The organism is Zoogloea sp. GW822-FHT05C07 (genome assembly GCF_058800215.1).
This window is the reverse complement of sequence record NZ_CM179510.1, coordinates 793014-850205: the sequence shown is the minus strand read 5'-3', so window position 1 is coordinate 850205 and position 57192 is coordinate 793014. Positions and strand designations below refer to the sequence as shown.

Here is a 57192-nt window from a genome sequence, read left to right as displayed (position 1 = left end):
GGTTGCGTACGCGGGCGGTCCGCTCGGGGCTTACGCGGAGCTGCGCAACATCGCGGCCCAGCACTTGGTGAAACTGCCCGACAGCCTGTCATTCGAGCAGGGAGCGGCGATGATGCTGCAGGGCCTGACCGCTCAGTATCTGCTGCGTCGTACCTACCGGGTGCAGCCCGGCGACACTATCCTTATCCATGCCGCGGCCGGCGGCGTGGGCCTGATCGTCTGCCAGTGGGCCAAGGCCCTCGGTGCGACGGTGATCGGCACCGTCAGTTCGGACGAGAAGGCCGAGCTGGCCCGTCGCCACGGTTGCGATCATGCCATCGTGTCCACGCGTGAAAAGGTTTCCGAGCGCGTGCGGGCGCTGACCGGTGGCGCTGGCGTCCACGTGGTGTACGACTCCATCGGCAAGGACACTTTTCTGGATTCCCTGGCCTGCCTGCGGCCGCTCGGCATGATGGTGAGCTTCGGCAACGCCTCCGGCCCGGTCGAGCCCTTCGATCTCGGGCTGTTGGCCAGGATGGGCTCGCTGTTCCTGACCCGGCCGACGCTATTCACCTATACGGCCCGCCGTGAAGACCTGCTGGCGATGGCCGACGAGTTGTTCGGCGTCGTGGCGTCGGGCCAGGTCCGCATCAACATCAACCAGCGTTATCCGTTGCAGGACGCCGCCACTGCCCACCGTGAGCTGGAGGCGCGACGGACGACGGGTTCCACCGTTCTGATCCCGTGAAAATGACTGTTTCCTTCCTCCGCGCCGGGCTTCTTGCCCTGAGTCTGGGCGCCTGTCTGCCGACCGCCTTCGCGGCACCGCCGGCGGTGTCGCTGACGCCGGTTCAAATGGCTTTCATGCAGGCGGAAGCCCGTCGCATTGACGAAACCTTTGTCCAGAAGCTGATGACCATTTCGGGGGCGACCCGGGAGCAGGTGGCGCGCGCGATTCCTGCCAAGGGGCGGCTGATCGAGCGCATGGCGCGCATCTACAATTCCCTCGAGAACGATCTGAAGGTACAGCTCACACCGGAGCAGAAGGCACTGATGTTTGCTGCGGACGAGGAGCGCAAGCAGGCTCTCAGGGATCTGCCGGCCCAGGCCGCCAGCAAGTAGGGGCGGATTCGCCAGGGCTTCGGCTGCGCCGGTAGTCGGCGCTGGCGTGCCGCCTGCCGTGTCAGAACAGTTCCATGCTGCCGGTCGCCTGTTCGCGGACGGCGATGCGCCCATCGGCTTGCAGGGTTTCGTAGCAGGCGAGTTGGTTGCGGCCGTTTTCCTTGGCGAAATAAAGCGCTTCGTCCGCGCGGCCGACGATTTCCGGGATGGTGTCCTGGGGACGGATATGGGTGTAGCCCATGCTGACCGTGACCTGGCCGACCTGCGGGAAGGGGTAGTTCTGCACCGTTTCGCGCAGCCGCTCCAGAGCCTGCGCCACTTCTTCTTCGCTCCCGGCCCGCAGCACGACGACGAACTCTTCGCCGCCAAAGCGGAACAGGCGGTCCTGGTGGCGGAAGCTGTCACGCATCAGGCGGGCCAGCAAGAGCAGCACTTCATCGCCGTAAAGGTGGCCGAAGTGGTCGTTGATGCGCTTGAAATGGTCCACATCCAGCACCGCCAGCCAGTGGGTGCCGTCGTCCTGCTGCCGGCGGCGCATGGGCACGTCGTCTTCCGGGTTGCCGCGTTGAACGGCCAGCGCATTGAGGATCTTGCCGAGATTCTCGTCGAAGGTCTTGCGGTTGAGCAGGCCGGTGAGGGTGTCGCGCTCGCTGTAGTCGAGCAGGCTCAGGTAGTTGCGGTAGAGGCCGAGAAAGCCCTCCGCGGTGCCCAGGTTTTCTTCGCTGAGCTGCGCGCTGCAGACCACCTCCAGCACGCCGAGCACCCGTCGCTCGGCCAGGATCGGGAAGCAGTGAAGGTATCGGCCGGTAGCCTCCAGGTGGCGGAGCACAATGTGGTTCTGCTCGACGCAGGCCGCCATCTCCGGCCGCTGGGCGACCGGAATCGTCTCCGCGGTGTCGTCGAGCTCATCCTGCACGTAGTGCACGCCGGCCTGGCCGACATGCACGACCTGGGTCAGGAAGTTGTCCTTGCCGTGTTCGATGACCTTGTAGAGATTGACTTCGAGGGCCTTGACCAGTTCGAACAGGGCCGAAGCCACACCCAACTCCAGCAGAGTACGGTCGCGGTGCTGGGTGATGGATTCGACGTGTTTCAGAACGTGGATCATGGGTGTTCCGGGGCAGACAGCTTGACCCGGCATCTTAGCGCAGTGGGCCGGCTTGGGTGAGGATGCAGGCGGCGGGGTGAGGAATCCTCCGCGAATGACGTGCCGATCCTGCTAGCTGAGGGGCATGCGGCTGGCTTGCGTATAATCGCCGCCATCGTCCTGCCGAGCCCTTTCCGCCCCTTGAATTACGATACTTTCATCGACCAGTTGTTTGCGCGGGTGCCCCGTGCGGACGTGACCGTCGCGCTGGTGGCCGTCAATGTCCTGGTTTTCGTCGGGCTGGCCGCGTTGTCCATGAATCTGTTGCAGATCCCGGCCGACTTGCTGATCCGCGCCGGTGGCAATTTTGCGCTGCGGGTGCAGGAAGGCGAGAGCTGGCGTCTGCTGACGGCGCTGTTCCTGCACGGCGGCCTGCTCCACGTCGGGCTCAACATGTTTGCGCTGTACCAGGCAGGGCAGGTGGTCGAGCGTCTGTTCGGGCGCGCGGGTTTTGCCGTGGTGTATCTCGTTGCCGGCCTGCTCGGTAACCTGGCCAGTCTGTGGTGGCGCCAGAGCGCAGTGAGCGTCGGGGCGTCGGGGGCGATCTTCGGGGTCTACGGGGCCATGCTGGGCTATCTGATGATCCAGCGCGGTTCGGTGCCCGCCGAGGTGTTTCGCGAGATGCGCTCGGGAACCCTCGGCTTCCTGGGCTACTCACTGTTCGCCGGCTTCGCCATCGCCGGTATCGACAATGCGGCCCACCTCGGCGGCCTGCTGGGCGGCTTCGTCCTCGGCGCCGCGCTGGCCGAGCCGGTGCAAGCGCAGCGGCCGGTCCGCTGGCTGGGGCCACGGGCCCTGGCAGGTGGCGTGGCGGTGGTGCTCATCGGCGCCGTGCTGTGGCGCATGACGCCCGATGTGGCGCACGGAATCGAGGTGGATACGCTCTACCAGCAGACCGTGCAGCGCTTTGCGCTGGAAGAGCAGGAGCTGCAGCGGGAGCAGTCCCAGCTGATGGACGCCGTGCGGGGCCGCCGGACCTCCGAGGCGGCTGCGCTCGACATCCTCGAGCGGGATCTGATCCCCCGCTGGGACCGCCAGGTGGTGCAGCTGTCGTGGCGCATGGCACCGCCCCACCGGGAGTGGCAGCGGCGGGAGCTGATCCTCTACGCGACGGCCCGGCGCGACGCGCTGAAGGCGTTGGTCCAGGCCCTGCAGACCCGTGACGTCGAGTGGGTCGAGCGGTCGCGAAACCTGCAGCAGGAGGCGGAGTCCATCCTGGTGCAGATGCGCTTGCGCAAATCGGTGGAAGAGCCGGGCCAGTGAGCCCGGACGGAGGTCAGGAAAATGGATCTGCTCGAAAACCTCCTGCTGATCGGCCTGCTGGTGGCGATCAGCGCCTTCTTCGCGCTGTCCGAAATTTCCATTGCGGCATCGCGGCAGGTCCGCCTGTCGGTGCTGGCCGAGGATGGGCAGGCCGCCGCCGCCCGCGTGCTGGCCTTGCGGGCTCAGCCGGGGCCTTTCTTCACGCTGGTGCAGATCGGGCTCAACGCGGTGGCGATCATGGGCGGCATCGTCGGCGAGGGGGTGTTCTCTCCGTGGCTGACGACGGTGCTGGCGCCGCTGCTGCCGGAGGCTTACCTGGAGACCGTGGCCTTCGCGGCGTCCTTCACGGTGGTGACCTCGCTGTTCATCCTGTTTGCAGACCTGATGCCCAAGCGGCTTGGCATGGCCTCGCCGGAGCGGTTGGCCATGGCCGTGTCGGGGCCGATGAGTCTGCTGATCCGCTGGCTGCGACCGCTGCTGTGGTTCTACAACTCGGCGGCGGAGCTGATGTTCCGCGTGCTGGGCGTGCCGACAACGCGCAATGAGACGGTGACGCCGGACGAGATCGTCGCCGTGGTGCAGGCGGGGGCGGCGGCCGGCGTGCTGGCCGAGCAGGAACACGCGCTGATCGAGAACGTCTTCGGCCTCGACGTCCGTAGCGCCCCGTCGGCAATGACGACCCGCGACAGCGTGGTCTTCTTCACGCTGCAGGAGAGCGAGGAGAGCATCCGCCAGAAGATCACCAGCCGGCCCTTCAACCGCTTCCCGGTGTGCGACGGCGACATCGACCACGTGGTTGGCTACGTGGATGCCAAGGATCTGCTCAACCGCGTGCTGGCGGGCCAGTCGCTGTCGATGAAGGCCGACGCGCCGATCAACCCGCTGCTGGCGCTCCCTGACACGCTGACACTGGCCGAGGTGCTGGAGCGCCTGCGCGAGGCCCGTGAGGACTTCGCGGTGATCGTCAACGAGTACGCGCTGGTGGTCGGCGTGATCACCCTCAACGACATCATCCGGGCGCTGGTCGGCGACGACGTGGACCAGGTGCAGGAGGAGCAGATCCTGCGCCGGGATGAGAACTCCTGGCTGGTGGACGGCGCCACCGCCGCCAGCGACGTGATGCGCGTGCTCGACATCGACGACGAGGACGGTGGCGAGCATTACGAGACCATTGCCGGCTTCATGATGTACCACCTGCGCAAGATTCCGCGCCGTACCGACCGGGTGGACTTCGCGGGCTACCGCTTCGAGGTGCTCGACGTGGACAACCACCGCATCGACCAGCTGCTGGTCAGCCGCCTGCCGGCCGACGGAGAAATCTCCGACAAGGGGTGAACCCGTTTCCCCGGGGCGGGTAAAATCGCGGGATGCCTGAGACTCACTCCCCCCGCTTCATCCACCTGCGCCTCCATACCGAGTATTCGATCTCCGACGGGATCGTGCAGGTGGACCACGCCATCGCCCGCGCCGCCGCCGACGGCATGCCGGCGCTGGGCATTTCCGACCTCGCCAACCTCTTCGGCATGGTCAAGTTCTACAAGGGCGCCCGCGGCAAGGGCATCAAGCCGGTGTGCGGCATGGACACCTGGATCACCAATGACGTGGACCGGGACAAGCCGAGCCGCGTGCTGCTGATCTGCAAGAACCGCAAGGGCTACGGCCAGTTGTGCGAGCTGCTGACCCAGGCCTACATGGAGAACAAGTACCGCGGCCGCGCCGAGATCCGCCGCGAGTGGCTGACCGCCGAAAGCGCCAGCGACCTGCTGTGCCTGTCCGGCGCCAAGGATGGCGACGTGGGCCATGCGCTGGCCAACGGCAACACCCGCCTCGCCGAACAGCTGGCCGCCGACTGGGCGCGCCGCTTTCCGGGCGGCTTCTACATCGAGATCCAGCGGGCCGGCCATCCGGGCACCGAGACCTACATCCGCGAGGTCCTGCAGATCGCCGCCAGCCTCGACCTGCCCGTGGTCGCGACGCACCCGATCCAGTTCACCCGGCCCGAGGACTTCAAGGCCCATGAGGCGCGGGTGTGCATCTCCCAGGGCAACGTGCTGGCCGACAAGCGGCGCCCGCGGGACTTCACCGAGCAGCAGTATTTCAAGACCCAGGCGGAGATGTGCGAGCTCTTCGCCGACATCCCCGAGGCCCTCGAGAACAGCATCGAGATCGCCCGCCGCTGCTCGCTGACGGTCCAGCTCGGCAAGAACTTCCTGCCCCTGTTCCCGACGCCGGAAGGCATGACCCTCGACGACTACCTGATCGCCGAGGCCAAGGCCGGCCTGGAGGTGCGCCTGGGCGAGCTGTACCCGGACGAGGCCGTCCGCGAGGGCCAGCGCCAGCGCTACGAAGACCGCCTGAAGTTCGAGACCGACACCATCGTGCAGATGGGCTTCCCGGGCTACTTCCTGATCGTGGCGGACTTCATCAACTGGGCCAAGCAGAACGGCGTGCCGGTCGGCCCGGGGCGGGGTTCCGGCGCCGGCTCGCTGGTGGCCTACAGCCTGCGCATCACCGACCTGGATCCGCTCGAATACGCGCTGCTGTTCGAGCGCTTCCTGAACCCGGAACGGGTGTCGATGCCCGACTTCGACATCGACTTCTGCCAGGACAACCGCTATCGCGTTATCGAATACGTGCGCGAGCGCTACGGCAAGGACGCTGTGAGCCAGATCGCCACCTTCGGCACGATGGCCTCCAAGGCCGTGGTGCGCGACGTCGGCCGCGTACTCGACCTGCCCTACGGCCTGTGCGATCGCCTGTCCAAGCTGATTCCGGTGGTGCAGAACAAGCCCCTGTCGCTGGCCGATGCCCGCGAGCAGGAGCCACAGATCAACGAGCTGATGGCCGACGGCAACGACGGCGAGTCGATTCAGGAGCTGTGGAGCCTCGCCGAGCCGCTCGAAGGCCTGACCCGCGGCGTCGGCATGCACGCCGGCGGCGTGCTGATCGCCCCCGGAAAGCTGACCGATTTCTGCCCGCTGTACATTGCCGACGGAGAGGACGCCACGCCGGTGTCCCAGTACGACAAGGACGACGTGGAAGGCGTCGGCCTCGTGAAGTTCGACTTCCTCGGCCTGCGCAACCTCACCATCATCGAGCTGGCGCTCGACTACGTGGCGCGCCTGACCGGCAAGCGGATCGACCTGATGAGCCTGGGCTTCGAAGACCAGGCCGCCTACCAGATCCTCCGCGACGCCAACACCACCGCGATCTTCCAGGTGGAATCGGACGGGATGAAGAAGCTGCTGAAGAAGCTGGCGCCTGACCGTTTCGAAGACATCATCGCTGTGTTGGCGCTCTACCGGCCGGGCCCGCTGGGCTCCGGCATGGTGGACGACTTCATCCTGCGCAAAAAGGGTCAGCAGGAGATCGACTATTTCCACCCGGACCTGAAAGCCTGCCTGGAACCCACCTACGGGGTGATCGTGTACCAGGAACAGGTGATGCAGATCTCCCAGATCATCGGCGGCTACACCCTCGGCGGCGCCGACATGCTGCGCCGGGCGATGGGTAAGAAGAAGCCCGAGGAGATGGCCAAGCACCGGGAGACGATTGCCGACGGCGCCAAGAAGCTGGGCTACGACCCGGCGCTGGCCGAGCAGCTCTTCGACTTGATGACCAAGTTCGCCGAGTACGGCTTCAACAAGTCGCACACGGCGGCCTACGCGGTGGTCACCTACCACACCGCCTGGCTCAAGGCCTACCACTGCGCGGCCTTCATGGCCGCCACCATGTCGGCCGACCTGGACAACACCGACACGATCAAGATCTTCTACGAAGACACGATCGCCAACCACATCACCGTGCTGCCGCCGGACGTGAACGCGTCCGACTACCGCTTCGTGCCCACCGACTCCAAGACCATCCGCTACGGCCTGGGGGCGGTGAAGGGCGTCGGCGAACCGGCGGTGCGGGCGATCCTGGCGGCCCGCGAGTCCGGCGGCCCGTTCAAGGACCTGTTCGACTTCGCCTGTCGCGTGGACAAGCGCATGGCCAACCGGCGCGTCATCGAGGCGCTGATCCGCGCCGGCGCCTTCGACACTGTGGCGCCGACCCAGCCGGTGGATCGCCATACGCTGCTGGCCAGCGTCGGCATTGCGATGGAAGCCGCCGAGCAGATCGCCGCCAACGCGCTGCAGAGCGGCCTCTTCGACGTGCCCGGCGAAGCCGCCGCGCCGATGGTGGACTACGTCAAGGTGCGGCCGTGGGGCGAGCGCGAGAAGCTGAAGGAAGAGAAGCTGGCGATCGGCTTCTTCCTGTCAGGTCACCCCTTCAATGCCTTCAGGGAAGAGGTGCGGCGCTTCGTGCGGCGCCCGTTGTCCCAGGTCGAGCCGAGCAAGGAACTGATCACGATGGCTGGCGTGGTGATGGAGGTGCGCGCCAAGATAACGTCCCGCGGCAAGATCGCCTTCGTACTGCTCGACGACGGCACCACGCCGCGGGAGGTGTCGGTGTTCTCCGAGGTCTTCGACAACAACCGCCAGCGCATCGTCGTGGACGAGGTGCTGGTGGTCGAGGCCAAGGTCAGCAACGACGACTTCTCCGGTGGCCTGCGCATCGTCGCCGACAAGCTGCTGACGCTCGGCGAGGCCCGCGGCCGTTTTGCCAAGGCACTGCAGCTCCGGCTCAACGGCGAGGTTGGCGAAACAGGCGGTGCTGTGGCTGCTGCCGAACGTCTGGCCAGCCTGCTGCAGCCTTTCCGCGAAGGGGAATGCCCGATCCGCGTGCGCTACCGCAATGCCAACGCCGAAGGCGACGTGCCCTTCGGGCCGAACTGGCGGGTGCGCCCGGAGGACAGCCTGCTCGAAAGCCTGCGCGACTGGCTGCCGCCGGAAGCCGTCGAAGTGCTGTACAGCTGAGCGGCGTGGGCATCCGTTTCTTCGACGCGGCGCTGCTCGACGGGCTGGTGGCGCAGGCGCGCACGCTGCCGCGTCGCCGGGCCCATCACAATCTGCACACCGACCTGGGCGCGCCGGCCCAGCGCCTGCTGGTGGCGATGGAGCCGGATTCCTACGTGCGTCCCCACTGCCACCTGGATCCGGACAAAGCGGAAACCCTGATCGTACTGCGCGGCAGCCTGGGCGTGCTGATCTTCGATTCCACTGGTGCGGTTACGGAGACGCAGGTCATGCGGGCTGGCGGCACCGTGCTGGGCTATGACGTGCCGCCGGTCGTGTGGCATTCCATCGTGGCGCTCGACAGCGGCACCGTCTTTGCCGAGGCCAAGTCGGGGCCTTATGTGCCGCTGAGTGATGCCGAGTGGGGCGGCTGGGCGCCGGCCGAAGGCGAGCCCGCCGTCGCCGCCTACCTGGCGGCGATGACAAGGCTGTTTACTCTGGCGTAAGCGGCGCGGCCGGTAGCGTGCCGATGTGCAGCAGGCCGGTGACCGCATCGGCCGGCAGCGGCGGGCTGAACAGGTAGCCTTGAGCCGCGGTGCAGCCCTCCTGGCGCAGGAACTCCATCTGTTCCGGCGTCTCGGTGCCCTCTGCGATCACTTCCAGGCGCAGGTTGCGGCCCAACTGGATGATGGTACGTACCAGCACCGCGTCGTCCGGATCTTCATCCAGGTCGCGCACGAAGCTCTGGTCGATCTTCAGGCGGTCCACCGGAAAGCGCTTCAGGTAGGCCAGGCTCGAGTAGCCGGTGCCGAAGTCGTCGATCGACATCCGCACGCCGAGCTTCTTCAGGCGCGCCAGCGTGTCCTCGACGGCGTTGCCGGACTGCATCAGCAGGGATTCGGTGAGCTCCAGTTCCAGCCACTGGCCGTCCAGCCCGTTGGCCTCAAGCACGTCGCGGACGGTGGCGATGATGTCTTCCCGGCGGAACTGCAGCGCCGACAGGTTGACGGCCACCGGCACCGGCTCAAAGCCGGCGTCCTGCCAGTGGCGGGCCTGGCGGCAGGCTTCGTGAAGTACCCAGCGGCCGATGGGGACGATCAGCCCGCATTCCTCGGCAATCGGGATGAAGCGGGCCGGCGGCACGCCGCCCAGTGTGCCGCTAAACCAGCGCAGCAGGGCTTCCATGCCGATGATGCGGCCCGTGGCGAGGTCCACCTGGGGCTGGTAATACAGCTGGAACTCGTTGTTCTCGAGGGCGCGCCGCAGGGCGTTTTCCAGGTGCAGGCGTTCCAGTGCGTTGACGTTCATCACCTCGTCGAAGAAGCGGTAGGTGTCCCGCCCGCTTTCCTTGGCGTGGTACATCGCCGTGTCGGCGTTCTTCATCAGGCTTTCGACGTCCTGGCCGTCCTCGGGATAGAGGGCGATGCCGATGGAGAACGAGGTGCCGAGCTGCTGGGTGTCGATCTGGAAGGGTTCGCGCAGGCGGTCGAGGATCTTCTCGGCGACGCGGGCGGCGTCGGCCGGCACTTCGACGTCGGTGAGGACTATCAGGAACTCGTCGCCGCCCTGGCGGCTGACCGTGTCGGTCTCGCGGACGCAGGCCGACAGGCGCAGCGCCACGCCCTGCAGCAGCTGGTCGCCCATCATGTGGCCGAGGGAGTCGTTGATGGTCTTGAAGCGGTCCAGGTCGAGGAACAGCAGGGCGATGCGCTTTTGTCGCCGTACCGCGTTGGCGAGGGCCTGTTCGAGACGGTCGTGGAGCAGGGTGCGGTTGGGCAGGCCGGTCAGCGCGTCATGCTGGGCCAGGAAGGCGATGCGCGCCTCGGAGGCCTTGCGCTCGGTGATGTCGGAGAACACCGCCACGTAATGGCTGATCCGCCCGGCGTTGTCGCGCACGGCGCTGATCGACAGCGCAGAAGGGTAGAGCGTGCCGTTCTTGCGGCGGTCGTTGATCTCCCCCTGCCAGAAACCGTGTTCCTCGATCTCGCCCCACATGGCTTCGTAGAAGGCCGGATCGTGATGGCCGGACTTGAGCAGTCGCGGGGTCTGGCCGATGGCCTCTTCGGCGCTGTAGCCAGTGACCTCGGTGAAGGCCTTGTTGACTGACAGGATGCGCTGGTTGGCGTCGGTGACGATGATCGCCTCGACGCTGTTGCGGAACACGGTCCAGGCCAGGCGCAGCTGTTCTTCGCTCTCCCGCCGGGCGGTGATGTCGGCGATGGTGGTGATGACGCCGCGGGGCGTGGCGCTGTCGTCCTCGTAAAGCGGCACCGAATTGACCCACACCCAGCGCAGGCTACCGTCCCGCCGTTCGACGCCGAGGGGGCCGGCCTGGGGCTTGCCGCTGGCCAGGGCCAGCATGGACGGGATCTGGTTGATGTCGGCTGGCCCGCCGTCTTCGTTGAGATAACGGACGAGGCCTTTGTCCTGGCCGAGCTCCCAGATGCGCATTTCTGTGGCGTTGAGGCCGAAGATCTCTTCGGCGCTGGTGTTGTGCAGCAGCACTCGTCCCTGGGCGTCACGCAGGATGACGCCTTCGCCCATCGAGGCGAGCAGCGTGCGCATGCTCTCCTCGCGTTCGCGCAGTTCGGCTTCGGTGTTGCGTCGGTCGGTGATGTCCAGGGCGGAGGCGATGTAGCCGGTGAATTCGCCGTTGCCGTCGAAGACCGGCCGCCCGGTATTGATGATCCAGCGGTACGCGCCGTCGTGGCGGCGCAGCCGGTACTCCATCTCGAAGGGGGTCTGGACCGCGAAGTGCTGGAGGTAGGTTCCGATGCAGCGGTCGAAATCCTCCGGGTGGATCCCGATGGTCCACCCGTCGCCCAGTTCGTCGTCCAGCGTGCGGCCGGTGAATTTCAGCCAGGTCTGGTTGAAATAGCAGCACTTGGCGTCGGTGCCGGAGCGCCAGATCAGGGTGGGAAAGCGTTCGAACAGGGCGGTTGAAAAATCGAGGCCGTCGTTGCTTTCTGGATGGGGGGGCGCGACCACGTCGAGTGAGAGGCTGTCGTGAATGCTGCTGCTGATGGCGAATTGCCGCATTCTAACGCCATTTCCGGCCGGCATTCAGAGCGTGTCGGCGCGGCTGAAGTCTGGCGTCCCCGGATGCTCGGCGCTCTCCCAGTCCACCCTGCTGACGCGGGCGGCCGGCGGGCCGCGCCGGCTCCAGTCGATGATCGCCTCCACCGCCGCTGCCGGGCCGGCGACCAGGGCCTCGACGGTGCCGTCGCTGCGGTTGCGCACCCAGCCGGCAAGGCCCAGGTGCAGGGCCTGGGCGTGCAGCGCGTTGCGGTAGCCGACGCCCTGCACGATGCCGTGGATGCGCAACAGGCGGGCGGCGGGATCAGACGTTGTCTTCATCGATGAACCTCGGGAGCAGTTCCCTGGCGCGGGCGAGGGCGCCGTACAGGTCGCCGCAGATGTTGTTGGGGCCTACTTCTCCGGCAAAGCCCGAGCGTTCGATCAGTGAGCCGGGCTGAGAGTTCAGATTGCACAGGATCAGCGCACAGCCGCGCTTGTGCAGGTTCCTGCACAGGCTTTCGAGGCCTTCCAGGCCGGTGGTGTCGAGGCTGACCAGGTGCTGCATCTCGAGGATGACGATCTCCGGGTGTCTTTCCGCCGGGGCCAGCAGGGTTTCCAGTTTGTGGATCGCGCCGAAGAACAGGGAGCCGTACAGGGAATAGGCGACCACCCGCGGCGTGCCGTCCGGGTAGAGGAACTGCGGCAGCATCGCCAGTTCACCGAGGGGCCGGCGTTCGACGCGGGTCAGGTCCGACATGCGGTAGATGAAGGCGAGGCTGGCCAGCACCATGCCCAGCTCGACTGCCAGCGTCAGGTCGAAAACCACGGTGACGAAGAAGGTGGCGAGCAGGATGGCCCGGTAGTTCAGCGAGAAGCGCCCCAGCCCGCGGAACTCATGCCATTCGCCCATGTTGATGGATACAACGACGACGATCGCCGACAGGGTGGCCAGCGGGATGTGCTTGGCGAACGGGGCCAGCACCAGCACGACGGCCAGCAGCACCAGCGCGTGCACCATGCCGGCCACCGGGCTGCGCCCGCCGGTGCGCACGTTGGTGGCGGTACGGGCGATGGCGCCGGTGGCGGCGAAGCCACCGAACAGCGGGGCGGCGATGTTGGCGACGCCCTGGGCGATCAGCTCCTGGTTGGGGTCGTGGCGGTCGTCGATGGAGCCATCGGCGACGCGGGCCGACAGCAGGGATTCGATGGCGCCGAGCAGCGCGATGGTCAGGGCCGGCGAGATCAGCTTGCCGAGGATGGGCAGCGACAGCTCGGGCAGCGCGAAGGTGGGCAGGTCCTGCGGAATGCCGTTGAAGCGGCTGCCGATGGTCTCCACCGGCAGCTGCAGCAGTGCGTTGGCGACGGTGGCGACGACCAGCACGCCGAGAGGGCCGGGCATGCGGGCCAGCAGCGTGAAGCGCTTGGCCAGCCGGTTCCACGACAGCAGCACGATCAGCGAGACGATCGACAGCGCGACGGTCGGGATGTCGATGGTGTGCAGGTTGGTGGCCAGCGCTTCCACCTTGCCGAAGAACTCGCCGGGCATGTGCTCGATGCGCAGGCCAAGGAAATCCTTGATCTGGGCGAGGAAGATCACCACCGCGATGCCGTTGGTGAAGCCGATCACCACCGTCTTGGGGATGAAGCGGATCAGGTTGCCGAGGCGGAACACGCCCATTGCCACCAGGATCGCGCCAGCCAGCATCGTGGCGACGAGCAGGTTCTGCACGCCATAGTCGGCGACGATGCCGTAGATGATCGGGATGAAGGCGCCGGTCGGCCCTCCGATCTGCACGCGGGAGCCGCCGAGGGCGGAGATCAGGAAGCCGGCGACGATGGCTGTCCAGATGCCGGCGGTGGGGGACATGCCCGAGGCGATGGCGAAGGCCATCGCGAGGGGCAGGGCGAGGACGCCGACCGTCAGGCCGGCGGACGCATCGCGACTGAACTGGCTGCCGTCATAACCCGGCAGGGTGTCGAGGAGCTTGGGGTGAAACGCAATCTTGGCCATGGGGCCTCCGCAAATGAGGGAACATCGGGTGTGCGCCGGCTGGCGCGCCTTGCGGAGGGGTGAGACCGGGCCCAGTGCGATGTTGGATGAACCATCGTTTGCGGGCGGTCATGGGCATGTTTGCGCTTCCTTCAGGTTAGCCGGAAAAGTGGCTGTCGTTGGCGGCCCGCTTGCCGCGGGACGCGGCATGCATGACTTCCACCAGCATCTTCACCGCGGCAATGAAGACGGCGACGATGCCGCCGCCCACGCAGATCCAGGCTTGCAGGCTGTTGGCGGGAAAGCCGGGCAGCAGGGAGGCGCGGTCTTCCATGAGGTAGGCCGCGCCCAGCGCGAGGACCAGCACGCCGATCATGTCGATGGCCGCCCAGGCCCAGAAGGCCAGGGTCAGGCGGGGCAGGGGCGAGGCGCTCATTTGACGCGCATGCCCGGGGTGGCGCCGCTGTCCGGCGACAGGATGAACAGGCCCGGCACTTCGCCGCTGCTGTCGGAGGCGGCCAGCACCATGCCTTCGGACATGCCGAACTTCATCTTGCGCGGGGCCAGGTTGGCGACCATCACGGTCAGCCGGCCGACCAGCGTGGCGGGGTCGTAGGCGCTCTTGATGCCGGCGAAGACCTGGCGCGGGCGCTCCTCGCCGATGTCGAGCTGCAGGCGCAGCAGTTTGGCGGCGCCTTCGACGTGCTCGGCGGAGACGATCCTGGCGATGCGCAGGTCCACCTTGCCGAAGTCGTCGATGGAGATGAAGGGCTCGGTTTCCGCAGCCTGCTCGGCTTCGGTGGCGGCCACGTGGGCCTGGTGCTGGGCGTGGCGCTGCTCGGAGTGGGCGTCCTTGCCGTTCTTGGCGGCCTTGGCCGGTTTTGCGTCGGCGGCAGCGGCGGGGGCCAGGGAGTCTCGGTTGGCTTCGAGGAGGGCGTCCACCTGCTTGCGCTCGATGCGGGTCATCAGGTGGCTGTAGGCGCCGATGGCGTGGCCGGCGGGCAGCGGGGCCAGCAGGTTGTCCCAGTTCAGCGGCGCGACGGCCAGGAAGGCTTCGACCTGGGCGGCCAGCGTCGGCAGCACCGGCTTGAGCAGGCCGGTGAGGGCCTTGAAGATGTTGATGGCGGTGGTGCACACCACGTGCAGGCGGGCTTCCTGGCCTTCCTGCTTGGCGAGCTCCCACGGCTTGTTGTCGTTGACGTAGCCGTTGGCCTGGTCGGCGAACTCCATGATCTTGCGCAGCGCGCGGCTGAAATCGCGGGTTTCGTACGCGGCGGTGATCTCGGAGAGGTCCCAGTCGAGGGCGGCGGTGCTGTCATGGGCGCCGAGCTTGCCGTCGAAGCGCTTGGCGATGAAGCCGGCGCAGCGGCTGGCGATATTGACGAACTTGCCGACCAGGTCGGAATTGACTTTGGCGATCATGTCGTCGAGGTTGAGGTCCACGTCTTCCATCGTGCCGTTGGACTTGCCGGCGAAGTAGTAGCGCAGCCACTCCGGGTTGAGCTTCTGCTCGGTGTAGGAGCGGGCGGTGATGAAGGTGCCGCGGCTCTTGCTCATCTTGGCGCCGTCTACCGTAAGGAAGCCGTTGACGCACAGCTGGGTCGGCGTGCGGTAGCCGGCGAAGTGCAGCATCGCGGGCCAGAACAGCGCGTGGAAGTACAGGATGTCCTTGCCGATGAAGTGGATCAGCTCGGTGCCGGTGGCGGCCGCCGGGCCGGCTTCGGTGTAGTCGGCGACGTCGATGTCCTTGCGGCGGGCAGCCAGGTTGCGGAAGCTGGCGAAGTAGCCGATCGGCGCGTCCAGCCACACGTAGAAGTACTTGCCGGGCGCGCCGGGGATCTCGAAGCCGAAGTAGGGCGCGTCGCGGGAGATGTCCCAGTCGGACAGCTTGTTCTCGCCGGCCTCGCCGAGCCATTCCTTCATCTTGTTGGCGGCTTCGGCCTGCAGGCGGCGTTCGCCGTCGGGCGTGACGCCCTGGGTCCATTCGCGCAGGAACTCGACAGCGCGCGGGTCGGACAGGCGGAAGAAGTAGTGCTCGGAGGTCTTCAGCACCGGCTTGGCGCCGGACACCGCGGAGTACGGGTTCTTCAGTTCGGTGGGGGCGTAGGCCGCGCCGCAGGCTTCACAGTTGTCGCCGTACTGGTCTGCCGCGCCGCACTTGGGGCACTCGCCCTTGATGAAGCGGTCGGGCAGGAACATCTCCTTGACCGGGTCGTAGAACTGCTCGATCGCGCGGGTGTCGATGAGCTTGGCGTTGTCGCGCAGGCGGGTGTAGATGTCTTCGGCGTACCAGCGGTTCTCGCCGCTGTGGGTGGAGTGGTAGTTGTCGAACTCGACGCTGAAATCGCGGAAGTCGCGGGAGTGTTCGCCATGCACGCGGTCAATCAGCTGCTCGGGCGTCAGGCCTTCCTTTTCGGCGCGCAGCATGACCGGCGTGCCGTGGGTGTCGTCCGCGCAGACGTAGTGCACCAGGTTGCCGCGCATGCGCTGGTAGCGCACCCAGATGTCGGCCTGGATGTAGCCGACCAGGTGACCAAGGTGGATGTCGCCGTTGGCGTAGGGCAGGGCGTTGGTGACGAGGATCTTGCGCGGGGGGGTCATGGATTGGCCTGATGCACGAATGTTCTGAATCCGGCATTCTACCAAAGCGATTCCGCCCTCGCGGAACCTGCCTGTTTTGGTAAACTGGACAAAATTACTCGGGTTTACCTTGCCCCGCGTGCCGTTCACCATGTTTTCATTTTTCCGCCGCTCGCCGGCCCCCGATACCATGAGCCTTACCGACCAGAGCGTCCTCGACTGCCTGAAGCAGTTCGTCGATCCCAATACCGGCAAGGACTACGTCTCCTCCCGCCTGGTGAAGAACCTGCGCGTGAGCGGTGCCGACGTGTCCTTCGACATCGAGCTGGGCTACCCGGCGCAAACCCAGATCGACGCGATCCGCCAGGCGCTGATCGCCCAGGTCAAGACTTTGCCCGGCGTCGGCAATGTGAGCGCCAACGTGCATAGCAAGATCGTTGCCCACGCGGTGCAGCAGGGCGTCAAGCTGCTGCCCGGCGTGAAGAACATCATCGCCGTGGCGTCCGGCAAGGGCGGCGTCGGCAAGAGCACCACCGCGGTCAACCTGGCCCTCGCGCTGGTGGCCGAAGGTGCCCGCGTCGGCATGCTGGATGCGGACATCTACGGCCCGTCCCAGCCACAGATGCTGGGCATCGGCGGCCAGCGTCCCGACTCCCTCGACGGCAAGACCATGCAGCCGCTGCACGCCCACGGCCTGCAGGTGATGTCCATCGGCTTCCTGGTGGACGTGGAAACGCCGATGGTGTGGCGCGGCCCGATGGCCACCGGCGCGCTGCAGCAGCTGCTGAAGGAAACCAACTGGGACGAGCTGGATTACCTGGTCATCGACATGCCGCCGGGTACCGGCGACATCCAGCTGACCCTGTCCCAGACCGTGCCGGTGACCGGCGCGGTGATCGTCACCACGCCGCAGGACATCGCGCTGCTGGACGCCCGCAAGGGCCTCAAGATGTTCGAGAAGGTCGGCGTGCCGATCATCGGCATCGTCGAGAACATGAGCATCCACATCTGTTCCAACTGCGGCCACGAGGAGCACATCTTCGGCACCGGCGGCGGCCAGGCCATGTGCGCCGACTACGGTGTGCCCTTCCTCGGCGCGCTGCCCCTCGACATCCAGATCCGCCAGGAAGTGGACAGCGGTGTGCCGACGGTGGTCGCCGACCCGGACGGCCGCGTCGCCGAGATCTACAAGGGCATCGCCCGCAAGGTGGCGATCAGCATCGCCGAGCGGGCCAAGGACATGAGCCACAAGTTCCCCAATATCGTGGTGCAGAACACGTGAGCGGCCTGATGCGGAGTCTGGCGACCGGCCTGCTGGCGGCCGCTTGCATGGGCTTGGGCGGTTGCGTGGTCGGCACCGTCGTCGGTGCGGCGGTGGATGTGGGCGTCGAAGTCGTGAAGGTGCCGTTCAAGGTCGGCAAGGGTATCTACGACGTGGTCAAGGACGATCCGGAAGAGGAAAAGAAGAAGTAGTTGCGGCATTGCATCAATGCCTGCAATTGGCGTCTCTATGGCGGGCCTCTGCATGTAGAATGCGCGTTTTTGTGCAGGGGCCCCGCGTGAGCATCAAATCGGACAAGTGGATTCGCCGCATGGCGGAAGGCGATGCGCGCATGATCGAACCGTTTGCCCCCGAACTGGTGCGCCAGAATGAGGGCGGCAAGATCGTGTCCTACGGGACGTCGAGCTACGGCTATGACGTGCGCGTTGCCAACGAATTCAAGATCTTCACCAACATCAACTCCACGATTGTCGACCCGAAGAATTTCGACGAGCGCAACTTCGTGGATTTCACCGGCGACGTGTGCATCATTCCGCCGAACTCCTTCGCGCTGGCGCGCACCGTCGAGTACTTCCGCATTCCGCGCAGCGTGCTGACCGTGTGCCTGGGCAAGTCCACCTACGCGCGCTGCGGCATCATCGTCAACGTGACGCCGCTCGAGCCCGAGTGGGAAGGCCACGTGACGCTGGAGTTCTCCAACACCACGCCGCTGCCGGCCAAGATCTACGCCAACGAAGGCGTCGCCCAGATGCTGTTCTTCGAGTCCGATGAAACCTGCGCCACGTCCTACAAGGACCGCGGCGGCAAGTATCTCGGCCAGACCGGCGTGACGCTGCCGAAGATCTGAAATATTTCTGTTGTAACCTTGCAGATACCGGGCGGACTATGCGCAAGCACGCAAGTCCGCCCAACGCTTTTTGTTGATCCGCCCGGGCCGAAAATCGGGCATCGAGGAGTCGAGCATGCGCTTCAATTTTCCGGTCATCGTCATCGACGAGGACTTCCGTTCGGAAAACACGTCCGGGCTGGGTATCCGGGCCCTGGCGGAAGCCATCGAGAAGGAAGGCCCGCACGTGCTGGGGGTGACCAGCTACGGCGACGTGGCGTCCTTCGCCCAGCAGCAGAGCCGCGGCTCGGCCTTCATCCTGTCCATCGACGACGAGGAGTTCTCGTCACCCGAGGCCACCGAAAAGGCCATCGCCGACCTGCGTGCATTTGTCGAGGAAGTCCGTTTCCGTAACGCTGACATCCCGATCTTCCTGTATGGCGAGACGCGCACCTCCCGCCATATCCCGAACGATGTGCTGCGCGAATTGCACGGCTTCATCCACATGTTCGAGGACACCCCGGAGTTCGTCGCCCGCCACATCGTGCGCGAGGCCCGCGCCTACCTGGATTCCCTGCCGCCGCCGTTCTTCCGTGCGCTGACCCACTACGCGGCCGACGGCTCGTACTCTTGGCACTGCCCCGGCCACTCCGGCGGCGTCGCCTTCCTGAAGAGCCCGGTCGGCCAGATGTTCCACCAGTTCTTCGGCGAGAACATGCTGCGCGCCGACGTCTGCAACGCGGTGGACGAACTCGGCCAGCTGCTCGACCACACCGGCCCGGTGGCGGCCTCCGAGCGCAACGCGGCGCGGATCTTCCACGCCGACCACCTGTACTTCGTCACCAACGGCACGTCCACCTCCAACAAGATGGTGTGGCACTCCACCGTGGCGCCGGACGACATCGTGGTGGTGGACCGCAACTGCCACAAGTCGATCCTGCACTCGATCATCATGACGGGCGCGATCCCGGTGTTCCTCACGCCGACCCGCAACCACTTCGGCATCATCGGGCCGATCCCGCTGGACGAGTTCAAGCTCGACAACATCCGCCGCAAGATCGAGGCCAATCCCTTTGCCCGTGCGGTCAAGGACAAGAAGCCGCGCATCCTGACGATCACCCAGTCCACCTACGACGGCATCCTCTACAACGTGGAGACCATCAAGGAGATGCTGGACGGCGAGATCGACACGCTGCACTTCGACGAAGCCTGGCTGCCCCACGCGGCCTTCCACGACTTCTACGGTGATTACCACGCGATGGGCGCCGATCGTCCGCGCTGCAGTGAGTCGATGGTGTTCTCGACCCAGTCCACCCACAAGCTGCTGGCCGGCCTGTCGCAGGCCTCGCAGATCCTCGTGCAGGATTCCCAGACCCGCAGGCTGGACCGCGACATCTTCAACGAGGCCTACCTGATGCACTCGTCCACGTCGCCGCAGTACTCGATCATCGCGTCCTGCGACGTGGCGGCGGCGATGATGGAAGCGCCGGGCGGCACCGCGCTGGTGGAGGAATCCCTGGCCGAAGCCCTCGACTTCCGCCGCGCGATGCGCAAGGTGGACGAGGAGTGGGGCGTCGACTGGTGGTTCAAGGTATGGGGCCCCGATTACCTCGCCGACGAAGGCGTGGGCGATCGCGAAGAATGGATGCTGCGCGACTCCGAGCGCTGGCACGGTTTCGGCAACATCGCGCCGGGCTTCAACATGCTCGACCCGATCAAGGCCACCATCATCACCCCGGGCCTCGATGTGGACGGCGACTTCGCCGACGACTTCGGCATCCCGGCGGCGATCGTCACCAAGTACCTGGCCGAGCACGGCGTTATCGTCGAGAAGACCGGCCTGTACTCGTTCTTCATCATGTTCACCATCGGCATCACCAAGGGCCGCTGGAACACGCTGCTGACCGCGCTGCAGCAGTTCAAGGACGACTACGACAAGAACCAGCCCCTGTGGCGCGTGCTGCCCGAGTTCATCGCCAAGCACCCGCGCTACGAGCGTATCGGCCTGCATGACCTCTGCCAGCAGATCCACGACATCTACAAGCAGAACGACGTGGCACGCCTGACCACCGAGATGTACCTGTCGGACATGGTCCCGGCGATGAAGCCGGCCGACGCCTTCGCCAAGATGGCCCACCGGGAAATCGAGCGGGTGCCCATCGACGAGCTGGAAGGCCGCGTCACCAGCGTGCTGCTGACCCCGTACCCGCCGGGCATCCCGCTGCTGATTCCAGGCGAGCGTTTCAACAAGACAGTGGTCCAGTACCTGCGCTTTGCGCGGGAGTTCAACGACCGCTTCCCGGGCTTCGAGACCGACGTGCATGGCCTCGTGAAGGAAGAGCGCGACGGGCGCATCCATTACTACGTGGATTGCGTGCGCGGCTGAGTCCTGCCGAGCCTTGCATGAAAAACGCCGCGGTTTCAGCCGCGGCGTTTTTCATTGTGCAGCGGGCTGTGCCGCGCTGGATATGGGGCTCAGGTGCTGCGTTCGTAGCTGACGAAGGCGAAGGGCAGGCCCGATTCGGCCACGTGGGGCTGGCGGGAGGCCTCTTGCCAGACGCTGCGGTCGAAGTCCGGGAAGAAGGCATCGCCGGCGTAGTCCTGGTCGATCTCGGTGAGCAGCAGGCGGTCGGCCAGCGGCAGGGCCTGGCGATAGAGCTCGGCGCCGCCGATCACGAAGGCGATGTCCGCGTCGCCAGCCGCCGCCCGCGCGGCTTCCAGGCTGGTGACGACCTGGCCGCCGGTGGCCTGGAAGTCCGGGTTGCGGCTGACCACGATGTTCAGCCGGCCGGGCAGCGGGCGGAACGCGTCGGGCAGGGATTCCCAGGTCTTGCGGCCCATGATCACCGGCTTGCCGCGGGTCGTTTCGCGGAAGAACTTCATGTCCTCCGGCAGGTGCCAGGGCAGGCGGTTGTCGATGCCGATGACGCCGCCGCGGGCGCAGGCGGCGATCAGGGCGAGCAGCGGGCGCGCCATGTCAGACGGCCACCGGGGCGGAGATGTGCGGATGCGGGTCGTAGCCTTCCAGCGTGAAGTCCTCGATCTTGAAGTCGAAGATGCTCTTCACGTCCGGGTTGATGCGCATCGTCGGCAGCGCGCGTGGTTCGCGGGACAGCTGCAGCTGGGTCTGTTCCAGGTGATTGACGTAGAGGTGGCAGTCACCGCCGGTCCATACGAAATCGCCGAGCTCGTAGCCGCACACCTGGGCCACCATCATCGTCAGCAGCGCGTAGCTGGCGATGTTGAAGGGCACGCCGAGGAAGATGTCGGCGCTGCGCTGGTAAAGCTGGCAGGACAGCTTGCCGCCCGCCACGTAGAACTGGAACAGCGCGTGGCACGGCGGCAGGGCCATGCGGTCCACTTCGGACGGGTTCCACGCCGACACAATGTGGCGGCGGGAGTCCGGGTTCTTCTTGAGGGCCTCGATGAGCTGGGCGATCTGGTCGATGCTGCGCCCGTCTGGGGTTTCCCAGCGCCGCCACTGCTTGCCATACACCGGGCCGAGTTCGCCGTTTTCATCGGCCCATTCGTCCCAGATGGAAACCTTGTTGTCCTTCAGGTACTGGATGTTGGTGTCGCCGCGCAGGAACCACAGCAGCTCGTGGATGATCGAGCGGGTGTGCAGCTTCTTGGTGGTGAGCAGCGGGAAACCTTCGGCGAGATCGAAACGCATCTGCCAGCCAAAGACGGAAAGGGTGCCGGTGCCGGTGCGGTCGTCCTTGCGGTGGCCGCGTTCCGCCACGTGGCGCATGAGTTCGAGGTACTGTCGCATGGGGCGCCAAAAGCTTGAATCTTACCCGATGTGCCGTGGACCGGGGATGCGGCTTTCCACGACTCCGGGGCGGTGGCGCTGGCGTCGCCAATAGTCCTTTGTGCTACCATCGCCGCGCCTTGCGAGGGGATTGCCCGGTAGGGCCTACGGGGAGGATGGCGGTCGTCATGGTGCTTGGTTCTGTTGCCGAAGGGGTGCATCCGCTCCTTCAAGCCGGGTCGCTGAAACAGGTGCTGGGCGGTGTTGCGTCCAGTGCAGCACCTGCGGCGTTGATCGAACTGATCCGCTGGCTGGACTCCTTTCAGTATGAAGCCTCGCCGCCGCCGGCCGAACTGGCCCGTCTCGTGGTTCTGCTCGACGAGGCCGCGCAGCCCCATCTGCGCCAGGCGGCCAGTCTCTACCTTTCCAATGTGCTGGGCGCGCGCAGCGTGCGCTACAAGGCGCTCGGCCAGGATTTCCACGCCAGCCTGGGGCGCGCCTACGAACTCGTGCTGGCGTCGCCGCAGGAGCCCGCCGTGCAGCTCGAAATGCTGCTGCGCTCGGTGCGCTGCGCCAACGGGGAAATGAAGTGGGCGGCCTTCGATTACCAGGATTTGTCGGCGGAAACCTGGCGCCGCGCAGGCGAGGCCTATCGGACCGCCTGTGAACTGGAGCAGCTGGATAGCCCCGTATTGCTCCGGGAAGGGCGCGAGACCCGTTCGACAATCCGTCGGGAGTTCGTCCGGCTGGTGGCCATGAAGAGCGCCTGCCTCGACCAGTTGGCGCCGGAGCGTATCGAGGCGATCGACAAGCTCATGCGTCATCTTCAGCATGCGATGGATCTGCGCGAGCAGCCCGGCAAGGGCCAGCTGTTCGCGCTCGACCTGGAAACCCTGTCACCGCCCCGACGCTGTCTGGTGTTGCCGGATGAGCCGTCGGCGGCCATGCGTTATTTCGATCCCGCCGATGCGCTGCCGATGCTCGGTGAGCTGGGGCGGGACGGCGGTGCAGGCGCCGGCTTCGACGGCATGCACGGCACGATCATGGCTGCGGCAATCCGCCACCTGGTCCGCCACTGGGGGGCTCAGCCGCCGACACGGCGCTTCCGCCGCCACCCGGTGGGGGAGGCGCTGGCCCTGGCGACGGGACTGGGCTTCATCCGCTCGCTGATTTCCGCCGAGGCGCTGTTGCGGCCGGCTGCGGCGTGGACGCTGCAGGACGCCAGCCGCAACGGCTTCGGTGTCCATGCCACGACGGTGGACCCCGAAGTGTGCCGGGTCGGCGCGCTGCTGGCGGCGCACCTGGGAGAGAGCGGACGCTGGGTGCTGGGGGTAGTCAGGCGGGTCCGCGTGAATGAAAACGGCGAGGCGTCCGTCGGCGTGCAGCGCCTTTCGGATGATCCACAACCCATCGTCCTCGATGACGGAGGGCGGAGCTGGAGTGGAATTCTGTGCGATCCACCGGTGCGCGGGCGGGTGCTGAGGATAGTCTGCGAGCCAGGGGCAGTCCGCAGCGGGGTGGTCTTTGCCAAGCTCGGTTCGCGCACGCTCAAGCTGCAGAGCGCCCAGGCGCTGCGTGGTGGTCCGGGTTACCAGGTCATCGGCTGCCACCTGCCCTGAACGGGGCCGCTTCCCGCCCTGTGGGGCTGGGAAGCGGAGACCGTGCATCGTGGCTCAGACCGCGGCCAGCGCCTGGTCCAGATCGGCCAGGATGTCGTCGATGTGCTCGATGCCGATGGACAGGCGCACCATGTCTTCGGAAACGCCGGCTTTCACCATCTCTTCCGGTGACAGCTGGCGGTGGGTGGTGGAGGCCGGATGGCAGGCCAGGCTCTTGCTGTCACCGATGTTCACCAGGCGGGTCACCAGCTTGAGGGCGTCCTGGAAGCGTCCGCCGGCGGCCTTGCCGTCGCCGTCCGCGCTCTTCACGCCGAAGTTGAGGATGCCCGACGCGCGGCCGCCCATGTACTTCCCGACCAGCGCGTAGTCGGGGTGCTCGGGCAGGCCAGCGTAATTGACCCACGCCACCTTGGCATGGCTCTTCAGGAACTCGGCAACCTTCTGGGTGTTCTCGCAGATGCGGTCCATGCGCAGGGCGAGGGTCTCGATGCCCTGCAGGATCAGGAAGGCGTTGAAGGGGCTGATCGCGGCACCCATGTTGCGCAGCGGTACTACACGGGCGCGGCCGATGTAGGCGGCCGGGCCGAGGGCTTCGGTATACACCACGCCGTGGTAGGACACGTCCGGTTCGTTGAGGCGGCGGAAGCGTTCCTTGTGCTCCGCCCACGGGAACTTGCCGCTATCGACGATGATGCCGCCGATGGAGTTGCCGTGACCACCCAGGTATTTGGTGAGGGAGTGCACCACGATGTCGGCACCGTGCTCGATCGGGCGGCACAGGTAGGGTGACGGTACGGTGTTGTCCACGATCAGCGGAATGCCGTGGGCGTGGGCGATGGCGGCCAGTGCTTCGAAGTCGGTGATGTTGCCGAGCGGGTTGCCGACGGATTCGCAGTAGATGGCCTTGGTCCGCTCGTCGATCAGCGGCGCGAAGGAGGCCGGATCACGGTAGTCGGCAAAGCGCACGTGGATGCCGATCTGCGGCAGCGTGTGGGCGAACAGGTTGTAGGTGCCGCCGTACAGCGTGGAGGCCGACACGATGTTGTCACCGGCTTCGGCGATGGTCTGGATCGCGTAGCTGATGGCGGCCATGCCGGACGCCAGGGCCAGGCCGGCGATGCCGCCTTCCATGGCCGCCACGCGGGCTTCGAGCACCGCCTGCGTGGGGTTCATGATGCGGGTGTAGATGTTGCCTGCCACCTTCAGGTCGAACAGGTCTGCACCATGCTGGGTGTCGTCGAAGGCGTAGGAGGTGGTCTGGTAGATCGGGACTGCGACGGCCTTGGTGGTCGGGTCCGGGCTGTAGCCGCCATGGACGGCCAGGGTTTCCAGTTTCATCGTGTTTTTCTCCATTTTTTTAGGCGCACTGTATTGGCGCGCCGATGATACGCCGTTTATCTACTCCGGGTTTTCCCGGTGGTCGTTACGGGAATCGTCACCTCGCCGAGGCCCCCGGCATTGGTAGATAATGCTCCTTGCAGCGTCTTGCCCCGTGTGGATATTGCAGGGCCGGCGGATGACAAAAAAAAAGATGGAGGAGATAAACATGGACATCAAGAAACGCCACGCCACGTGGCTCGAACTGGCCGCCGCCCGCCTGTCGCTGTTGGGGCAGGTGCGGATTCGCCTGCATGCGCTGACAGGTGGTTGCCACAACTGCCTCGGCATTACGCTGAACGGTCGCTGGCTGTGCGCCAATGACGGGCGTCTGACGATTTTCGATTGCCGGGAGGCTGCCCGGCGGTTTCTCGAATTGCTGCGCATCGACAAGGTGGAAGACGGCGATGCCGTCGATCTGCCGAGCGAGGCCGGCGTGCAGTGCATGCGGCTGGGAACGCGCGGCCTGCGCGTCTGCAACGGCCGCGGGACGCCTGCACGCGCCGCTCCTGCGGCGCCCCAGGGCCTGGTCCCGCAGGGTTGCTAGGCCAGCGCTGCGTCTAGCAATGCCTTGATGTGCGGGTCGTAGGCGACCAGCACGATGTCTTCGAGTAGCGGGTTGGCGTCTGCCGTAGTGCGGCAGGCGGCGACAGCAATCCGGGCGGCGTCCTGCGGCGGGAAGCCGTAGGCGCCACAACTGATCGCCGGCAGGGCCAGCGTCCGCAGGCCGTGATCCACGGCCAGTTGCAGGCTGTTGCGGTAGCAGGCGGCCAGGGCTTCGGCTTCGCCGTGCTGACCGCCATGCCACACCGGCCCGACGGTGTGGATCACGTGGCGCGCCGCCAGCCGGAATCCCGGCGTGATGCGCGCTTCGCCAGTCGGGCAACCGCCCAGGCCGGCGCAATAGGCCCGTAGTTCGGGCCCGGCGGCCCGGTGGATGGCCCCATCCACACCGCCACCACCCAGCAGCGACGAATTGGCCGCATTCACGATGGCATCGACGGCCAGCGTGGTGATGTCGCCCTGCCAGATCCTGATCTTCGCACTCATTTTTCCCTCCTTATTGGCACCTGTCTGCGGCGTTGATGCGCGCAGGACTGTGACCGCCTCCATCCTGCCGTTCTCATTTCGACTTGCCAAGTGATCCCGTTCGCGCAAAAATAATACGGTATTACGCAATCAGGGGGTTGAGTGGCCAAGCCAAGGGTGATTACCGTCCTGTCCCAGAAGGGAGGGGCGGGCAAGTCGACGCTCACGATGCAACTGGCGGGTGGGCTCGCACGCAGCGGGCGCAAGGTCGCCATCATCGATCTCGATCCCCAGGAGACTGCCCTGCGTTGGGCCCAGTCTGCGGTAGAGGGCTTCCCGGCCCAGGTATCGCGGCTGGATGTGCCGCCCGAGGGCTTGCGTGCCTTCGTCAAACAGATGGCGCGGAGTGCCGACATGGTGCTTCTCGACTGTCCGCCGTCCATCGAACACGCGGCCACGCTGGCGGCGCTGCAGGAAGCCGACGTGGCGTTGGTGCCGGTGGTGCCGAGCCCGGCCGATCTGTGGTCCACCAAGGGCGTCGAACGCCTGATTCTGCAGGTGCAGGCCAGCCGCAAGGGACTCAAGGCGGCGCTGGTGCCGAACCGCGTGGTGCGCACCAATCTCGCCTGGGACGTCCTCGAGGTGATGCGCGATTTCACACTCCCGGTACTGGGCGCGGCCCTGTCCCAGCGCAATGCCTTCGCGCAGAGCGCGGTGATCGGCGGCACGGTGTATCAGCTCGGTCGCGCCGGTGCAGAGGCTGCCCGGGAAGTGGACAAACTGGTTGTGGAAGTCTTGAAACTCACAGGAGAGAAAGTATGAACAGCAAGGTCAAGTCTGCGCTGCGTTCCACGCTGCAGCAGGAAACGGAATCCCTCGAAACCCGCCTGCCCGAAGCCGCCGTGCCCGCCAAGGTGGAGGCCGTGGTGGTGAGCGAGCCGGCTGCGGCTGCCCCGGCCCCGGTGGTGGAGAGCAAGCCGGAAGTCGTGGTTGCAGCGCCGGCTCCCGTCGAGGCTCCGATTGTCGTCGCGGTCGCCGCTGAAGCGCCGGTGAAGGCGGTCGTGAAGCCGGTTCGGGCCGCGAAGCCCGCCACGCCCAAGCGCACGCCTGCCGCGGCCAAGGTTGCCAAGGCCCCCGGCGTGAAGGCCAAGGCCGAGGACAAGCCGGTGGCCGTGGTGGCAGAAGCGCCGGCTCCGGCCAAGAAGGCTAAGGTGGTGAAGGCCGACAAGCCCGCGAAGCTGGAAAAGGTCGAGAAGGTCGAGAAGGCGCCGAAGCCAGCCAAGGTCGCGAAGGCGGAAAAGCCGGTCAAGGCGGAAAAGGCCGAGAAGCCGGTCAAGGCCAGCCGCGAGAAGGTTGTGCGCGATTCCTTCTCGATGCCGAAGAGCGAGCACGCCCAGCTCAAGACCCTCCGCGAGACGCTGGCCAAGGCCGGCCGGATCTGCACCAAGTCCGAACTGTTGCGTGCCGGCGTGCAGCTTCTGCTGAAGGAGTCCACCGCCGGTACCCGTGCGCTGGTGGAGCGCCTGTCGGTGGTGCCGAAGGGCAAGAGCGCGAAGTAAGTGCTCTACGGCCGATCTCCGGTGAATGCCGGAGGCGGCCTGTTGGTCGGGCGGATGTGCTGTCTGCCCGCGATGGCTCAGTCGCCTGTCGGGCGATTGAGCCCGCTCTTGCAGGGGGCGAGTTGTACGCGGGTGAGTCCGCGCAGGCCGTTGCCGACGAATAGGGCTTCGGCCTGGCATAGATCTTCCACTGTAAGCCGTGCTTCCCGCGCGCGGCCTTCCCGCAGCAGCCGGCGTCGCAGCACGCCATTGAGCAGCCCCGCGTCCTGCTGCGGCGTCAGCAATTCCCCAGTCTTTTGCACGAACAGGTTGCTGCGTGCGCCTTCGGCCAGTTCGTCCCGTTCATTGAGGAACAGCGCGTCGAAATGGCCTTCGCCCATGACCCGCGCGAGCTCCTGGTCGTAGAGCCGGCGGGCGGTGGTCTTGTGGCGCAGCAGCGGGTCATCGCTGCGCACCCGATGGGGTGACAGCACCACCGTCGGTGCTGCGGCAGGTGCGCCCGCACTGAGCGGTGTGGTCTCGACGCGGAGGTCGCCCTGCTGGTCGAGGGTGATGCGCACCCGCAGCGACACGTCGCCTTTGATGCCGGCCAGCACCCGGCGGAAGGTGTCGGCATCGAAGGGGAAGCCGAACCAGCGCGCGGAATCCGACAGGCGTTCCAGGTGTTCGGGCAGGAAGGGGAAGGCCTCTTCTTCCGCCGGCGCGTAGCGCAGGGTTTCGATCAGCCGCAGCGGCGTCGGCAGGGCCGTCAGGAACCGCGCCTTGAGATGGCATTCCGCCCATTCCCCGGCCGGGCTCGAATCGTAGACCACGCCGCTGCCCACATTGAGCTTCGCCTGGCCATCCGCATCCACCAGCAGCGTGCGGATCGGCACGCTCAGGCGGAAATCGCCGCCGGGGCGGATGAAGCCCAGCGCGCCGCAATACACACCGCGGGGGCTCGCCTCCAGTTCGCGGATGATCTCCATCGCGCGGATCTTCGGCGCTCCGGTAATCGAGCCGCAGGGGAACAAGGCGCGGAAGATCTCCGCCAGCCCGGCGGTGACCGGTTCGGCGACGACGCGGGAGATCATCTGCCACACCGTCGGGTAGGGCTCGACGTGGAAGAGCTCGTCCACCCGCACGCCGCCGGCAGGGGCCAGCCGGCCCATGTCGTTGCGGATCAGGTCCACGATCATCACGTTCTCGGCGCGGTCCTTCTCGGATGTGCTGAGGGTGGCCGGGTCGGCATGGCGCGGCGCGGTGCCCTTCATCGGCAGGCTGCTGAGCGTCGTGCCGCTGCGTTCCAGGAACAGCTCCGGCGAGCGCGACAGGATGCTGCCGCCGGCGTGGCGGATGAAGGCGCCGTAGCGGACCGGCTGGGAGGCGCGCAAGGCCTGGTACAGGGCCGCCGGGGCGCCATAGGCCTGGCCACTGAACGGGAAGGTGTAATTGACCTGGTAGCAGTCGCCGTCGGCAATGTAGCGGCGAATGCGCTCGATGTGTTCGAGATAGGCCGTTTCGCCGATGTCCGCCTGCAGCGCGCCGACGCCGCCGGGCGCGTGGCCGGCCTGGGCCGTCAGCCAGGCTTCGCTGGCGGCGGCATCCAGCCAGTCGCCACGCTCGAAGATCCAGGCCTGGAGCAGCGGGCTATTTCCAGCCGGCAGCAAGGGGCGCAGGCGGGGCTCGATGGCGTAGCCGAGTTCGTAGGCGGCGGCCACCGCGACCCAGGCGCCGTTGCGGGCGACTTCGTCGAGGCGTTGCAGGCAAGGCTGCCAGCTGTCGGCATCGTGGCAGACGACCTCCTCGATCAGGCCAGTGAGCAGCCAGGCGCCGCCGTCGGCGTCGAGATTGTTGTCGAAGAAGGCGAAAGGGGGGAAGGCGGATTCGATGGGCACGGGCCGAGTTTACTGCGCCGCGGCACGGCGTGCAGAAGCGTGAAGGACTACTCCCCATCCCTGCCGGGACGGGGCGGGGGAAACCGGTTACAGCAGCGGGCTGGCGTGCTCGCCGCGCTCGTACACCACGTGGGCACGGCCGACCAGCAGCGGGTCCAGGGCGTTGATGTGCTCGAGGTCCTTGTTGGCGTAGGGCAGCTTGTGCAGCACGTAGCGCATGGCGTTGAGGCGCGCGCGCTTCTTGCAGTCCGACTTGATCACCGTCCACGGTGCGTCGGCGGTGTCGGTGTGGAAGAACATGGCTTCCTTGGCCTTGGTGTAGTCGTCCCACTTGTCGAGGGAGGCCATGTCGATTGGGCTCAGCTTCCACTGCTTGAGCGGGTGGTTCTCGCGTTCCTTGAAGCGGCGGCGCTGCTCCTTCTGGCTCACCGAGAACCAGAACTTGATGAGGTGCACGCCGCTGCGTACCAGATGGCGTTCGAACTCCGGCGTCTGGCGCATGAACTCGAGGTATTCGTCGTGGCTGCAGAAGCCCATCACACGCTCGACGCCGGCCCGGTTGTACCAGGAGCGGTCGAACAGCGCGATCTCGCCGGCAGTAGGTAGGTGCTGCACGTAGCGCTGGAAATACCACTGGCCGCGCTCCGTCTCGCTGGGCTTTTCCAGTGCGACGACGCGGGCGCCGCGCGGGTTGAGGTGCTCCATGAAGCGCTTGATGGTGCCGCCCTTGCCGGCCGCGTCGCGGCCCTCGAAGAGGATCACCACGCGCTGGCCGGTCTCCTTGACCCAGGCCTGCAGCTTGAGAAGTTCCACCTGCAGGCGGTACTTCTGCTTCTCGTAGGCCTTGCGCGACATCAGGTTCTTGTACGGGTAGCCGCCCTCGCGCCAGCCATCTGCGAGTTCCTCGTCCGGGTGGGAAGGTAGCTTCTTGTAGACGGCTTCGTCTTCGGCGAGCAGCGCATTACGCAGGATCGCCGCATCGTCGGGCGATGCGCCGGCCATGATGGCCTGCAGGGTTTCGGCGATGCTGTGGGCGTCATGCCGGGCCAGCGTGGCGACGATGTCGCTCACTGCGCTGGCCTTGGCGTCCTGGGCGGCATCGATGGCTTCGTCGACAACGAAGCGTTCGATGCCGGCAGGGGTGCTGCGCGGGGCGATGTCGCCGCTGGCAACACGCCGGGCGCCCCTGCCGGAGGAACGGGAGGTGTTGTTGTTCTTGTCGGTCATGGCCGTATCCTCTTCGGGGGATGGAGGGAAGAAGGCAGGGGCGGATGTGCCGGTGTTCAGCCTGCCAGGCGGGCGCAGCGTTCGGCGTAGGCCTTGCAGCGCTCGATGTATTCGGTGGTGCTCTTGGGCATCGGCGTCCGCGCCCGGGTGATGTAGCTGACCAGATCGCGCCCGTGCTGGATAAGCAGACGGCCATCGGCGACCACGTGCTGATCTTCCATGTTGGCGGGCATGGCGGCGTTGTTGAAGTGGCTGCACAGGCGCTCGGCGGCGGTCACGAAGCTCGTCCAGATGTCGAAGATGTCCGGGTCGGTGCGCAGGGTTTCGGTCTTGATCTGTGCGGCCCGGGCAAAGGCGCGGATATGGGGCTCGATGCCAGTGAAACAGGGCAGTGGCTCGAAAGTCTCGACCATCGCGTCGGCAATCAGGTCCACGTCGCGCAGGGTCATGCCGATCTTGACGTAGCGGCTCTCGTAGAAGTCTTCGAGTGGGATCGAGAAGGCCTTGAAGGGCTCGCCCCACAGCTCGTCGATGCCTTCCTCGCCGGAGCGGTGCAGCACCAGACGGCCGAGGCCGAGGGCTTCCTGCAGGCAGCGCCCGCATTCGCGCATCAGCGCGTTGTCCGACTGGATCTCGATGCCGACGCTCTGCAGTTCCACCAGCTTGGTGAAGATGTCCGCCGCCCGGTTGAACAGCGCGCCGGCCAGCATGGCGCCCTTGACCCGGCGCCGGTCCTCGTTGGTTTCGTCCTCGTAGCTCTTGCGGGCCTCGGTCAGACGGCTGCCGGGGATGTTGAGCCCGTGCTCGACGTGATTGAACAGGCGGCGCGTGAGGGCACCGATCAGCTTGCGCTTGGCCTGGAGGGTGTCCTCGGGAACCTGGTAGGTCTTGACCCAGTAACCGGAGTAGAAGACCCGTTCACGTCCGTCGACGATTTGCTTGGTGCCTTCGGGAACGTTGGTGTTCATGGTCCGTTCTTGGCTGTTGTTTGGAAGCAGCCTGGAAACTGCAAAGATGAAATTTTGCACTAGAAAATAGTGCCTAATGCAACCCCTCTGTAATTTCCCGTCAGCTGTATCACGGTCTCAGATCAAACCGTCCAGAATTTGTACAGTCACGTCGTCACCAGCGGCCACGTCGCCCTGCTCGGGGCCCAGCACGATGAAACAGTTGGCCTCGGTCATCGAGCGAAGGATGCCTGAGCCCTGCGCGCCGGTGCTCCGCACCTTCCATTCGCCGTCTTCCGCGTAAAGCACGCCGCGCAGGAATTCGGTGCGGCCGCGGCCCTTGCGGATCGATACGGTGCACAGGGCGCGCAGTTCGGGCGGCAGGCCCGGGGCGTCGACGCCGGCCAGGCGTAGCAGGGCCGGGCGCGCGAACTGGTAGAAGGTCACCATCACGGCGACCGGATTGCCGGGCAGGCCGAACAGCCAGGCGGCATCGCTCCCTGTGCCGAGGCGCCCGAAGGCCATCGGCCGGCCGGGCTTCATGGCGATCTTCCAGAACAGCACCTCGCCGAGCTTGTCCATCATGCCGCGGGTGAAGTCCGCTTCGCCGACCGATACGCCGCCGCTGGTGATGACCACGTCGGCGATCGAGGCAGCTTCGCGGAAGCTGCCTTCCAGCGCCAGCGGGTCGTCGCGCACCACGCCGAGGTCGATGACCTCGACACCGAGGCGGGTGAGCATGCCGAACAGCGTGTACCGGTTGCTGTCGAAGATCTCTCCTTCGCGGGCGATGGTGCCGAGCGGCACGACCTCGTCGCCGGTGGAGAAGATGGCGACCCGCAGGCGCCGCCGCACGCTGACCTCGCTGATGCCGAGGGACGCGATCAGGCCCAACTCGGCGGGGCGCAGCAGCTTGCCGGCAGCCAGCGCGGGAACACCGGCGCGCAGATCCTCGCCGGCCTTGCGCACGTTCTGGCCTGCACGTTGGCCAGCCGGGATCGTGAGCTGGTCGTCGAGACAGCTGACGACTTCCTGCATCACCACGGTGTCCACGCCGTCGGGCAGCGGGGCGCCGGTCATGATGCGCACCGCCTCGCCGGGGCCGACGGCCCGCGGGAAGGGGCGGCCGGCGTAGGCGCTGCCGATGACCTGCAGCGTCGTCTCACCAGCGCTGCGCAGGTCCGCGCCGCGCAGCCCGTAGCCGTCCATCGCCGAGTTGTCGTGGGCGGGCACGTCGATCGGCGAGACGACCGCTTCGGCCAGCACGCGGCCGAGGGCTTCGCGCAGCGGCAGGTGTTCGACCCCTTCGATCGGCGCCACCGCGTCGAGGATCAGCTGGCGGCCGACGGCGACGGGCAGGGCGTTCGGGTCGTAGGCGTCGTTGCAGGTGAATTGCTGGTTCAGGGACGTCACTGCGGGATATCTCCAGGATGGTGGGCGCGGAGTTCGTCCGTCGTGTTGATGTTGGTGAAGGCCTCGGCCTCGTCGTCGAAGCTGCAGGCCACCCAGCACAGGCGTTGCAGCCAGCTTTCCATGCGGCGTCCACCAGCGTGCAGGAAGGCCTGCAGGTCGGCCTGCACGTCCTGGCGCATCAGCGCGAAGACCGGATGCAACTGTTCGCCGGTGCGGGCGACGGCCACGCTGGCCCGTCCGGCGGCCAGCGCGTCGGCCAGGCGTGACACCAGGTCGGCGGGCAGGAAGGGGGAGTCGCACGGGGCGCAGGCCAGGTAAGGCGTCCGGCAGGCGGCGAGCCCGGCCTCCAGCCCGGCCAGGGGGCCGGCAAAATCGCCCTGCAGGTCGGGGATGACGGCGGCGCCGAGGCGGGCGTAGGCCTCGCCGTTGCGGTTGGCGTTGATGAGCACGCTGCCGACTTGCGGGGCGAGGCGGATCAGCACGTGGGTGGCCAGCGGCTGTCCATCGAGCAGGGCCAGCCCCTTGTCGATGCCACCCATACGGCGCCCCAGGCCGCCGGCGAGGAGCAGGCCGGTGATGTCGTCTCTGCTGGGCAGCGTCATGTCAGCCCCCGATGTAGGACATCTCGATCTTGCGCAGGGCGGCCGTCTCGGCGGTGCGGATCTCCGAGTAGCGGTCGCCGCGGCCCTGCCATATGTGGCCGATGGCGGCCGACAGCTCGGCGTCGCTGCGGCCGTTGCGCAGCAGTGTGCGCAGGTCGTGGCCGCTCTGGGCGAACAGGCAGGTGTACAGGCGCCCCTCGGTGGACAGGCGGGCCCGCGTACAGGTGGAACAGAAGGCCTGGGTGACTGAGGAGATCACGCCGATCTCGCCGCCGCCGTCCTTGTAGCGCCAGCGTTCGGCCACCTCGCCGGTGTAGTTGGGATCGACCGGTTCCAGCGGGAAGTCGGCGTGGATGCGGCGGACGACTTCGGCCGACGGCACCACGTCGTCCATGCGCCAGCCGTTGGAGCTGCCGACGTCCATGAATTCGATGAAGCGCAGGATGTGGCCGCTGCCGCGGAAATGGCGCGCCAGCGGCAGGATCTCGTGGTCGTTGAGGCCGCGCTTGACGACCATGTTGATCTTGATCGGCCCGAGCCCGGCGGCGGTGGCGGCGTCGATGCCCTTCAGCACGTCAGCGACCGGCACGTCCATGTCGTTCATGGCTCGGAAGACCTCGTCGTCGAGGGAGTCCAGGCTGACGGTAACGCGCTTGAGGCCGGCGGCTTTCAGCACGGCCGCCTTCTTGGGCAGCAGCACACCGTTGGTGGTGAGCGTGACCTCAAGGCCCGGAATGGCGGTCAGCTGCGCGATGAGCTGCTCCAGGTTGCGGCGCAGCAGCGGCTCGCCGCCGGTCAGGCGGATCTTGCTGACGCCATGGGCGGCGAACAGGCGGGCCAGGCGGGTGATCTCCTCGAAGGACAGCAGGGATTCCCGCGGCAGGAACGCGTAGTCCTTGTCGAACACCGCCTTGGGCATGCAGTACACGCAGCGGAAGTTGCAGCGGTCGGTGACCGAGATGCGCAGGTCCCGCACCGGGCGGCCCCGGCTGTCGAGCAGGTGGCCGGTCGGTGCGCTGAGCTCCCGCGGGATCTTGGGCAGTTGCCCGAGCAGGCGCTCGTCGGCGAGGGGAATGACTCTCTGGTTCATCTCTGTGCGGGACGGATACGGGCAGGCGCCGTTATACGACGCCCAGCGGCCTGTGGCCTTGTTCTGGGGCAAGGCGCAGAACGCCTTCCTGCAAAAATTATGGGGGGCGGTGCGGGGAAGGACAAGCCGGTCGTCGTGTCTTCTGCACACCGCGACATCAAAAAACGCCGCCGTCTGCCGTTAAAGCCGGAGCGCCTGCCGCGATGAGTGGCATCCGGCGCACCTGTCAGCAAAGGAAAATGCACCATGAACAACTTGACGATCGGCAAGCGCCTGGCTGTCGGATTCGGCTTCGTACTGGCGCTCGGCCTGGTCGTTGCGATCGCGGTCTTTTACCACCTGGTGGAATTGCGCTCCCGCTTCGACGAATTTGAAGGCCGGATGGTGGCGCGGGAGCGGCTCGCCTACCAGGGGCAGGTGGCGCTCGGCGACGGCATCCACTACTTCAAGAATACGCTGCTGCGGGGCGGAGACTATCCGCAGAAGTTCGCCGGCAGCATGGCGGCCATCGAACGCATCGTCGGCGAATACCGGGCCCTGGGGGCGGTGAGTGGCGAGGCCCAGCGCGCCCTGGAGGAGATCGCTGCGGGCAGCCAGAAATACCGGGCGGCGATCACGCGGGTCGTCGACATGCGGGCGGGCGGCGCGACGGTGACCGAAGTGGACAAGGCGATTGCGGGTGCCGACAAGCCCATCGGCGCGGCTTTTGCGCAGCTGCTGGAGCTGCAGTCGGTGGAAACCCGGGAGGCCCGCCAGGCTTTCGATGCGGAAGTGACGCTCATGCAGCGTGGGCTCGGCGCCGCCACGGCGCTGATGGTGCTGATCGGCGCATTCGCCGCGTGGCGGATCAGTCTCAGCGTGAGCCGCCCCCTGGCCCAGGCGGTGGCCATCAGCCAGGCCGTTGCGGCCGGCAATCTGCCCGACAGGATCGACGTGGTCAGCAAGGACGAGACAGGGCAGTTGCTGCAGTCCATGCTGCGCATGGTCGAGACGTTCAGGGGATTTGCCGAGGCGCAGGCGGAGAACGCCCGCCAGCATGAGGCCGGGATGGTCGATCACCAGATCGATGCGGGGCGTTTCCCCGGGGTCTATGGGAGCATCGCCCGCTCGATCAATGGGCTGGTGCACACCCACATCGCGGTTAGCCGGCAGGTGGTCGAAGTCGTCAAATGCTATGCGGCTGGGGATCTGTCGGTGGACATGCCCCGCTTGCCCGGCCATCAGGCCCGCATCACCGAGGCGATGGACGGCGTGAAGGGCTCGCTGCACAAGGTGAACGTGCAGATCCAGTCGCTGGTGGAGGCCGCGGCTCATGGTGATTTCCAGGCGCGCGGCGACACGGCGCTGTTCCAGCACGAATTCCGCCGGATGATCGAGGGCCTGAACCGCCTGATGGAAGTGAGCGATGTGGGGCTGGGCGAAGTGTCGCGGATTCTCGAGGCGCTGGCGCGTGGTGACCTCACTCAGCGGATCGAGGGCGAATACCACGGTGCCTTCGGCCGCCTGCAGCATGACGCCAACACCACGGTGGCGCATCTGCGGGAGCTGGTCGGTAGTCTGCAGGGGGCGGCCGCGGCGATCAACACGGCGGCCCGGGAGATCGCCGCGGGCAACGCCGATCTCTCCAGCCGGACCGAAGAGCAGGCCAGCAGCCTCGAGGAGACGGCCAGTTCGATGGAGGAACTGAACGCCACCGTCAGGCAGAACGCCGACAACGCCGAGCGCGCCAACCTGCTGGCCAGCCAGTCCAATGATGCGGTGGTGCAGGGCGGTGAGGCGGTGTTGCGGGTAGTGACGACGATGGCGGACATCCGTGAAAGCTCCGGCAAGATCGCGGACATCATCGGCGTGATCGACAGCATCGCCTTCCAGACCAACATTCTGGCCTTGAACGCGGCGGTGGAAGCCGCGCGGGCCGGTGAGCAGGGGCGCGGCTTCGCGGTGGTGGCAAACGAGGTCCGCGCGCTGGCGCAGCGCAGTGCGGTGGCCGCTCGGGAGATCAAGGCGCTGATCGCCGTGTCGGTGGACAAGGTTGCCGGCGGGGCGGCCCAGGTGGATGAGGCGGGCGCCACGATGCAGGAGGTCGTCGCGGCCTTCGGGCAGGTGGCGGAACTGCTGGCCGGGATCAGCGGCGCGAGCCGTGAGCAGAGCCTGGGGATCGGTCAGGTGACCCAGGCCATTACGCGGATGGATGACGTGACGCAGCAGAATGCCGCGCTGGTGGAGCAGGCCGCGGCCGCGGCCGAGAGCCTCGAAGGCCAGGCCCGCGGGCTGATGGAAATCGTCACCCGTTTCCGCTTGAGCGCCGCAGCGGGCGCCGGCCCGGCGCGCGTCGGACGGCAGGCTTCGTCGGCTGCGTTGAAGCGGGCCTGATGACGTAGCCCGCGCGTTTCTGGCGGGCTCAGCCGCCGGGAGGCAGCTCCGCCGCCAGTTTGCCGGCGCAGTCCAGAAAGCCGGTGAGGCACGGGTTGTCGTTGTCCACCGCCCAGATGACGCCCTGTTCGACCATCCGCGCTGCCGAAACCGGGCGGAACACGACGCCCGGCAGCTGCATCCGGCTCATCGACTGGGGTACCAGCGAGACGCCCAGCCCCTCGGCAACCAGGTTCACGATCGTCTGCTGGAGATGCGTTTCCAGGCGGATGCGCGGTTCGAAGCCATGCTCGCGGCAGCTGCCGATCACCAGCTCGTGCAGCGCCGGCGCGGTGTTCGCGGGAAAGGTGATGAAGGGTTCGGCGGCGAGTTCGCCCACCGCGATCTCGCGCTCCGGGGCCAGCCTGTGCCCCGCGGGAAGCACGGCGCAGAGGGGCTCGGCGTGGATGCGCAGGTATTCGAGGCCGGCCGGGCGTTGCCATGGAAAGGCGATGCCGATATCGGTCTGGCCGGAGTCGAGGGATGCGTTCAGCTCGCGTGGCAGCACTTCGTTGAGCTGGATGTCCGCATCGGGAAAGGCGTTCCCGTAGGATCTGACCAGCCGCGGCAGCACGCTCCACGCCGCGCTCATCGTGAAGCCGATGCGCAGCACGCCGAGTTCGCCGCGCCCGGTGGCCTGGGTCGTGCGCACCGCCGAGTCGAGTGAGGCGAGGATACGTGCGGCCTGCTCATGGAAATGCCGTCCCGCCGCGGTCAGCTCGACCTGCCGGGACGTGCGCTTGAACAGCGGGACGCCGAGTTCCTCTTCGAGGGCGGCGATCTGGCGGCTCAGGGGCGGCTGGGAGATGTGCAGCAGTGCGGCGGCACGGCCGAAGTGCAGGGTGTCGGCGAGCACGACGAAATAGCGCAGCTGACGAAAATCGATGGGCATTGATTCTGATTCCGTATTGATCGCTGCCTTATATAGCATTGGACCGTATCGGTTTGAAATCCTAAGCTGCCCTGTACCCATTGCAGAGCCGCGCCCATGTCTTCCATCGTCAATGTCGTCCTGCCTATCTTCGGACTGATCCTGGCCGGCTACATCTGCCGCCGTTCCGGGCGCCTCGGTGCAACGGCGGCCACGGAGCTCAACCGCTTCGTCGTCTGGCTGGCGCTACCGGCCCTGCTGTTCAAGGTGACGGCAACGGCCGCCTGGTCGCAGATCTGGCAGCCGGGGTTCATCGCGTCGGTGTCCGGCGGTTGTGTGCTGGTGTTCGTGGCCACCGTCCTGCTGCGCATGCGCAGCCCGCGCCGGCTTGCCGATGCGAGCATCGACGGGCTCGGCGCCGCCTACGCCAACACCGGCTTCGTCGGGATTCCGCTGTGCGTGCTGGTGCTCGGCGACGCCGGGTTGCTGCCGGCGATCGTTGCGACGCTGATCGTGGCCTGCGTGCTTTTCGCCGTCGCCATCGTGCTGATCGAGATCAGTCTGCAGCAGGAAAGGCACCCGCTGCGCGCCGTCGTCAAAGTGGGCAAGGCGCTGGGCACGAACCCCTTGCTCGTGGCTCCCGTGCTGGGGGGCTGCTGGGCCGTGGCTGGCGGGCAACTGGCGCCGTCGCTGGGGCAGTTCCTGGGCCTGCTCGGGACTGCTGCCGCACCGTGCGCCCTCGTGTCGCTGGGCCTCTTCCTGGCCGAGAAGCACGAAGGGGGGCGCGATGGGGCGGCCGGGCTGGTGCTGGCGAAGCTGCTGCTGCAACCGCTGATCACCGCATTCCTGGCCTTTCGCGTCTTTGAACTGCCGGCGCTGTGGGCCAATTCGGCCCTGTTGCTGAGCGCGCTGCCAACCGGCACCGGCCCCTTCATGCTGGCCAGCCTGTATGGCCGGAACGCGGCGCTGGTGTCCCGTGTCGTCCTGCTGACGACCATGGGCTCGGTGCTCACCGTCTCGCTGTGCATCCATCTGCTCGCCCTGCATTGACGCCGAGTCCTGTTGCGCAGGCGCTTGAGGAGCGGACTCACCACATCGTCCGGGTATCCAGCCACGTGACCTGTCCGTTGCGGTCCTGGATTTCCTTCATCATGTGTTCGGTGCCGCCGGGGCCATCGCCGCCGCTGCCGTTCCACAGGCAGACGAAGCGTGTGCGGCGGATGCCAAGCGCCAATGCGCTGTTGAGCAGCCACAGGTTGCAACGCTCGAAGGGGCTGACAGGCTTGCCCTGGCTGTCCTTGGGCAGCGGGCCGAGGCTGTCCGGCATGACGCGCGGCGGCAGGCACAGGGGATTGTCGCGCAGCGCGTCGTAGCGCTTGCGCCAGGCCTCGCCGTTGTCGGACGGGAGGATGGAGGCGGCGATGAAGTCCGGTTCGGGCAGGGGCAGCAGGAGCTGCACGCGCATGCCGCGGGCAAGCGCAGCTTCGGCGAACAGCAGATCGCCCCCCGAGGCGCCCTGGGTAAGGGCCAGATCCTCATTGCCCGCGTGGAGGTCGTCGAGGGCCCTGGCGATGGCGGCGGCGGCGATGGCCTCCTTGTCGGCAGGGAAGCGGGGTAGCTTGCGGCCGGGGGCGTCGACCATGTGGCCGGAGAAAAGGAAGGTCTTTTCCGGCTGCCAGCGTTGTTGCGGGGGCGGCAGGTGGGCCAGCGCACGCTCGAAGGTGGCGATGCCGGCGGCGACGTTGTCCGGCGCAAAGCCGATGGCGGCGAGCAGTCGCAGTTCGGCGAGCGTGGCGCCGAGGGTGAGCCAGTCCTGGTCGGCACTGGCGATGGCGAATTCGTAGGCTTCGGTGACCTGCTCCGGGGTGCCGTGGAGCACGCGCAGGTCGCCGAGGGTGACACGGGCCCGGTAGCCTTCCCGGGGATCGTCGATCAGGCCGTTGGCTACCCAGCCGACGCCGCCGGCCATGTAGTCGGCCTCGTCGTCGAAATCGGTGGGCTTGTCGACCAGATCGGCGTAAAGCCGCAGCAGGGTGACGGCCTTGATGCCCGAGTGGTAGTGGCTGGGGGCATTGCGGAAGGCGCTGGCGTAACTGCCGATGGCCTTGAGGAGCAGGGCCTCCGCGCAGGCGGCATCCTCACGCATCTGGGCGGGCGTTGCGCCTTCGCGATTCCAGGCCGCAACCCAGGCGTCCTGGTTGAGACGGCCGAGGACGGACCAGGTCTCGGCGTCGCCGGGATGGTCGGCGAGGATCTTGTCGTAGGTGGCGCGGGCATCATCGGATTGCCCCAGGCGCTGCAGGCACAGGCCCCGCTGGCGGGCTGCGTCCACATGGCTGGGGGCGGCTTCGAGGGCGGCGTCGAACTGCTCCAGCGCAAAGTGGAAATGCTTGCCGGCGAGAAGGGCCTTGCCGGCCTTGATACGGGCTTCGACGCGCAGGGGGATGACCGGCGCCTCGTCGGCGAGGACGAGGATGTCTTCCGGGCGCTCGGCCTTGCGGGCCCGTTCGATGAGGGCGGCCCAGTCGTCGTAGCGGGCCCAGAATTCCTTGGCCTTGCCGATGCGCGGGGTTTTCCAGTCGGGCTTGGTACCGAACGGCATGGCGACGAAGGCGTGGCGTTTCATGGCGTGCTTCAGGAACAGGATGCCGCATTATCCAGATCAACTAATATGCCGTGTCTCTTCCGTTGGTTGCCGGTGCCATCTTGAGTACCTTCTGCTTCCACACATTGAGCTCTGCGCGCGTCTGCGGGCCGATGCCTATGCCGCGCGCGTCGCGTTCATCGAGGCTGCGGGCGACGTCCCGCCCGCGCGCCAGCAGTTCGGGCGTCCAGGCCTCCGGGGCGCTGCGCGACAGGTAGTAGAGGCCGTTGATGCGCCCCTCCGTGGTCAGTGTGTCCAGCTTTTGGGGGGTGTAGGTATCGAGCACCAGCGCAATGGCTTTCGGGGAGTCAAGATACTGGGACTGCAGCAACTGCCCGGCTGCCAAGCGCATCGCGCGGTTGTCCGAGTTTAGGTCGGCCACGCGGGCCGCCAGGTCAGTGCTGGTCGAACTCGCCAGCCACAGTTCGAAGTGGCGCAACTGTCCCGTTGACTTGCCCGCCAGCAGCTGAAGCTGCACCGGGCCTGTATTCCATTGCTCCAGTTTTGCTTTCAGGGTGAGCGCGGTGGTGGCGTCCTCCTGGCGGAAGTAACGCAACTCGGTGCGCGACGGTACGTTGCCGACCCGTTCGACGCCGGGTGACGAGTAGCTGGTCTCATTGAGATGCTGGCTCAGCTGCTGTGCGAATTTGGCCTGAGCCGGATCGGCGTACTGGATGTAGACCAGTGGCCGCTCGTTGAGTGTTTTTTCGACGCGCGCCTGCGTGTCGGCCGATGCGCTCTTGAGGGCAAGCTGGAGCGCTCCATTGACATGCTCCAGCAGGGACGCCTGGCGCTGCTTGTCGACCAGTAGATCTTGAGATTTGAGCTCGTTCTGTATTTTGCTGAGCTGCAGCTTTTCGGCTTCTTCCTTGGCTAGGACGGCAGCGCGCTCGGCTTCTCTCGCGGCTTTGGCCTCATTCCGCGCATCGGTCCACAGAAAGAACATGGCGATAAAGGCGGTGAGCAGGACACTGCCCAGCACCGTCCCCCAGCGCCGGTTTTGCCGGGTGCTCGCCTCGCGCTGGCGTTGCTGTTCTTCCGCGCTGCGTTGCGCGGCCTCGGTGGCGGCTTTGCTCCGCAGGTCTTCGTCCCATGCGGCCTCGCTCAGCTGGAGGAAGCGCATCACCTCGGCAAAGTCCGGGCAATAGCGCTCGGCCCAGGCTGCGGTGGGTTGCTGGCGCGCGCGCCAGAGTTTGGCGGTGTCGAGCTCCGGGGGGACCAGCTTTAGAGTGTTGCGATTGCGGTATAGGGCCGCTGTTTCCGCCAGCCGGCGCAAGGTCTGGACCGAGCGTGCTTCCTCGTCGCGCCAGAGTTTGAGCTGGCCCCACACGCGCATCAGGCTCTCGTGGCTGATGTCGATCACGGTGTCGTCGTCGAGACGCTCCGTCGCTGGCGGCTGGAGAAAGCCCACGCCGTCGGCGCGAAAGCGTTCGATGACGGCCAGGAGGGTATCGCGTGCCTCCGCACCGACCTGTTCGACAAGTTGCCGAACCGTCTGGGGGCGGCGCACATCGCGCCCTTCCCGTTGTTCCACCAGGGCGAGGAACATCCGGCGTGCGACGAGTTGGGCGTCGGGGGAGAGGGCGTGGAAGATCTCGGAGGCGTGGTTGTCGATGGCATGGACGGGTAAGGGGAGGCCGCCGTCCGTGCTTGCCGGCCCCTGCGGCGAACAGATGGCGATGAAGTCCGCGTCCTCTATGCGCTGACGGCTTTCCTGGCGGGCCCGATTCCACATGCGCAGCAGGGCATGTTCCAGCACCGGCAACTCGTCGGCTCCGCCCAGGCTGTTGATCAGGCGATTGACCAGTACCGGGTCGATCTCGCCTCCGACCAGGCCCAGGGGTGAGGCGATCACCGACTTGAGCTGATCCGGCCCCAGGCGCGGTGTGAGGTACAGGCCGCTGTTGATGGCCTCCGGCAGGCCGAGAAAGGCCGATGCGTTGCCGAGAAAATCCGAACGCATGGTGATGACGACATGGATCGGCAGCGGCTCGGACGCCGCGCGCAGCAAAAGCCGGATGAAGGTTTCGGCTTCGTCGACGCGCTTTTGCCGGAAGCGGAAGATCTCTTCGAACTGGTCGACCACCAGCAGCAGTGCTTCACCCTGGAAGCGCTCGGCGCGCTGGCGGTAGAGGTCGGCAAGGGCCACGGGGCTCACGGCGAGCAGGGCGCTCAACAGGGAGACCGACGTCGGGCGGTCGTCGCAGTCGCACCAGCGTGGGTCCTCGGTGAGGGCCTGGCTCAGATTGGTCAGCGGCGCGTCCCCCGGCTTGAAGATGCAGACGTTCCAGCGATGCCCTACCGCAGACAGTGCCCCGCGATGCAGGGCGGGTACCAGCCCGGCGCGGATCAGGGAGGACTTGCCGCTGCCAGAGCTGCCCATCACGGCGATGAAGCGCTGCTGGCGCTGGAGCTTGGCGAGCAGATCCCGCACGTGCTCGTCACGCCCGAAAAAGAGCAGCGCCTCGCGCTCGCTGAAGGCCCGCAGGCCGACAAAGGGGGAGGGCAGGGCGAGGGTGATGCGGTCCATGGCCTAGAGCGCGCGGAGGAAGGCGTCGAGCCCGTGCTCGTCCACCGGAACGACGTCGGCCGAGTCGATGCCGAAGACGCTCGCCACGTCCCCTTCCTGCAGGTAGATGCCCCAGCGGGCGAGCGGTAGCCGGGCTTCTGCAATCTGGTTCAGGAAGAACATCAGACGGTTGAAGGCGGTGGCGTACCGGCTCGGGTCCGTGTAGATCGTGAGGCCGGCGCGGCAGGGCTTGAGCACTTCCTTGATGTCGATCCCATCGCAGCCCAGGGGGGCCGAGGGGGGCAGGCTGCGGATGTCGCAGTTCCGCTCCTTGATCAGGCGTCTGAGCCGGGTGTTGAGTTCGGGCTGGCTGGCCAGATCGTCGACGAAGAGCAGCTTCTTGCCGCTGGTGGCGGCCGGCAGTGTCGCGGCCTTCGCTTCCAGTTCCCGCCGTTTGTGCTCGGCATGCATGCGCTCGATCACTTCGGCCTTGAAGTTGGCGAGGTTGGTGGCGCGCAGGAATTCGGTCTGGAACAGGCGCCCGTGGGCAGGGTCGGTGATCGATCCACTCGCCGGCAGTTGTTCGCACCACTGCATCATCGGCTTGCCGGATGCCTGGGCGCCTGCAAACTGGAGTTGGGGCAGCGGCGCGCTGTAGCCCCGCCCCTTGCGCCCCGGGGTGGGGGACAGGAGCTGGATGAAGAGGCTGCTGCGCGCCAGGTCGGTGTTGAAGGCGGCCTCGAACTCCTCTGCGCTCAGGCCCACGTAGTCGCCATCCGGCAGCACGGCGATGCCCTCCGGTTCGAGTGCCAGCTTGACGGCGTTGCGATGGGCTTCCAGATCTTCGGTGACGTCGGCGAGCAGCACGGTGCCCACTACCGATGGGCCCGTGCTTGCGGCCGGCGCAACCGCGGCGGGGCGGGCGGCTTCGGGGGGCGCTACGTCCGCCTGCCGGATACGCAGCCGCGCATCGACCGCTGCCCGCAATTGCTCCAGGACGCTCCAGTAATGCTGCTTGCCATCGTCGCCGCACTCCGCGGGCGTCGGGTAGCCCGCAACGCAGGGGGAAGACTTGTCGGGCGGGCTGTACCAGAACTTGGCATGGATCAGGCGCTTGCGGAGATTGAGGATGCCGTCGGGGATCTTCTCCAGCGCTTCGAACGGAAACAGCTCGACCACGATCACATCGGCGGGCGAGTCGGGGTCACTGCCGTGGCAGCGGATGAAGTGTTCGAGCTCCTGCCCGCACCATTTGGAGTCGATGTAGTTCTGGGACAGCAGCAGCACCAGCAGGCGGCTGTTCTCGAGCTTCTTCAACAGGTCGGTGCTGAATTCGTCGCCGGGCTTGAGCTGGTGATCGATGAACAGGCTCTTCTTCAGGACGTTCGGCCCGACATTGAGGTTGTTTGCAAGGGCCGTGACCCACCCGCAGCGCCCAATCGTCCCTTCGGGGATCTCATTGTCGGCGTGAGCGTAGCTGATGAAGACGTCGTACTGCGGAAACCCCACGTGTGCCTCCACAAAACTGCGATGTCATCGTTCGAAGGAATCGGAAAGGGAAGCGCGCATCCGGGCCCTGCGCCCATACCTGGCGGAGAGCGCTGCTGCTGTCGACGCTGCCAAAAGAATCGTACGGTACACGGCGCTGCCGGAAAGACTGCGTCACGATCCTGGACTGAGGCCACCGGGCCTTGATGGCCCCGCGAATGGCCACGTCGCTCGATCGCCCACGCATTACCGGCACGAAGGCTCTTTCAAGTTAGGTGAGCGGCAGGAAAATTCAAGCACGACCGGGTATGCCGATTGTTTCAAGCGGCGGTCCTGCGCCCGGCGTTCCGGGCCGTCGCAAGTTGGGAGCTTCGGCACGCCTGGTGAGGGGCTGTCGTGAAGCCGGAGGCGGGAGGCGGGAGGCGGGAGGCGGGAGGCGCTCTCCGGAGAGCGGATATGGGAGCGTTGAGGACTGCTTCCTGACGACCCGGGCAATTTGCCCGACGTGCCCGACAAAATTGCCCGACCTCTCACCCGAGCACTCCCACCGCTGGAGGTGGCGCCTAGAATCAGCATGAACGACAAAGAATTCCCAACCCTTGTGGAGACAAACGATGAAACGCTTCCCTCGCCGCCAGCTTCTGCTGGGATTGGCCGCCGCCCTGCTCACCTGCCATCTGCCGGCCCACGCCGACGAACAAATGGACGTCATCCACAAGCGTGGTCGGCTGAAGGTGGCGGTGTACAACAATTTCCCGCCGTATTCCGATGCGGGCAAGGGGATCGACGTGGAGCTGGGCCAGGCTCTGGCGGCCAAGCTGGGGCTGCAGGCCGATATCATCGGTTTCAAGGCTGGCGAAGACATGGGGGACGATCTGCGCAACATGGTCTGGAAAGGCCATTATCTGCGGGGCGAGCCGGCGGATGTGATGCTGCGCGTACCGGTGGATTCCGAGTTCGCCAAGGACAACGAGCAGGCCCGCATCTTTGGCGCCTACCAGCAGGAGGTGATGGGCATGGCGCGGGTGGCCAGCCGTATCCCGGCTCCCAGTGGCTCTGCGGCGGTGGCGCTGGAGGTGTTTACCCGCGAGAAGATCGGCGTCGAGGGCGACACGCTGGCCGACTCCTTCCTGGGCGGCGTGCTGCAGGGGCGGCTGCGTTCCAACATCACCCATTTCCGTTCCATCGGCGAGGCCGTCAAGGCGCTGCAGGAAGACAGCGTGGCGGCAGTGATGGCGCCGTTGGCCGAACTGGAAGGTGCCCTGGTCGGCGAGACCCGCTTTGCCCTCGAGGAGGCCAAATTGGGTGAGCTGAGCCCCAAGCGCTGGGCGATCGGCATGGCGGTGAAGGCCGACTCCGACGAGCTTGCCACGGCCCTCGGTGGCGCCCTGGCCGAATTGCAGAAGGACGGCACCGTGGCGGCCATCTTCAAGCGCCATGGTGTGACCCCGCGCACCAACTGATCCCGCCCCTCAATACTCGGACCGAAAGATGCGCACATCCATCCGACTGCTCCCAGCCCTCTGCGCCCTGGCGCTCGCGCCGGCCTTTGCTGCCGACATCGATTGGCCCAGCTACGGCCTCGACCTCAGCAACCAGCGCTACGCCACGCCGAACCAGATCGACACCGGCAACGTGGGTAAGCTCACCCGGGCGTGGGCTTACCATAGCGGCGTGAAGGCCACCTTCCAGACCACACCGATCATGGTGGATCGCACCGTCTATCTGTCGCTGCCCTTCAATGGGGTGGTCGCGCTGGATGCGACGAGCGGCAAGCAACTGTGGCGCTACGAGCACCCGCGCAAAAAGGATTACCCGCTGTGCTGCGGGCCAGCCAACCGGGGTGTGGCGGTGGCGGACGGCAAGGTCTTCATCGGCACCGTGGATGCACGGCTGGTGGCGCTGGATGCCAGGTCCGGCAAGGTGCTGTGGGACGTGGAGGTGGCCGACGCCGACAGCGCCCGGCAGGAGTCCGTCACCACCCTCACGGAGGCAGACCCGCTGCGCAAGGCCAACATCGCCGGGCAGTCCGGCGTGGGCATCGCCATGGCCCCCGTGGTGTACAAGGGCAAGGTGTTGATCGGGGTGACGGGCGTGGGTTACGGCCTGCACCTGGATTCCGACCGGGACGGTGCGCCGCTGGGGGCGGTGGTGGGCTTTGCCGGCAACTACGGCCGGCCGGGCTTTCTGGCGGCCTTCGATGCGAACACCGGCAAGCGGGTGTGGCAGTTCGACACGATTGCCCCGAGCAACTGGGAGGGTGAGTTCCGCCGTACCACGCCGGACGGTGTGGCGTTCCATAGAGACATCGAAAAGGAGCGTGCCGACCTGTCCAAATATCCCGACGCAGCGCGCTACGGCGGCGGCTCGGCGTGGTCCACGCCAGCTATCGATTCCGAGAACGGGCTGCTCTACTTCGGCACCGGCAATCCGTCGCCGCAGATGGACGGCACCTCGCGGCCCGGCGACAACCTGTACACCGTGTCGCTGGTGTGCCTGGACGTGGAGACGGGCAAGATCCGCTGGCATTACCAGCAGGTGCCCCACGACCAGTGGGGCTACGACGTGGCGAGCCCGGCGGTGCTGTTCGATTACCCTCACAACGGCAAACTCGTGCCGGCGGTGGGCCAGGCCGCCAAGATCGGCTGGTACTACATCCACAACCGCCTGACCGGTGAGTTGCTGAAGAAGTCGGACGAATTCGTCGTCCACCAGAACACCTTCACCAACCCCACGCCGGAAGGGCAGGTGATCCTGCCCGGCGTGCTGGGCGGCATCAACTGGTCGCCCACCTCGGTGGATGCCAAGCGGCTGGTGGCCTACGTGCCGGCGATCCACTGGCCGGTGAAGTACACCAAGCGTGTGATCCCCGCCACCGGGGCCAAGCCCGCGGTGGAGTACACGACGCTGGAGCCGCTGATGGACGCTCCCCGGTGGGGCGTACTGTCGGCCATCGACCTCGCCACCGGCAAGATGAAATGGCAGCACAAGACGGCCCAGCCCTTGGTCGGTGGGGTGCTGGCCACGGCGGGAAACCTCGTCTTCATGGGCGAGGGCAATGGCCGCTTCAACGCCTACGACGCCGCCAACGGGCAGACGCTTTGGAGTGACCAGCTCGACGCGGGCGTCAATGCGCCGCCCATCACCTGGCAGATCGACGGCGTGCAGTACGTGGGCGTGGCGGCGGGCGGCAACCAGATCTTCGGCTACAAGGCCGGCGACACCTTTCAGGTCTACGCCCTGAAAAAGTGAGGTCTGCCCCCGGGCCTCAGCCGATCAGCTTGAGCTTCATGGCCAGCCGGGCGAGCTCGAGGTCTGTGCGCACGCCCAGCTTGGTCTTGATCTGATAGTGCACGTTCTGCACCGTCTTCGGGCTGATGTTGAGGATGTTGCCGATCTCTTCGACGTCGAGCCCGTCGAGAAGCAGGCGCAGGATTTCGAACTCCCTGGGGGACAGTTCCTCGGCCGGATTGCTGACCCCTTCCAGCAGGGTGAGCGCCATCTCCGGGGCGATGTCCGGGCTCAGCACTTTTTCGCGCCGGGCTACCTTGTACACCGCCTGTATCAGAACGTCCGGGCTGCTGCTCTTGGTCACGTAGCCCAGCGCTCCGGCGCGGACCGCCTGGGCCGCGAAGAGCGGGTCCCGATGCATGCTGAAGACCAGGATGCAGGCTTCCGGCTGGCGCTGGAGAATGCGTCGGGTCAGCTCGATGCCGCCCATGCCGGGCAGGGACAGATCCAGGATGGTGAGATCAGGCTGGCCTTCACGGAGGATCTGCAGCGCTTCCTCGGCGGAGCTGGCTTCGGCCTCCACGCGCAGGTCGGCACGGCGCTCCAGAAGGCGGCGGTAGCCTTCGCGGACCACCGCGTGGTCATCGACGAGCAGGATTCGGATCACAGGGGCTCCTTGGTGGTGGTCTCTTCGGCGTTCGCGAGGGGGAGATGCACGCTCACCAGCGTACCCCGGTCCGGCGCCGGGGCGATGCGCAGGGAGCCGCCCAGCGCGAGCACCCGTTCCTCCATGCCCAGCCGCCCGAAGCCGCCGGGCTTGCCTGCCTGGCCGGCGTCCTCCCCGCTGCGGACCCCCTGGCCGTCGTCACGGATCTCGAGGGTCAGCCCGGCCGGCTCCCTCCGCAGGGTCACGTCCACCTGATCGGGCAGGCCGTGGCGGACGGCGTTGGTGAGGCTTTCCTGGATGATCCGGTAGAGGCTCACGTTGATGTTATCCGGCAGACCGTCGAGCTCGTCGTCGGCAGTGAGGGTGAAACGGGTCCCGCGGCTGCGCTGGTTCCAGCCGGTGATCAGCTGCTGGAGGCTGGGCACCAGCCCGAACTCCTCGAGCCCGATGGGGCGCAGGCGGTGGAGGATCTGCTGCAGGGTTTCCATCATATGGGCGACGGTCTTGACGATGGAATCCACGCACGGGCGCAGGGCCGGCACGCTCTCGTCGGCCAGCTCCCGCGCGAAGGCCGCCTCGGCGTTGAGGGACGCCAGGTACTGGCCAAACTCGTCGTGCAGTTCCCGGGCCAGGTGCTGGCGCTCCTCCTCGCGCACCGACAGCAGCCGGTGGGCGAGGCGCTGCTGGCTGTGGATGGTGCAGGCGAGGCGGTCGGCCAGGTGGTTGAAGCCTTCGGCGATGCGGTTGAGCTCGATGAGCGCGAAGCTGGGCATGCGGGCCTCGAGGTCGCCTCCCTCCATCCGGCTGAGCGTGCCGAGGATTGCCTCCGAGGGGGCCAGAGCGTTGCGAACCGGCCGATACACGAAGAAGCTGAGAAACAGGATCATCACGCTCACCGCTACCAGATTGCCCAGTTTCAGCGCCAGCTCGAGCACCTCCCGTCCATAGTTGGGTGTGACCACCAACTGCCCGCCGGTGATGCCCGGGTATTGCCCGATGCTGCCGCGGAACTCCGCATCACTGCCGACGACCCGGCGCATGAAGGCCTCCACCGGCGCGGGCAGGTCGATGGTCTCGGCAAAGCACCGGCGATGGGCGGCGTGGGTGTGGAAATCGCTCATCTCGATGCAGAAATCGATCACTTGTCCTATCGCCTTCAAGGCGGTGAAATCGAGGTTGAGCTCGGCTAGGGTGGCGTCATAGGCCGAGTAGTTGCGATTGATCTCTTCCGTAATGAGCTGGCGGATCGCCACGCCCGTACGCTGGATGTCATCATGCACGCGGTAGCGCGCCTCCAGCAGCGTCACCACCGCACCCAGCAGCAGCACGATCAGTGCGAACAGGCTGACGCGGACAAAGAGATGGCGCTTGAGGTCGAGGGGACGCAGGCGGGGGGCGGGGAACATGGCAGGGCGGTCAAATTCGATCAACCCACAGGATGCCGCAAAAACGCCGGGGAAATTGCCCGACGTGAGACCGGGGGGCAAGGCCATGCCGCTCATGCGAATGCTTCAGCGGGTATTTCATCTCAACGCCCGGCGGGACCGCTGATCGTCAGAGATCGCCGCCTCGACGTGCTCATTTACGTGATGGCGGTACGTATTGAAACCCCGGACCCGCAATCGCCAAGACAACAAAAAAGCCAACCCTCGCGGATTGGCTTTTCTGCTTGCTTGTCTTGGCTCCTCGACCTGGGCTCGAACCAGGGACCTACGGATTAACAGTCCGGAGAAGTCTCGCGGCGGATGAGGCACTCCGCCTGGATTTCCAAGGGCTTGGGCGCGCGGTAAGGCACGTTCTCAGTTGCTTGTGAGTGACCAGCGATTAACCAGATCGCAGGATTTCACCCCTGCTATGAACCGGCGAAGGGCTTCTTTATTGGTCGGTAAAACTGGCCGACTTGAGCCTCTCGCCACTCGGCCGGTGTGCTCGCCAGAATGTCCGAATAGTCGATGGCTTTGTCCGGTAAGGCACTCAGAGCCATCAACTCCTCAATCTGCACTGGGAGCAGCTTGTTATCGCACACCTTGCTCACGCAGTCGCTAACGGCTCGCCACCGGCCGATGCGTGGAGCTTGATCTTCAGTGCCTTGATGACCTTCAGAATCGTCGAGAACTCCGGGTTCCCGGCGGGTGAAAGCGCCTTGTAGAGGCCTTCACGCGTGATTCCGGTTGCTTTGGCCAGTTGGGTCATGCCCTGGGCACGGGCTATGTCATTGAGTGCAGCGCGCACAACGCTGCCATCACCCGGATCTTCTTCAAGGCAGGCGTCCAGATACATCGCCATGTCTTCTTCGGATTGCAGGTGATCAACAGGGTCCCAACGGGAAAATTGTTCGCTCATGGCTTCCATTCCTTCGCAATCTCGATCGCTCGGTTGATATCGGCGTCCTGGGTGCTCTTATCCCCTCCAGCAAGCAGCACCACGATGATCGGACCATGCTGCTGGTAGTAGAGCCGGTAACCCGGGCCATAATCGATGCGGATTTCACTGACTCCATCTCTGACCGGCTTGGTATCACCAAAGTTACCGGTTTCCGCCACGCGGCGGATTCGGGCATTAATGCGCATGACGGCGGCCCGATCCTTCAGCTTGGTGAGCCAGCGCGAGAAGGTTGTACTTTGAACGATTTCAAGCATGAGCTGAGTGTAGTCCATGGATTACACTTGAACAACTCAAACAGCCCGGCGATTCCATCGTGACTGGTGTTACCTCTGGTTCATCGAGGACGTCTTGCTCTGCAGTCACGGCACAATTCAGATGGTTCCGAGGCAGTATGCAATTACCTGTCACCCGGACCGGGACCATGATCTTCCGGTGAGAGATGTGCCAGCGATAGTGGGCACAGCGCCGGATTGCGGTGAAAGCAAGTACCAATCGCCGCAGAATGTGCGGCGATTGGTTCGTCAGCCTTGATTACGTCTTATAGCCAGCCTCGATGACTTGATAGAGAGTGGCGGCTGCTCGTTGAGCCGCAGCGTCCTGGTTGCCATCAATTGGCTCCAGCACCACGCCGTCCCGACCACTGACGTAGGCAGGACCACCAACATCGTCATCGTAGTCCGAGCCATCTTCGTTGATGGCTCGGTACTCATCCCTCGAAAGATCAGTGCCAAGCCGTTTGGCAAGGTAGAACCAAGTCCAGCACTGCTGCAGGTTCGACCGATCATAGCTTTCGATCAGCTCTCGCATGGCTTCGGTGTCGCCCTTTTGCGCTGCCATCGTCCAGTAACGCCATGCATCCTTGGGGCGGCCGAGTTGTTCGGCGAGGTCGGCAACATAAGCCGCGTCGATACCGGAGGATAAGGCGGTTCGTTGCTCGAAGAAGGCTGGATCACCAAACTGCTCTGCCATTTCGAGCAAGGCAGCTTCATGGCCAAGCGCACCGGCGGCCCGGAGGTGGTGTTCGTACTTCCCATCACGATGGAGCGTGGCCGAATATGCGTCTGCCCATTCCTTTTCGACGCCAGTGAGTACGCGGCCGTTACGCTCTTCGTTGTACCAGTACTCACTGCCGGAACTCGGTTCGTCAAAGGGATCATCCGAGGGGGCATAGATGAGAGCCAGGGCGTAGTGAGCGTCGGCGTTTCCTTTTTCGGCCGCGGCAGTCAGCCCCTCAAGCAGGACGGAGGAAGCGGGGGATGCAGGATCAATCCACGGATCAAACGCGACGTCTTCATCCTCGTCATCAAACTCGTCGAAACCATGATCAGTCACTCTATGGGTGTCGTAACGTAGATGTGCGACAAGATCCGTAATCCGTATTGCGCCTATCTCTCGCTCTGAGAGATAGGCAGGGAGTAGCCGGGCAACCTGAAGCGCCGTTTCCGGAGGGTAGTTCAGCTCAAGGCAGCGACGCCCCACCGAATCGCCGTGTGTGGCTGGACGTTGACTGGTGATGCCACCATGCGTGAAGACGTGGTCAGCACCAAAGGAGGCGTGGGATTTGAAACCCAAGGCGGCGGCCATCAGCTCGTAGAGGTGGCCACGCTTAAAGGCAGCGCCGGTTTGGACTTCCAGATACTGCTGCGCGTCGAATGCGAGTGACTTGATCGTCATGATCAACCTTTCCTGAAAACCTCATCGATCAGGGGCAGGTGCACGCGTTTAAGTCCCCGACCACGAGGCTCAAAAGAGAAGGTCTATCTGGATATGACGACTGGTGCTGTGTTGCCTGTTTTTACTCGCGTGCAAGTAGGGTGGGCACCAGCATGCATTCTAACCATCCTCTCCTGATCAGGTCCAGATGCAAGTGGTATGAGGCGACAGATAGTCAATCCGCGTGATCGCGTTTGCATCCCGCCAGAACGAGGAAGGGGCCGCAGTCGCGGCCCCTCCTACATTCATCACACCAACAGATTACCCCCGCACCAAGAACCGCCCCGTCTCCAGCCCCGGAAACCGCGCCTTCACGACCTCGAGGAACGCCAACACCTCCGGCGTCGCAGGCGACACGTGCTCATGCAGCTGTGAGCGCCCGGCGTTCTTCACGTCATGCACCTTGACCGGGTAGCCCACCTCGGTCAGCCAGGCGGCGAGCATCGCCTGCGACAGGTCTGCACCTTCCAGCCCCCACGCCCGCTGTACATAAGCGGTCAGGAAGGTCCGGATCGCGGTGCCGAGGATGCCGGTCCGGGCGGTCGCGTACACCTGCCCGGTGGGGCCGCGGAGGCGCTTTGGCTGCCCCTCGCCGGGCGCGCTGTTCGTCTTGCCCGCCGTGGTCTCTGAAGCGGCCTGTAGCGCCTGGAAGCGAGCCCGCCGCTGGTGATTGCCCGCATAGAGCCCGTAGAAGGCCTGCCATGCGGTCCAATCTGCCATGGTCTTGAGGCAATGGGCTGGCCGCACCCAGTTCCCGTCCTTGTCCTGCTCGCCTTGCCGCCAGCGGTCGAACAGCATCCGGGCAAGTTCCCCCTCCGCGGCGTTGTCCCACGGCACAGTCGCAAAGGCCAGATGCTCGACCCTGAGCGATTCGATCCGGACCATGCGGGCATCGACCGGGCGACGCTTGAAGTCGTATTCCATGTTGAGCCGCACCTCGGTATCGACGGTCTGCAGGTCCCAGTCGTTGAGCACCATCTCACCGAGCGACATCAGGGATGGGCGCTGGATGGTCTGGCCGGGCTGGCGGTTCGCGAAGAGGTCCAGCATGAAGCGGTTCTGGTTTTCCGGGCGCATCAGCTCGCGCTCCTTCTCCTCGTCACCCTCGGCGCTGTCGAGCGGCACCTTGATGCCGCCCTTGGCGACCACCGGCTCCTGGCCATCGATCGCAAGCCCGGTCAGCTGCAAGCGGGTCTTGCCCGCCACCGCCTGCCCGATCAGGTGCTTGAGCTCCGTCATCCCGGTGCCCGGCGCAATCCGGTCCACGAGGGTCTGGAAGCGCTGGCACATCGTGCCGGACAGATCGAGCGTCTCCACATCCACCAGCAGGCCATCGGTCGTCGCCGACACCGCCAGCGCGCCCGCCGGCAGCTTCCACAGGATCTCGCCAAGCACGGCCCGTGCAAAGCCCGACACCAGCGCCGCCACCGCCGGCTCCGAAATCCCGGACGGCCCAATGGCCCGATACTTCAGGTCCTCCATGTCCAGCGCCCGCTTGCCCTTGAAGCCCTGGCCGGTCTTGCCATACACGCCATTCCCCACCAGCTTCATGAACTGGTGGGGGAGGGACTTCTTGTCGAACTTCAGACGCATCGCCCGGGTGTAGATGGATCCCGACTCGAAGGGTCTGTACCCCACATCCCCGTGGGATTCCGGCGGAAACTGCATCTCCGTTGTCGGCACGAAGACATCCCCGTCTGCCTCCAGCCACAAGCTCTTGTCGGCGTCCTGCTTGGCCTTCTCGCGCCGCAAGCGCTTGGCGCTCTCTGCGAATACGGCCTCGCGGCTCTTCCACGGGATCACCACCCCGAAGCGGATCGTGATCTCCGCGCCCATCTCCAGTGCCAGCTCGATCTCCGGCGCGGTGGCCAGGGCCACGCCGGAGAGCGGGTACCACAGCCCGTACTTCTCCATCATCACCGCGAGGCACGGATACAGCGTCCCCTCCGGAAAGCGGAACTCCACCTCGGCGTAGCCCGCCACATGCCCCCGGAAGCGTTCGGGGTCACGGGTGATCTCGATCCGTTCGTAGTCGAGACTCATGATCCCCGCGAGGCTCACCACGTAGCACGCAGCCAGGTCATGGTCGAACATCCGGTGGCACGGCTGCGGCATTGGCGTTGGGCCGAACCAGTAGCACTCGTTGCGCCCGCCCATATAGACGTCGGCAAAGAAGGCCTCGAACCAGCCCCGCACCCGCGTCGGCACCCGCTGGGTCTGGGAGATTGGGCGCCCGGTGGCCTCGTTCCAGCGCCAGCGCCGGACCTTATCGAAGTTCAGGGCCACGTCCGGATGCACGCCGTCACGGCGCATGCACAACTGCGCCAGGCGCACCGAGAGGCCGCTTGCCGTCGCCGACAAGCCCTTGAGGCCCAGATAGCGGTCGCAGAACCACAGGACCCACAGCACATAGAGGACCGCGATTTCGGCGTCCCGCAGGCCGTAGGCCTTGAACACCCCAGGCAGTTCTCGCTGCAGTTTTCGCATCTGGGACTTGGGGTATCCCCTGGGCAGCCGCACCTTGGGGACACCGAGCCAGTCCCCGAGTTTCTCGAGGGGCGTACCCGGCGGCGCCAGCCGCGCCGAATCGACGATACGCACCGACAGCACGCGCGGGTCAAAGTTATCGCCCACCACGTAGCGGTAGCGGTGCTTGAGCCGCTCGGCCTGCTCCTCCTTGAGGGGCAGCTTCACCTTGACTGGGCGGGCCGTCGTCGCAAGGGTGCCATTGACCGCCTGGAGTTGAGGGCGGAACTGCTTGAAATCCCTGAAGACGGAGATATCCGCTCGCGTGAAGTGGCCCGCCAGGAACACCTCGCAAGGCCATTCATCGAAGACGCATCCGATCTCAGCCTCATCAAGCAGTTCGTTCAGCGCCTCGGCCAGCGATGGGCGACCCGGCAAGGCATCCTTACCGACGAAGTGGATGACCTTGTTGTAGCGTTTGCCGGTCGGCCCGACGACATAGAACTGGACCGACAACAGCAAGTTGCGGCCTTTCTTCCGGTACTCCCATTCGGCATCGAAGCCAATGAAAACTGGAGGTCCGAGACCCCGGCGCGCCGGCACACGCTTGCCGTCGGCAGGTATATTTCCCACCACCGGCTGTGCCATGGGAGGTAGTGGTGGCGCTTGCATATGCGTCGCCAGAAACGTGTTGAGCTTCGCTAGGTCCTCGGGCGACAACACCCCCGAAGCAGGGGGGGGCGGGAGATTCCCGCCAATTTCAGCGGGTGCGGTGGAGGACGGGGGACCTCGCTTGATCTCCGCGCTCTCCATGAGTGGTCGGAAGACGCCGTCCAGGTGAGTGAGGAGCGCTTCAAGGTTTGAGCGCGGGCCAGCAACTGGCTCATCGACGATCAGCTCCATCGCGGTGTCCATGCTCCGCTTGCGTTTGAAGCGATCCCGGTCCTTCCTGCTCTGACGAAGCGTCCAAGCATCGTCGGTTTGGTGTCAATTGCCATGTTTTATAGACCCTTTTCGGAGATTGACACCGATCGGTATCGATAGTCGGCATATGAGCCGATACTGAAACCCTCGATCGGCAGACAAAAAGAGAGCCGCCTGTCTCTGGAGGCAGGCGGCTCGCTCGGGCGTTGTTGGGCTGTTCAGCCGTTTAGTCCTTATTCGTAGTGCTCAATGCCCTCTTCGACCTCCGCCTCAGTCTCCAGGACCGTCCAGTCCGGCTCGATACGGTCATGGCTCTCCCAGCAGGGCATCAGCATTTCTACGACAGCAAGCGCTTGCTCGTAGCTGCTCGTTGGCACCCACGTAAGCATTTTGTCGCGCAGATCGAAGATTCCCACTCCCGTGACAAAGGCTTCGATTCGAACGATTTGGTCATAACGAAAACCCGTCTTCCCACCGGGGGCGTAGAAGTGTTTGGTGTTGCGATAGGCCATGGCAATCTCCTTGTAAAATGGCCGTTACTGTTCGTGGTGGCGGCACCGGCAATCGCCGGCAAGCAAAGACGGTGCTGCCCCCACACCTTCCAACAGGCGTCCTGCCTGTTAAAACTCGTCGTCGATATAGCGCCGGACCTTGGTGACGTGCCGCATTTGCAGCGGCTTCAGTTGTCGCGGAGTCTCGTGCTCATTGGCGTCGTTACGCTCGCCTGCGTACGCATCGCGATCTTCGCGGTCGTAATCCCCATTGCCGTCCTCTTCGGGCATGTAGCACGGGCCGTCGTAATAGAAGCCGTCGGGCTCCCAATCCCGCTCGTCGCCGTGGATTTCGATGGTCATGCTGGTGGTCCTCCTCGCGCCTCTGGCGCCAAGTCGATTGATGAAACGGTTGGTGTTCAACCCCGGTTTCAAGATGCGCATTGCCAGGGGGAGCCTTTAAAGGGCTGCATTCAGGTGCTCATTGAGTCGATCACTTGCCAGCGTTAGCGCGTTACGGATGCGCTCATCACCCGTTACGAGGTACCGCGATTCCGTGACCCGAACTGAGCTGTGGTTAAGGGCACGGGAGGCGTCTACGAGGGTCACGCCAGGGCATTCGAGAGCTGTCGAACAAGTCGTCCTTCTCGCATCGTGAAACGTCCGGTTCTCGATACCTGCCGCCACGAGGACTTTCTTGAATGCCTTGCGGGGCGCCGTCATCGGGCCTGAGCCGCAGTTCGCCGGGAACAGATAGGGATTACCAAGTCGACGCAGTGTTTTCAGTTCCTCATAGGCCACCATCGCCATCGGTGGCATGGGAAGGCGGATAGGGCGGTCCGCCTTGTTCGGGCC

At 65.8% G+C, this 57192-nt stretch carries 47 protein-coding genes (2 of these 47 running past the window's edge); 18 read left to right on the top strand and 29 right to left on the bottom strand.

Annotated features, from left to right (window positions below):
- Together AC3QL2_RS03960 and AC3QL2_RS03955 are read left to right on the top strand one after the other, a co-directional pair.
- Positions 1-727, top strand: the 3' portion of a protein-coding gene (locus tag AC3QL2_RS03960; RefSeq protein WP_493235417.1) for a quinone oxidoreductase family protein. Its footprint begins 248 nt before the window's first position; only the last 727 of its 975 coding nucleotides appear in the window; its start codon lies off the left edge, out of view; the stop codon is at positions 725-727.
- A 2-nt stretch (positions 728-729) separates the two neighbouring features.
- Positions 730-1101 (top strand): hypothetical protein, encoded by a 372-nt coding sequence (locus AC3QL2_RS03955; protein ID WP_493235418.1) that lies wholly within the window; start codon positions 730-732, stop codon positions 1099-1101.
- 61 nt (positions 1102-1162) lie between these two features.
- Here the strand turns inward: AC3QL2_RS03955 and AC3QL2_RS03950 are convergent, their stop codons facing one another.
- On the bottom strand, positions 1163-2209 hold the full coding sequence (locus AC3QL2_RS03950; protein WP_493235419.1) for a GGDEF domain-containing protein: 1047 nt from the start codon (positions 2207-2209) through the stop codon (positions 1163-1165).
- Between the two features lie 180 nt (positions 2210-2389).
- Between AC3QL2_RS03950 and AC3QL2_RS03945 the strand changes: the two genes are divergently transcribed.
- Genes AC3QL2_RS03945 through AC3QL2_RS03930 form a run of 4 tightly spaced genes read left to right on the top strand, consistent with a single transcriptional unit; the run spans position 2390 to position 8855 of the window.
- On the top strand, positions 2390-3511 hold the full coding sequence (locus AC3QL2_RS03945) for a rhomboid family intramembrane serine protease (protein ID WP_493235420.1): 1122 nt from the start codon (positions 2390-2392) through the stop codon (positions 3509-3511).
- Positions 3512-3532: 21 nt separating this feature from the next.
- Positions 3533-4846, top strand: coding sequence for a polyamine export protein PaeA (paeA, locus tag AC3QL2_RS03940; protein WP_493235421.1), 1314 nt, complete (start codon positions 3533-3535; stop codon positions 4844-4846).
- Between the two features lie 32 nt (positions 4847-4878).
- Entirely contained in the window at positions 4879-8370 is a 3492-nt protein-coding gene (dnaE, locus tag AC3QL2_RS03935; RefSeq protein ID WP_493235422.1) for a DNA polymerase III subunit alpha, read from the top strand.
- Positions 8371-8375: 5 nt separating this feature from the next.
- A complete protein-coding gene (locus AC3QL2_RS03930; protein ID WP_493235423.1) occupies positions 8376-8855 on the top strand; it encodes a WbuC family cupin fold metalloprotein in 480 nt (159 codons plus the stop codon).
- Here the strand turns inward: AC3QL2_RS03930 and AC3QL2_RS03925 are convergent.
- From AC3QL2_RS03925 to metG, 5 genes are all read right to left on the bottom strand, one after another.
- Positions 8842-11388 (bottom strand): sensor domain-containing protein, encoded by a 2547-nt coding sequence (locus tag AC3QL2_RS03925; protein ID WP_493235424.1) that lies wholly within the window; start codon positions 11386-11388, stop codon positions 8842-8844. The two genes, AC3QL2_RS03930 and AC3QL2_RS03925, sit on opposite strands and share 14 nt — an antisense overlap.
- Before the next feature lie 24 nt (positions 11389-11412).
- Positions 11413-11706 carry an acylphosphatase gene (locus AC3QL2_RS03920; RefSeq protein ID WP_493235425.1) on the bottom strand — a complete coding sequence of 98 codons (294 nt, stop codon included), beginning with the start codon at positions 11704-11706 and terminating at the stop codon, positions 11413-11415.
- Positions 11690-13378 carry a SulP family inorganic anion transporter gene (locus tag AC3QL2_RS03915; RefSeq protein WP_493235426.1) on the bottom strand — a complete coding sequence of 563 codons (1689 nt, stop codon included), beginning with the start codon at positions 13376-13378 and terminating at the stop codon, positions 11690-11692. Before AC3QL2_RS03915 ends, AC3QL2_RS03920 begins: the two co-directional genes overlap by 17 nt.
- Positions 13379-13514: 136 nt before the next feature.
- Positions 13515-13793, bottom strand: coding sequence for a hypothetical protein (locus AC3QL2_RS03910; RefSeq protein ID WP_493235427.1), 279 nt, complete (start codon positions 13791-13793; stop codon positions 13515-13517).
- Positions 13790-15958: a methionine--tRNA ligase gene (gene metG / locus AC3QL2_RS03905; protein WP_493235428.1), complete on the bottom strand. Its 2169-nt coding sequence runs from the start codon at positions 15956-15958 to the stop codon at positions 13790-13792. Before metG ends, AC3QL2_RS03910 begins: the two co-directional genes overlap by 4 nt.
- 169 nt (positions 15959-16127) lie before the next feature.
- Between metG and apbC the strand changes: the two genes are divergently transcribed.
- The 4 genes from apbC (at position 16128) to AC3QL2_RS03885 (ending at position 20431) form a co-directional block, all read left to right on the top strand.
- Positions 16128-17219, top strand: a complete 1092-nt coding sequence (apbC, locus tag AC3QL2_RS03900; protein ID WP_493235429.1) for an iron-sulfur cluster carrier protein ApbC — start codon at positions 16128-16130, stop codon at positions 17217-17219.
- Positions 17216-17410, top strand: a complete 195-nt coding sequence (locus AC3QL2_RS03895) for an NF038104 family lipoprotein (RefSeq protein WP_493235430.1) — start codon at positions 17216-17218, stop codon at positions 17408-17410. Before apbC ends, AC3QL2_RS03895 begins: the two co-directional genes overlap by 4 nt.
- A gap of 86 nt (positions 17411-17496) precedes the next feature.
- A complete protein-coding gene (gene dcd / locus AC3QL2_RS03890; RefSeq protein WP_493235431.1) occupies positions 17497-18066 on the top strand; it encodes a dCTP deaminase in 570 nt (189 codons plus the stop codon).
- 115 nt (positions 18067-18181) lie between these two features.
- Positions 18182-20431, top strand: coding sequence for an Orn/Lys/Arg family decarboxylase (locus tag AC3QL2_RS03885; protein ID WP_481119172.1), 2250 nt, complete (start codon positions 18182-18184; stop codon positions 20429-20431).
- Positions 20432-20520: 89 nt separating this feature from the next.
- On the opposite strand, the gene AC3QL2_RS03880 is transcribed toward AC3QL2_RS03885, so the two are convergent.
- Positions 20521-21021, bottom strand: a complete 501-nt coding sequence (locus AC3QL2_RS03880; RefSeq protein WP_493235432.1) for a dihydrofolate reductase — start codon at positions 21019-21021, stop codon at positions 20521-20523.
- A 1-nt stretch (position 21022) separates the two neighbouring features.
- On the bottom strand, positions 21023-21817 hold the full coding sequence (locus AC3QL2_RS03875) for a thymidylate synthase (protein ID WP_493235433.1): 795 nt from the start codon (positions 21815-21817) through the stop codon (positions 21023-21025).
- A gap of 167 nt (positions 21818-21984) precedes the next feature.
- Here AC3QL2_RS03875 and AC3QL2_RS03870 point away from each other — a divergent pair, with 167 nt between their 5' ends.
- Entirely contained in the window at positions 21985-23415 is a 1431-nt protein-coding gene (locus AC3QL2_RS03870; protein WP_493235434.1) for a cyclic-di-GMP receptor FimW-related protein, read from the top strand.
- Positions 23416-23469: 54 nt separating this feature from the next.
- On the opposite strand, the gene AC3QL2_RS03865 is transcribed toward AC3QL2_RS03870, so the two are convergent.
- Entirely contained in the window at positions 23470-24753 is a 1284-nt protein-coding gene (locus AC3QL2_RS03865) for an O-acetylhomoserine aminocarboxypropyltransferase/cysteine synthase family protein (protein ID WP_493235435.1), read from the bottom strand.
- Between the two features lie 208 nt (positions 24754-24961).
- Here AC3QL2_RS03865 and AC3QL2_RS03860 point away from each other — a divergent pair, with 208 nt between their 5' ends.
- On the top strand, positions 24962-25339 hold the full coding sequence (locus tag AC3QL2_RS03860) for a hypothetical protein (RefSeq protein ID WP_493235436.1): 378 nt from the start codon (positions 24962-24964) through the stop codon (positions 25337-25339).
- Here AC3QL2_RS03860 and AC3QL2_RS03855 read toward each other — a convergent pair.
- Entirely contained in the window at positions 25336-25842 is a 507-nt protein-coding gene (locus AC3QL2_RS03855; RefSeq protein WP_493235437.1) for an O-acetyl-ADP-ribose deacetylase, read from the bottom strand. The genes AC3QL2_RS03860 and AC3QL2_RS03855 overlap by 4 nt on opposite strands.
- A 141-nt stretch (positions 25843-25983) precedes the next feature.
- Here AC3QL2_RS03855 and parA point away from each other — a divergent pair, with 141 nt between their 5' ends.
- Together parA and AC3QL2_RS03845 are read left to right on the top strand one after the other, a co-directional pair.
- Positions 25984-26643, top strand: a complete 660-nt coding sequence (gene parA, locus AC3QL2_RS03850; RefSeq protein ID WP_493235438.1) for a ParA family partition ATPase — start codon at positions 25984-25986, stop codon at positions 26641-26643.
- Positions 26640-27380 carry a hypothetical protein gene (locus AC3QL2_RS03845; RefSeq protein ID WP_493235439.1) on the top strand — a complete coding sequence of 247 codons (741 nt, stop codon included), beginning with the start codon at positions 26640-26642 and terminating at the stop codon, positions 27378-27380. Before parA ends, AC3QL2_RS03845 begins: the two co-directional genes overlap by 4 nt.
- Before the next feature lie 77 nt (positions 27381-27457).
- Here the strand turns inward: AC3QL2_RS03845 and pabB are convergent, their stop codons facing one another.
- The 6 genes from pabB to moaA all read right to left on the bottom strand — a co-directional run bounded on the left by pabB (position 27458) and on the right by moaA (position 34536).
- On the bottom strand, positions 27458-29257 hold the full coding sequence (gene pabB, locus AC3QL2_RS03840) for an aminodeoxychorismate synthase component I (protein ID WP_493235440.1): 1800 nt from the start codon (positions 29255-29257) through the stop codon (positions 27458-27460).
- A gap of 87 nt (positions 29258-29344) precedes the next feature.
- Positions 29345-30484, bottom strand: coding sequence for a polyphosphate kinase 2 (gene ppk2, locus AC3QL2_RS03835; RefSeq protein WP_493235441.1), 1140 nt, complete (start codon positions 30482-30484; stop codon positions 29345-29347).
- A gap of 56 nt (positions 30485-30540) precedes the next feature.
- On the bottom strand, positions 30541-31452 hold the full coding sequence (locus AC3QL2_RS03830; protein ID WP_493235442.1) for a hypothetical protein: 912 nt from the start codon (positions 31450-31452) through the stop codon (positions 30541-30543).
- 117 nt (positions 31453-31569) lie between these two features.
- On the bottom strand, positions 31570-32835 hold the full coding sequence (moeA, locus tag AC3QL2_RS03825) for a molybdopterin molybdotransferase MoeA (protein WP_493235470.1): 1266 nt from the start codon (positions 32833-32835) through the stop codon (positions 31570-31572).
- Between the two features lie 5 nt (positions 32836-32840).
- Complete coding sequence (mobA, locus tag AC3QL2_RS03820; RefSeq protein ID WP_493235443.1) at positions 32841-33446, bottom strand: molybdenum cofactor guanylyltransferase MobA; 606 nt, start codon at positions 33444-33446, stop codon at positions 32841-32843.
- Position 33447: 1 nt separating this feature from the next.
- Complete coding sequence (moaA, locus tag AC3QL2_RS03815) at positions 33448-34536, bottom strand: GTP 3',8-cyclase MoaA (protein ID WP_493235444.1); 1089 nt, start codon at positions 34534-34536, stop codon at positions 33448-33450.
- Positions 34537-34782: 246 nt separating this feature from the next.
- Here moaA and AC3QL2_RS03810 point away from each other — a divergent pair, with 246 nt between their 5' ends.
- On the top strand, positions 34783-36909 hold the full coding sequence (locus tag AC3QL2_RS03810; protein ID WP_493235445.1) for a methyl-accepting chemotaxis protein: 2127 nt from the start codon (positions 34783-34785) through the stop codon (positions 36907-36909).
- A 28-nt stretch (positions 36910-36937) separates the two neighbouring features.
- Here AC3QL2_RS03810 and AC3QL2_RS03805 read toward each other — a convergent pair whose 3' ends face one another.
- Positions 36938-37840 (bottom strand): LysR substrate-binding domain-containing protein, encoded by a 903-nt coding sequence (locus AC3QL2_RS03805; protein ID WP_493235446.1) that lies wholly within the window; start codon positions 37838-37840, stop codon positions 36938-36940.
- 96 nt (positions 37841-37936) lie between these two features.
- Between AC3QL2_RS03805 and AC3QL2_RS03800 the strand changes: the two genes are divergently transcribed.
- Complete coding sequence (locus tag AC3QL2_RS03800; protein WP_493235447.1) at positions 37937-38869, top strand: AEC family transporter; 933 nt, start codon at positions 37937-37939, stop codon at positions 38867-38869.
- 37 nt (positions 38870-38906) lie between these two features.
- On the opposite strand, the gene AC3QL2_RS03795 is transcribed toward AC3QL2_RS03800, so the two are convergent.
- The 3 genes from AC3QL2_RS03795 to AC3QL2_RS03785 are packed head-to-tail and all read right to left on the bottom strand — an operon-like array spanning position 38907 to position 44481.
- The gene (locus AC3QL2_RS03795; protein ID WP_493235448.1) at positions 38907-40445 is read right to left on the bottom strand and encodes a tetratricopeptide repeat protein; all 1539 of its coding nucleotides are present in this window, start codon (positions 40443-40445) and stop codon (positions 38907-38909) included.
- 40 nt (positions 40446-40485) lie between these two features.
- Positions 40486-42993, bottom strand: coding sequence for an nSTAND1 domain-containing NTPase (locus AC3QL2_RS03790; RefSeq protein WP_493235449.1), 2508 nt, complete (start codon positions 42991-42993; stop codon positions 40486-40488).
- 3 nt (positions 42994-42996) lie between these two features.
- Positions 42997-44481: a toll/interleukin-1 receptor domain-containing protein gene (locus tag AC3QL2_RS03785; RefSeq protein ID WP_493235450.1), complete on the bottom strand. Its 1485-nt coding sequence runs from the start codon at positions 44479-44481 to the stop codon at positions 42997-42999.
- Between the two features lie 593 nt (positions 44482-45074).
- Between AC3QL2_RS03785 and AC3QL2_RS03780 the strand changes: the two genes are divergently transcribed.
- Entirely contained in the window at positions 45075-45923 is an 849-nt protein-coding gene (locus AC3QL2_RS03780) for a substrate-binding periplasmic protein (protein ID WP_493235451.1), read from the top strand.
- Positions 45924-45951: 28 nt separating this feature from the next.
- The gene (locus AC3QL2_RS03775) at positions 45952-47712 is read left to right on the top strand and encodes a pyrroloquinoline quinone-dependent dehydrogenase (protein WP_493235452.1); all 1761 of its coding nucleotides are present in this window, start codon (positions 45952-45954) and stop codon (positions 47710-47712) included.
- 16 nt (positions 47713-47728) lie between these two features.
- Here the strand turns inward: AC3QL2_RS03775 and AC3QL2_RS03770 are convergent, their stop codons facing one another.
- The 9 genes from AC3QL2_RS03770 to AC3QL2_RS03730 form a co-directional block, all read right to left on the bottom strand.
- Entirely contained in the window at positions 47729-48358 is a 630-nt protein-coding gene (locus AC3QL2_RS03770) for a response regulator (protein ID WP_493235453.1), read from the bottom strand.
- On the bottom strand, positions 48355-49764 hold the full coding sequence (locus AC3QL2_RS03765; protein WP_493235454.1) for a sensor histidine kinase: 1410 nt from the start codon (positions 49762-49764) through the stop codon (positions 48355-48357). The genes AC3QL2_RS03770 and AC3QL2_RS03765 overlap by 4 nt, the downstream gene beginning before the upstream one ends.
- Before the next feature lie 625 nt (positions 49765-50389).
- Entirely contained in the window at positions 50390-50701 is a 312-nt protein-coding gene (locus tag AC3QL2_RS03760) for an addiction module antidote protein (protein ID WP_493235455.1), read from the bottom strand.
- Positions 50698-51015, bottom strand: a complete 318-nt coding sequence (locus tag AC3QL2_RS03755) for a type II toxin-antitoxin system RelE/ParE family toxin (RefSeq protein WP_493235456.1) — start codon at positions 51013-51015, stop codon at positions 50698-50700. The genes AC3QL2_RS03760 and AC3QL2_RS03755 overlap by 4 nt, the downstream gene beginning before the upstream one ends.
- 259 nt (positions 51016-51274) lie before the next feature.
- Entirely contained in the window at positions 51275-52417 is a 1143-nt protein-coding gene (locus tag AC3QL2_RS03750) for a hypothetical protein (protein ID WP_493235457.1), read from the bottom strand.
- A gap of 300 nt (positions 52418-52717) precedes the next feature.
- The gene (locus AC3QL2_RS03745; protein ID WP_493235458.1) at positions 52718-55837 is read right to left on the bottom strand and encodes a hypothetical protein; all 3120 of its coding nucleotides are present in this window, start codon (positions 55835-55837) and stop codon (positions 52718-52720) included.
- Between the two features lie 242 nt (positions 55838-56079).
- Positions 56080-56358, bottom strand: a complete 279-nt coding sequence (locus tag AC3QL2_RS03740; protein WP_493235459.1) for a hypothetical protein — start codon at positions 56356-56358, stop codon at positions 56080-56082.
- A 108-nt stretch (positions 56359-56466) separates the two neighbouring features.
- Positions 56467-56700 carry a hypothetical protein gene (locus AC3QL2_RS03735; RefSeq protein WP_493235460.1) on the bottom strand — a complete coding sequence of 78 codons (234 nt, stop codon included), beginning with the start codon at positions 56698-56700 and terminating at the stop codon, positions 56467-56469.
- Positions 56701-56796: 96 nt separating this feature from the next.
- Positions 56797-57192, bottom strand: partial view of a tyrosine-type recombinase/integrase gene (locus AC3QL2_RS03730; protein ID WP_493235461.1) — the end only. 867 nt of this gene lie beyond the right edge of the window; only the last 396 of its 1263 coding nucleotides appear in the window; its start codon lies beyond the right edge, outside the window; it ends in the stop codon at positions 56797-56799.

What these genes read in the sequence shown, in the direction of transcription:
- AC3QL2_RS03955 (WP_493235418.1), top strand. Translation starts at nt 730, where the DNA reads ATGACTGTTTCCTTCCTCCGCGCCGGGCTTCTTGCCCTGAGTCTGGGC.
- AC3QL2_RS03950 (WP_493235419.1), bottom strand. Translation starts at nt 2,209, where the DNA reads ATGATCCACGTTCTGAAACACGTCGAATCCATCACCCAGCACCGCGAC.
- paeA (WP_493235421.1), top strand. Translation starts at nt 3,533, where the DNA reads ATGGATCTGCTCGAAAACCTCCTGCTGATCGGCCTGCTGGTGGCGATC.
- dnaE (WP_493235422.1), top strand. Translation starts at nt 4,879, where the DNA reads ATGCCTGAGACTCACTCCCCCCGCTTCATCCACCTGCGCCTCCATACC.
- AC3QL2_RS03925 (WP_493235424.1), bottom strand. Translation starts at nt 11,388, where the DNA reads ATGCGGCAATTCGCCATCAGCAGCAGCATTCACGACAGCCTCTCACTC.
- AC3QL2_RS03920 (WP_493235425.1), bottom strand. Translation starts at nt 11,706, where the DNA reads ATGAAGACAACGTCTGATCCCGCCGCCCGCCTGTTGCGCATCCACGGC.
- AC3QL2_RS03915 (WP_493235426.1), bottom strand. Translation starts at nt 13,378, where the DNA reads ATGGCCAAGATTGCGTTTCACCCCAAGCTCCTCGACACCCTGCCGGGT.
- AC3QL2_RS03910 (WP_493235427.1), bottom strand. Translation starts at nt 13,793, where the DNA reads ATGAGCGCCTCGCCCCTGCCCCGCCTGACCCTGGCCTTCTGGGCCTGG.
- metG (WP_493235428.1), bottom strand. Translation starts at nt 15,958, where the DNA reads ATGACCCCCCCGCGCAAGATCCTCGTCACCAACGCCCTGCCCTACGCC.
- apbC (WP_493235429.1), top strand. Translation starts at nt 16,128, where the DNA reads ATGAGCCTTACCGACCAGAGCGTCCTCGACTGCCTGAAGCAGTTCGTC.
- AC3QL2_RS03885 (WP_481119172.1), top strand. Translation starts at nt 18,182, where the DNA reads ATGCGCTTCAATTTTCCGGTCATCGTCATCGACGAGGACTTCCGTTCG.
- AC3QL2_RS03880 (WP_493235432.1), bottom strand. Translation starts at nt 21,021, where the DNA reads ATGGCGCGCCCGCTGCTCGCCCTGATCGCCGCCTGCGCCCGCGGCGGC.
- AC3QL2_RS03875 (WP_493235433.1), bottom strand. Translation starts at nt 21,817, where the DNA reads ATGCGACAGTACCTCGAACTCATGCGCCACGTGGCGGAACGCGGCCAC.
- AC3QL2_RS03870 (WP_493235434.1), top strand. Translation starts at nt 21,985, where the DNA reads ATGGTGCTTGGTTCTGTTGCCGAAGGGGTGCATCCGCTCCTTCAAGCC.
- AC3QL2_RS03865 (WP_493235435.1), bottom strand. Translation starts at nt 24,753, where the DNA reads ATGAAACTGGAAACCCTGGCCGTCCATGGCGGCTACAGCCCGGACCCG.
- AC3QL2_RS03860 (WP_493235436.1), top strand. Translation starts at nt 24,962, where the DNA reads ATGGACATCAAGAAACGCCACGCCACGTGGCTCGAACTGGCCGCCGCC.
- AC3QL2_RS03855 (WP_493235437.1), bottom strand. Translation starts at nt 25,842, where the DNA reads ATGAGTGCGAAGATCAGGATCTGGCAGGGCGACATCACCACGCTGGCC.
- AC3QL2_RS03845 (WP_493235439.1), top strand. Translation starts at nt 26,640, where the DNA reads ATGAACAGCAAGGTCAAGTCTGCGCTGCGTTCCACGCTGCAGCAGGAA.
- ppk2 (WP_493235441.1), bottom strand. Translation starts at nt 30,484, where the DNA reads ATGACCGACAAGAACAACAACACCTCCCGTTCCTCCGGCAGGGGCGCC.
- AC3QL2_RS03830 (WP_493235442.1), bottom strand. Translation starts at nt 31,452, where the DNA reads ATGAACACCAACGTTCCCGAAGGCACCAAGCAAATCGTCGACGGACGT.
- mobA (WP_493235443.1), bottom strand. Translation starts at nt 33,446, where the DNA reads ATGACGCTGCCCAGCAGAGACGACATCACCGGCCTGCTCCTCGCCGGC.
- moaA (WP_493235444.1), bottom strand. Translation starts at nt 34,536, where the DNA reads ATGAACCAGAGAGTCATTCCCCTCGCCGACGAGCGCCTGCTCGGGCAA.
- AC3QL2_RS03810 (WP_493235445.1), top strand. Translation starts at nt 34,783, where the DNA reads ATGAACAACTTGACGATCGGCAAGCGCCTGGCTGTCGGATTCGGCTTC.
- AC3QL2_RS03805 (WP_493235446.1), bottom strand. Translation starts at nt 37,840, where the DNA reads ATGCCCATCGATTTTCGTCAGCTGCGCTATTTCGTCGTGCTCGCCGAC.
- AC3QL2_RS03800 (WP_493235447.1), top strand. Translation starts at nt 37,937, where the DNA reads ATGTCTTCCATCGTCAATGTCGTCCTGCCTATCTTCGGACTGATCCTG.
- AC3QL2_RS03795 (WP_493235448.1), bottom strand. Translation starts at nt 40,445, where the DNA reads ATGAAACGCCACGCCTTCGTCGCCATGCCGTTCGGTACCAAGCCCGAC.
- AC3QL2_RS03790 (WP_493235449.1), bottom strand. Translation starts at nt 42,993, where the DNA reads ATGGACCGCATCACCCTCGCCCTGCCCTCCCCCTTTGTCGGCCTGCGG.
- AC3QL2_RS03780 (WP_493235451.1), top strand. Translation starts at nt 45,075, where the DNA reads ATGAAACGCTTCCCTCGCCGCCAGCTTCTGCTGGGATTGGCCGCCGCC.
- AC3QL2_RS03775 (WP_493235452.1), top strand. Translation starts at nt 45,952, where the DNA reads ATGCGCACATCCATCCGACTGCTCCCAGCCCTCTGCGCCCTGGCGCTC.
- AC3QL2_RS03765 (WP_493235454.1), bottom strand. Translation starts at nt 49,764, where the DNA reads ATGTTCCCCGCCCCCCGCCTGCGTCCCCTCGACCTCAAGCGCCATCTC.
- AC3QL2_RS03760 (WP_493235455.1), bottom strand. Translation starts at nt 50,701, where the DNA reads ATGAGCGAACAATTTTCCCGTTGGGACCCTGTTGATCACCTGCAATCC.
- AC3QL2_RS03755 (WP_493235456.1), bottom strand. Translation starts at nt 51,015, where the DNA reads ATGGACTACACTCAGCTCATGCTTGAAATCGTTCAAAGTACAACCTTC.
- AC3QL2_RS03750 (WP_493235457.1), bottom strand. Translation starts at nt 52,417, where the DNA reads ATGACGATCAAGTCACTCGCATTCGACGCGCAGCAGTATCTGGAAGTC.
- AC3QL2_RS03745 (WP_493235458.1), bottom strand. Translation starts at nt 55,837, where the DNA reads ATGGACACCGCGATGGAGCTGATCGTCGATGAGCCAGTTGCTGGCCCG.
- AC3QL2_RS03740 (WP_493235459.1), bottom strand. Translation starts at nt 56,358, where the DNA reads ATGGCCTATCGCAACACCAAACACTTCTACGCCCCCGGTGGGAAGACG.
- AC3QL2_RS03735 (WP_493235460.1), bottom strand. Translation starts at nt 56,700, where the DNA reads ATGACCATCGAAATCCACGGCGACGAGCGGGATTGGGAGCCCGACGGC.